Annotated in this window: 52 protein-coding genes and 3 pseudogenes (1 of these 55 running past the window's edge); 13 read left to right on the forward strand and 42 right to left on the reverse strand. The window is 39.6% G+C overall.

The genetic code is table 11. The features are described from left to right. Nucleotides 1-132 precede the first annotated feature (132 nt). From GZ996_RS06465 to GZ996_RS06475, 3 genes and pseudogenes are all read left to right on the forward strand, one after another. Nucleotides 133-555 (forward strand): annotated as a pseudogene (locus GZ996_RS06465) (phosphoribulokinase); the annotation flags it as partial. A gap of 109 nt (nt 556-664) precedes the next feature. Further along, a complete protein-coding gene (locus GZ996_RS06470; RefSeq protein ID WP_162011631.1) occupies nt 665-970 on the forward strand; it encodes a CHY zinc finger protein in 306 nt (101 codons plus the stop codon). Between the two features lie 4 nt (nt 971-974). After that, nucleotides 975-1,517, forward strand: a complete 543-nt coding sequence (locus GZ996_RS06475; RefSeq protein ID WP_162011632.1) for a biotin transporter BioY — start codon at nt 975-977, stop codon at nt 1,515-1,517. A gap of 115 nt (nt 1,518-1,632) precedes the next feature. On the opposite strand, the gene GZ996_RS06480 is transcribed toward GZ996_RS06475, so the two are convergent. Beyond that, nucleotides 1,633-3,174, reverse strand: coding sequence for a class I adenylate-forming enzyme family protein (locus tag GZ996_RS06480; protein WP_162011633.1), 1,542 nt, complete (start codon nt 3,172-3,174; stop codon nt 1,633-1,635). Nucleotides 3,175-3,249: 75 nt separating this feature from the next. After that, nucleotides 3,250-4,704: a glutamate--tRNA ligase gene (gene gltX / locus GZ996_RS06485; RefSeq protein WP_156806443.1), complete on the reverse strand. Its 1,455-nt coding sequence runs from the start codon at nt 4,702-4,704 to the stop codon at nt 3,250-3,252. A gap of 206 nt (nt 4,705-4,910) precedes the next feature. Here gltX and GZ996_RS06490 point away from each other — a divergent pair, with 206 nt between their 5' ends. Further along, entirely contained in the window at nt 4,911-5,864 is a 954-nt protein-coding gene (locus GZ996_RS06490; protein WP_162011634.1) for an IS30 family transposase, read from the forward strand. A 179-nt stretch (nt 5,865-6,043) separates the two neighbouring features. On the opposite strand, the gene GZ996_RS06495 is transcribed toward GZ996_RS06490, so the two are convergent. From GZ996_RS06495 to GZ996_RS06510, 4 genes are all read right to left on the reverse strand, one after another. After that, nucleotides 6,044-6,457 carry an organic hydroperoxide resistance protein gene (locus tag GZ996_RS06495; RefSeq protein WP_156806444.1) on the reverse strand — a complete coding sequence of 138 codons (414 nt, stop codon included), beginning with the start codon at nt 6,455-6,457 and terminating at the stop codon, nt 6,044-6,046. A 107-nt stretch (nt 6,458-6,564) separates the two neighbouring features. Then, on the reverse strand, nt 6,565-7,143 hold the full coding sequence (gene rpoE / locus GZ996_RS06500; protein WP_156806445.1) for a DNA-directed RNA polymerase subunit delta: 579 nt from the start codon (nt 7,141-7,143) through the stop codon (nt 6,565-6,567). Nucleotides 7,144-7,655: 512 nt separating this feature from the next. Beyond that, nucleotides 7,656-7,925, reverse strand: coding sequence for a 30S ribosomal protein S15 (gene rpsO / locus GZ996_RS06505; protein ID WP_018164109.1), 270 nt, complete (start codon nt 7,923-7,925; stop codon nt 7,656-7,658). A 518-nt stretch (nt 7,926-8,443) separates the two neighbouring features. After that, nucleotides 8,444-9,775, reverse strand: coding sequence for a nucleobase:cation symporter-2 family protein (locus GZ996_RS06510; RefSeq protein WP_162011635.1), 1,332 nt, complete (start codon nt 9,773-9,775; stop codon nt 8,444-8,446). A 248-nt stretch (nt 9,776-10,023) separates the two neighbouring features. On the opposite strand from GZ996_RS06510, the gene def reads away from it, so the two are divergent. Continuing rightward, nucleotides 10,024-10,638 (forward strand): peptide deformylase, encoded by a 615-nt coding sequence (def, locus tag GZ996_RS06515; RefSeq protein WP_161979124.1) that lies wholly within the window; start codon nt 10,024-10,026, stop codon nt 10,636-10,638. 207 nt (nt 10,639-10,845) lie between these two features. Here def and GZ996_RS06520 read toward each other — a convergent pair whose 3' ends face one another. The 13 genes and pseudogenes from GZ996_RS06520 to GZ996_RS06580 all read right to left on the reverse strand — a co-directional run bounded on the left by GZ996_RS06520 (nt 10,846) and on the right by GZ996_RS06580 (nt 23,039). Then, entirely contained in the window at nt 10,846-11,364 is a 519-nt protein-coding gene (locus GZ996_RS06520; protein WP_161979123.1) for an NYN domain-containing protein, read from the reverse strand. A gap of 21 nt (nt 11,365-11,385) precedes the next feature. Further along, entirely contained in the window at nt 11,386-12,132 is a 747-nt protein-coding gene (gene rlmB / locus GZ996_RS06525; RefSeq protein ID WP_156806449.1) for a 23S rRNA (guanosine(2251)-2'-O)-methyltransferase RlmB, read from the reverse strand. A gap of 251 nt (nt 12,133-12,383) precedes the next feature. Continuing rightward, nucleotides 12,384-13,175 carry a hypothetical protein gene (locus GZ996_RS06530; protein WP_161979925.1) on the reverse strand — a complete coding sequence of 264 codons (792 nt, stop codon included), beginning with the start codon at nt 13,173-13,175 and terminating at the stop codon, nt 12,384-12,386. An 86-nt stretch (nt 13,176-13,261) separates the two neighbouring features. Continuing rightward, nucleotides 13,262-13,747 (reverse strand): DUF6892 domain-containing protein, encoded by a 486-nt coding sequence (locus GZ996_RS06535; RefSeq protein WP_156806451.1) that lies wholly within the window; start codon nt 13,745-13,747, stop codon nt 13,262-13,264. Beyond that, nucleotides 13,744-14,145: a Mini-ribonuclease 3 gene (locus GZ996_RS06540; protein ID WP_156806452.1), complete on the reverse strand. Its 402-nt coding sequence runs from the start codon at nt 14,143-14,145 to the stop codon at nt 13,744-13,746. The genes GZ996_RS06535 and GZ996_RS06540 overlap by 4 nt, the downstream gene beginning before the upstream one ends. Further along, nucleotides 14,138-15,484, reverse strand: coding sequence for a cysteine--tRNA ligase (cysS, locus tag GZ996_RS06545; RefSeq protein WP_338014796.1), 1,347 nt, complete (start codon nt 15,482-15,484; stop codon nt 14,138-14,140). Before cysS ends, GZ996_RS06540 begins: the two co-directional genes overlap by 8 nt. A gap of 321 nt (nt 15,485-15,805) precedes the next feature. After that, nucleotides 15,806-16,243 carry a dihydrofolate reductase family protein gene (locus tag GZ996_RS11915; protein ID WP_238386409.1) on the reverse strand — a complete coding sequence of 146 codons (438 nt, stop codon included), beginning with the start codon at nt 16,241-16,243 and terminating at the stop codon, nt 15,806-15,808. Nucleotides 16,244-16,753: 510 nt separating this feature from the next. Beyond that, complete coding sequence (locus tag GZ996_RS06555; protein WP_238386410.1) at nt 16,754-17,209, reverse strand: hypothetical protein; 456 nt, start codon at nt 17,207-17,209, stop codon at nt 16,754-16,756. Continuing rightward, nucleotides 17,187-17,523 (reverse strand): annotated as a pseudogene (locus GZ996_RS06560) (aldo/keto reductase); the annotation flags it as partial. The pseudogene GZ996_RS06560 and the gene GZ996_RS06555, both read right to left, overlap by 23 nt. 113 nt (nt 17,524-17,636) lie before the next feature. After that, nucleotides 17,637-18,464, reverse strand: a complete 828-nt coding sequence (locus GZ996_RS06565) for an MBL fold metallo-hydrolase (RefSeq protein ID WP_162011637.1) — start codon at nt 18,462-18,464, stop codon at nt 17,637-17,639. 1 nt (nt 18,465) lies between these two features. Continuing rightward, complete coding sequence (locus tag GZ996_RS06570) at nt 18,466-19,701, reverse strand: MFS transporter (RefSeq protein WP_238386411.1); 1,236 nt, start codon at nt 19,699-19,701, stop codon at nt 18,466-18,468. After that, the gene (locus GZ996_RS06575) at nt 19,701-21,125 is read right to left on the reverse strand and encodes a 6-phospho-beta-glucosidase (RefSeq protein ID WP_162011638.1); all 1,425 of its coding nucleotides are present in this window, start codon (nt 21,123-21,125) and stop codon (nt 19,701-19,703) included. Before GZ996_RS06575 ends, GZ996_RS06570 begins: the two co-directional genes overlap by 1 nt. Nucleotides 21,126-21,188: 63 nt before the next feature. Continuing rightward, nucleotides 21,189-23,039 (reverse strand): beta-glucoside-specific PTS transporter subunit IIABC, encoded by a 1,851-nt coding sequence (locus tag GZ996_RS06580; RefSeq protein ID WP_162011639.1) that lies wholly within the window; start codon nt 23,037-23,039, stop codon nt 21,189-21,191. A 165-nt stretch (nt 23,040-23,204) separates the two neighbouring features. Between GZ996_RS06580 and GZ996_RS06585 the strand changes: the two genes are divergently transcribed. Then, nucleotides 23,205-24,056: a MurR/RpiR family transcriptional regulator gene (locus tag GZ996_RS06585; RefSeq protein WP_162011640.1), complete on the forward strand. Its 852-nt coding sequence runs from the start codon at nt 23,205-23,207 to the stop codon at nt 24,054-24,056. Nucleotides 24,057-24,152: 96 nt separating this feature from the next. Here GZ996_RS06585 and GZ996_RS06590 read toward each other — a convergent pair whose 3' ends face one another. The 12 genes from GZ996_RS06590 to GZ996_RS06645 all read right to left on the reverse strand — a co-directional run bounded on the left by GZ996_RS06590 (nt 24,153) and on the right by GZ996_RS06645 (nt 35,089). Then, on the reverse strand, nt 24,153-24,332 hold the full coding sequence (locus GZ996_RS06590) for a hypothetical protein (protein WP_162011641.1): 180 nt from the start codon (nt 24,330-24,332) through the stop codon (nt 24,153-24,155). Between the two features lie 21 nt (nt 24,333-24,353). After that, nucleotides 24,354-25,124, reverse strand: a complete 771-nt coding sequence (locus tag GZ996_RS06595; RefSeq protein WP_156806882.1) for a nucleoside phosphorylase — start codon at nt 25,122-25,124, stop codon at nt 24,354-24,356. Nucleotides 25,125-25,305: 181 nt separating this feature from the next. Next, on the reverse strand, nt 25,306-25,923 hold the full coding sequence (gene cysE / locus GZ996_RS06600; protein WP_156806880.1) for a serine O-acetyltransferase: 618 nt from the start codon (nt 25,921-25,923) through the stop codon (nt 25,306-25,308). Nucleotides 25,924-25,932: 9 nt separating this feature from the next. Beyond that, nucleotides 25,933-26,679, reverse strand: a complete 747-nt coding sequence (locus GZ996_RS06605; protein ID WP_161979917.1) for an SseB family protein — start codon at nt 26,677-26,679, stop codon at nt 25,933-25,935. Nucleotide 26,680: 1 nt separating this feature from the next. Continuing rightward, nucleotides 26,681-28,939 carry a polyribonucleotide nucleotidyltransferase gene (gene pnp, locus GZ996_RS06610; protein ID WP_162011642.1) on the reverse strand — a complete coding sequence of 753 codons (2,259 nt, stop codon included), beginning with the start codon at nt 28,937-28,939 and terminating at the stop codon, nt 26,681-26,683. Between the two features lie 303 nt (nt 28,940-29,242). Next, nucleotides 29,243-29,608, reverse strand: coding sequence for an HIT family protein (locus tag GZ996_RS06615; protein ID WP_156806874.1), 366 nt, complete (start codon nt 29,606-29,608; stop codon nt 29,243-29,245). Nucleotides 29,609-29,625: 17 nt separating this feature from the next. Next, a complete protein-coding gene (locus GZ996_RS06620; RefSeq protein ID WP_162011643.1) occupies nt 29,626-29,865 on the reverse strand; it encodes a GlsB/YeaQ/YmgE family stress response membrane protein in 240 nt (79 codons plus the stop codon). A 186-nt stretch (nt 29,866-30,051) separates the two neighbouring features. Next, the gene (locus GZ996_RS06625; RefSeq protein ID WP_162011644.1) at nt 30,052-31,566 is read right to left on the reverse strand and encodes a prolyl oligopeptidase family serine peptidase; all 1,515 of its coding nucleotides are present in this window, start codon (nt 31,564-31,566) and stop codon (nt 30,052-30,054) included. A gap of 77 nt (nt 31,567-31,643) precedes the next feature. Continuing rightward, nucleotides 31,644-31,961 (reverse strand): PTS lactose/cellobiose transporter subunit IIA, encoded by a 318-nt coding sequence (locus tag GZ996_RS06630; RefSeq protein WP_121835022.1) that lies wholly within the window; start codon nt 31,959-31,961, stop codon nt 31,644-31,646. Between the two features lie 9 nt (nt 31,962-31,970). Next, a complete protein-coding gene (locus GZ996_RS06635; protein WP_121835021.1) occupies nt 31,971-32,273 on the reverse strand; it encodes a PTS sugar transporter subunit IIB in 303 nt (100 codons plus the stop codon). A 27-nt stretch (nt 32,274-32,300) separates the two neighbouring features. Next, entirely contained in the window at nt 32,301-33,590 is a 1,290-nt protein-coding gene (locus GZ996_RS06640; protein WP_162011645.1) for a PTS sugar transporter subunit IIC, read from the reverse strand. Between the two features lie 14 nt (nt 33,591-33,604). Continuing rightward, nucleotides 33,605-35,089 (reverse strand): glycoside hydrolase family 1 protein, encoded by a 1,485-nt coding sequence (locus GZ996_RS06645; protein ID WP_162011646.1) that lies wholly within the window; start codon nt 35,087-35,089, stop codon nt 33,605-33,607. A 195-nt stretch (nt 35,090-35,284) separates the two neighbouring features. On the opposite strand from GZ996_RS06645, the gene GZ996_RS06650 reads away from it, so the two are divergent. Together GZ996_RS06650 and tnpA are read left to right on the forward strand one after the other, a co-directional pair. Continuing rightward, nucleotides 35,285-36,184: an alpha/beta hydrolase gene (locus tag GZ996_RS06650; protein WP_162011647.1), complete on the forward strand. Its 900-nt coding sequence runs from the start codon at nt 35,285-35,287 to the stop codon at nt 36,182-36,184. Between the two features lie 715 nt (nt 36,185-36,899). Further along, nucleotides 36,900-37,364 (forward strand): IS200/IS605 family transposase, encoded by a 465-nt coding sequence (tnpA, locus tag GZ996_RS06655; RefSeq protein ID WP_162011648.1) that lies wholly within the window; start codon nt 36,900-36,902, stop codon nt 37,362-37,364. Nucleotides 37,365-37,506: 142 nt separating this feature from the next. On the opposite strand, the pseudogene GZ996_RS06660 reads toward tnpA, so the two are convergent. The 6 genes and pseudogenes from GZ996_RS06660 to GZ996_RS06685 form a co-directional block, all read right to left on the reverse strand. Continuing rightward, a pseudogene (locus tag GZ996_RS06660) lies at nt 37,507-38,403 on the reverse strand (ROK family protein). Between the two features lie 57 nt (nt 38,404-38,460). After that, nucleotides 38,461-39,333 (reverse strand): AraC family transcriptional regulator, encoded by an 873-nt coding sequence (locus GZ996_RS06665; RefSeq protein ID WP_162011649.1) that lies wholly within the window; start codon nt 39,331-39,333, stop codon nt 38,461-38,463. Between the two features lie 244 nt (nt 39,334-39,577). After that, nucleotides 39,578-40,870, reverse strand: a complete 1,293-nt coding sequence (locus GZ996_RS06670) for an adenylosuccinate synthase (protein WP_156806870.1) — start codon at nt 40,868-40,870, stop codon at nt 39,578-39,580. 450 nt (nt 40,871-41,320) lie between these two features. Further along, complete coding sequence (locus GZ996_RS06675; RefSeq protein WP_156806866.1) at nt 41,321-42,202, reverse strand: hypothetical protein; 882 nt, start codon at nt 42,200-42,202, stop codon at nt 41,321-41,323. A gap of 2 nt (nt 42,203-42,204) precedes the next feature. Beyond that, nucleotides 42,205-42,972, reverse strand: a complete 768-nt coding sequence (locus GZ996_RS06680; protein ID WP_162011650.1) for a hypothetical protein — start codon at nt 42,970-42,972, stop codon at nt 42,205-42,207. Beyond that, on the reverse strand, nt 42,969-43,772 hold the full coding sequence (locus tag GZ996_RS06685) for a hypothetical protein (RefSeq protein ID WP_162011651.1): 804 nt from the start codon (nt 43,770-43,772) through the stop codon (nt 42,969-42,971). Before GZ996_RS06685 ends, GZ996_RS06680 begins: the two co-directional genes overlap by 4 nt. Before the next feature lie 127 nt (nt 43,773-43,899). On the opposite strand from GZ996_RS06685, the gene GZ996_RS06690 reads away from it, so the two are divergent. From GZ996_RS06690 to dusB, 4 genes are all read left to right on the forward strand, one after another. After that, nucleotides 43,900-44,796 (forward strand): hypothetical protein, encoded by an 897-nt coding sequence (locus GZ996_RS06690; RefSeq protein ID WP_443255852.1) that lies wholly within the window; start codon nt 43,900-43,902, stop codon nt 44,794-44,796. 18 nt (nt 44,797-44,814) lie between these two features. Then, on the forward strand, nt 44,815-46,089 hold the full coding sequence (locus GZ996_RS06695; RefSeq protein ID WP_161979109.1) for a toxic anion resistance protein: 1,275 nt from the start codon (nt 44,815-44,817) through the stop codon (nt 46,087-46,089). 103 nt (nt 46,090-46,192) lie between these two features. After that, complete coding sequence (gene hslO, locus GZ996_RS06700) at nt 46,193-47,059, forward strand: Hsp33 family molecular chaperone HslO (RefSeq protein ID WP_156806857.1); 867 nt, start codon at nt 46,193-46,195, stop codon at nt 47,057-47,059. Continuing rightward, nucleotides 47,052-48,029, forward strand: a complete 978-nt coding sequence (gene dusB, locus GZ996_RS06705; protein WP_156806855.1) for a tRNA dihydrouridine synthase DusB — start codon at nt 47,052-47,054, stop codon at nt 48,027-48,029. Before hslO ends, dusB begins: the two co-directional genes overlap by 8 nt. Before the next feature lie 1,045 nt (nt 48,030-49,074). On the opposite strand, the gene GZ996_RS06710 is transcribed toward dusB, so the two are convergent. Then, a complete protein-coding gene (locus GZ996_RS06710; protein ID WP_162011652.1) occupies nt 49,075-49,641 on the reverse strand; it encodes a TetR/AcrR family transcriptional regulator in 567 nt (188 codons plus the stop codon). 417 nt (nt 49,642-50,058) lie between these two features. Here GZ996_RS06710 and GZ996_RS06715 point away from each other — a divergent pair, with 417 nt between their 5' ends. Next, nucleotides 50,059-50,670, forward strand: a complete 612-nt coding sequence (locus tag GZ996_RS06715) for a DUF6287 domain-containing protein (RefSeq protein WP_162011653.1) — start codon at nt 50,059-50,061, stop codon at nt 50,668-50,670. A gap of 81 nt (nt 50,671-50,751) precedes the next feature. Here GZ996_RS06715 and GZ996_RS06720 read toward each other — a convergent pair whose 3' ends face one another. The 4 genes from GZ996_RS06720 to GZ996_RS06735 form a co-directional block, all read right to left on the reverse strand. Further along, entirely contained in the window at nt 50,752-53,196 is a 2,445-nt protein-coding gene (locus tag GZ996_RS06720; protein WP_162011654.1) for an ATP-dependent Clp protease ATP-binding subunit, read from the reverse strand. A 2-nt stretch (nt 53,197-53,198) separates the two neighbouring features. Then, on the reverse strand, nt 53,199-53,654 hold the full coding sequence (locus GZ996_RS06725; RefSeq protein ID WP_156806847.1) for a CtsR family transcriptional regulator: 456 nt from the start codon (nt 53,652-53,654) through the stop codon (nt 53,199-53,201). Between the two features lie 170 nt (nt 53,655-53,824). Continuing rightward, nucleotides 53,825-54,187 (reverse strand): DUF1033 family protein, encoded by a 363-nt coding sequence (locus GZ996_RS06730; RefSeq protein WP_156806845.1) that lies wholly within the window; start codon nt 54,185-54,187, stop codon nt 53,825-53,827. A gap of 885 nt (nt 54,188-55,072) precedes the next feature. After that, nucleotides 55,073-57,671, reverse strand: the 3' portion of a protein-coding gene (locus tag GZ996_RS06735) for a MucBP domain-containing protein (protein WP_162011655.1). The gene runs 1,040 nt beyond the window's last position; the window shows 2,599 of its 3,639 coding nt (coding positions 1,041-3,639); the start codon falls outside the window, past its right edge — the gene reads right to left on this strand; it ends in the stop codon at nt 55,073-55,075.

The raw sequence follows: 57,671 nt of genomic DNA on the forward strand, positions 1-57,671 counted from the left end.
GTTTCAGAAACTTTGAAAACTTCAAAACTCGTATTTTCATTGCCATAAACATAAAACGAGAGAAGACAAGTCCTGTCCTCTCTCGGTGTTAAATGGGGCAACCCACTACAGTTGACAAAGAGCCTTTCTTCAAAGGACTTTCCCAATCAAAAAGTGACTGCTAGCATGCCTGTATCTCACGAGCTTAATAGCCTAAAAAGAGACATCACAGCCTTACAAATGGGAATGGACATCTTAACCATTGATGAGCCTTGGACGCCTAGCCGTATTCTTAAAGGAAGTAAGCCTATCCTCATTATCGAGGGAATGTCTGCCGGCTTTTTAAATGAGGCACTTTTTGACCTGAGCATCGCATTGGTAACAGACGAAGAGACTGAATTAAACCGTCGTCTCGAGCGTGACACCAAAGTCCGTGGCCGACACGCTGACTTTGTCTTACAAACACATCTCGCAAGGCGGCAACAGTATGAAACATATTACAAATCTTATGAAAACTCCGCGGATATTATCATTTCGCAAATTAACAACCAAATAATAACTACATTCAAAAACTAATCCTCCCTCTGCATGCATCATCTTTGCAGAGGTTTTCTTTTTGTTTTTTTGTTAACCGTTATTTAATTTTAGGTTGACACAAAAGAGAAAAACCTTTAAACTATGACTTATGGAGATTAAAGGACTTGATTTAGATTCAGCTGGACGTTGTCATCATTACCATACATCCTGTGATGTAGTAGCATTAAAGTGCGCTACTTGTCAACATTACTATGCTTGTTATCATTGTCATGATAGTTTGGAAAATCATCGTTCTCAAGCTTCCGATGTCACTAGTGGTAAGCCAATTCTGTGCGGTAACTGTATGACTTATTTAGATTTTATAGGCTATCAAACTGGTAGTTGCCCCAACTGTCATCATCCTTTTAATCCAAATTGTAAAGCACATTATTCTATTTATTTTAAAGGAGTTTAGTTTTATGTCAACCAAAACAAGAGATTTAGTTTACATCGCAATGATGGCTACTCTAATCATCATTCTGGGCAATATCCCTGGTATTCCACTAGGGTTCATCCCTGTACCTATTGTTCTACAAAACCTTGCTATTATGTTAGCAGGAGTTCTATTAGGCGCCAAGCGTGGTACTATCGCTGTCCTGCTATTCCTCCTCTTGGGAATGATTATTCCTGCTTTCTCTGGAGGTAGCAATACTATTCCAGTTCTTATGGGACCAACAGCAGGTTATGTCATCTCTTGGATTGGTGTCCCACTTTTAATCGGAGCTGGATTGGCAAAACTTCCTAATAAGAATCCCATTCTAACATTTGTTATTATTTGGCTTGGTGGGGTTTTATTCGTCGATGTTTTGGGAGCAATCTGGCTGGCGCATATGACTGAAATGGCACTAGATGCCGCACTCTGGGCAAACCTAGCCTTCATCCCAGGAGACACTCTAAAAGCAATTGTCGCAACGCTTGTTGCTGTGAAATACAGCCCTGTTGTCAAAAATAGCAATTTATAGCCACTTGAATTCGTTGTAATACATCACTGCTTTCAACTTGCCGTAGTTGCAACTAATGCATTCAACGATATAATCATTAAAGGCACCGGTTTGTTAACCGAGTGCCTTTTTACTATTAACTAAGTTGGTATTTTCCTTCTTTTAAGTCTTTTTCTAATTGTAATCGTTGAATTTTCATGGTTGCCGTACGTGGTAGCTCGTCATAATCAAGAAGAATCGGAGCATTCAAGAACGGAAGTTCTGATACTGCCTGCCACCAAGCATCCATATCCATTGCTCTGCCTTTTTCCAAAGCAATAAAAGGCTGAGGTTTACCATGTTGATCACGAACCAGTACAACCTCTGCTAAGAAAGTCAGTTTATCCAATAACATATCTTCAAGTGCGAGGTTACTATCGATTTGATCAATAAGGTCAACCTGTCTATCCTTTAGGAAAAGGTGTCCATCTTCATCCATACAACCATAGTCGCCACTATCCCACCAGCCTCCATAAACATTATCTTGGAAACGCTGGTCTTCTTTGAAATAGGTCAGCGCACGTCCTCTTGAAAAGAGTTGGATGTGCCCAGAATGACCAACCGGCAAAGGATTTCCCTTGTCATCAGTAATGCGCGCTTTGGTCAATTCTCCCAAGCCAACACCCATATCACGGGCATTTGAATGTTTCAAGCTTTCTCTTGTATGAGGTTTTAAGATCATTGGTCCACACTCACTTTGACCGTATATTTGAAGGAAAATGGCTTGCGCATTGTCAGATGCTTCTAGAAAAGCCAACATGGTCGCGTTGTTAATGGCATCAAAGGTTGAATGATAATAATTTGTCTTTGCAAAAACTGCTGGGTGTTCACGCGCGATTGTTGCCCACTGTACAAATTGATTTGGGTGAGTTTCAACAGCTTGGGGCTGGTACTTGAGAAAGAGACGTTCAACCGTTTCTCGGTCAGCATTTGCCAAAGTAAGAAGCGGGAAGCCCATAATCATCAAAGAGGACATTCCGATATTAAAACGTGAATGCACTGGTGAGATATGGAATCCTACAATACGGCGTTCTGGCATATGATTTAGGATTGTTTTTTGATATTTAGTACGCCACCCCATAGTATTTGCCGAGTGACAAATCAATTTAGGAATTCCAGTCGTCCCAGAAGTATGTGTGATGTAAGCAATCTGATCATCTGAAAGCGGACTAAAAGATACTTCAAGAGCATCAGCTTCCAACAATTTTGCAATCGAAATCTTATGATGATCAGAAATGTTTTCAACATCAGTCACAACAGCTGCCGTCACATCATCAAAAATGATAAAAGGATTTTCTAGGCGATCCGCAAAGACTGAAATGACTGGGCTATTAAAATGATAAGACACCATAACCGGAACCGCACCAAGATAAGTGACTGCAACAGCCAACATATAAGTGTCAAAGCCCTGGCCTTTAAAAATAATCACCTTATCTGATTTTTTTATTCCAAGGTGCGCCAGCTGTTTCGCACGCCTAACGATGGCATTATGGCTAGCCCGATAAGTCGTCTCTGTCCCCAATTCAGGAAAAGCTATTGCAGGTTGATCAAAAATAATCTCACAATGAGGATAAGCCTGACTCGCTTCAAAGTAATTTTGATACAAATTCATGGAACGATAAGGAAATAATTCTGTCATTAGAGTACACTTTCTTTATACTTTTTTCACAATTATAGCAAAAACTCACCCAGTTTGCTAGGTGAGCTATTAAGATTATAAGCTGTTTAGCATGTTATCCAAATGTTTAATCGCTTTGTCACGACCAAGCAAGAAAATCGTATCTGGTAATTCTGGGCCATGCATTTCTCCCGAAACCGCAACACGGATTGGCATGAAGAGGTTTTTCCCTTTGATACCTGTTTCTTTTTGGACAGCCTTAATTTGTGGGAAGATGTTTTCTGTCACAAATTCCTCATCAGATAGAGCTTCTAATTTAGCTTTAAAGGCTTCAAGGACTGTTGGAACTGTTTCACCTGCCATCACTTCTTTTTCTGCCTCAGTTAATTCTGGGAAATCAGCGAAGAAGAGATCTGTCAAGTTAACGATTTCATCCGCTGATTTCAACTGTGGTTTGTAAAGTTCAACTAATTTTTCAGCCTTGTCTGTCAAGCGACCTGCTGCTTCCAAGAATGGTTTGCAAAGTTCAAATACAGTCTCAAAATCAGCATTTTTAAGGTAATCATTGCTCATCCAGTCCAATTTCTTCTGGTCGAAGGCTGCTGGTGATTTAGACAGACGATTTTCATCAAAAAGCTCTATCAATTGTTCACGAGAGAAAATCTCATCTTCACCGCCTGGGTTCCAACCAAGAAGGGCAACGAAGTTGAAGACTGCTTCTGGCAAGTAACCTTTTTTACGGTAATCTTCAATAAATTGAAGAGTATTGGTGTCGCGTTTTGAGAGTTTTTTACCTGTCTCAGAATTGATGATGAGAGTCATGTGACCAAATTCTGGCGCTTCCCAACCAAGTGCTTCGTACACCATCAATTGTTTTGGCGTGTTAGCAATATGGTCATCACCACGGATAACGTGTGAAATACGCATGTCATGGTCATCAATCACCACGGCAAAGTTATAAGTTGGGTAACCATCTTTTTTCTGGATAACCCAGTCACCACCGATATTTCCACCTTCAAAGGTAATGTCACCTTTGACCATGTCATTCCATTTATAGATACCAGCTTCATTGACAGCCAAACGAACTGTTGGAACCACACCTGCTGCCTCACGTTCTTCGATATAGGCTGCTTTTTCTTCTTCAGACATTCCAAGGTATTCATTGATGTAACGCGGTGTTTCCCCTACTGCTTCTTGACGCTCACGCTCAGCTGCTAATTCTTCTTCCGTCACATAAGATTTGTAGGCTTTTCCTTCTGCTAAGAGTTGGTCAATATATTTTTGATAAAGCTCCAAACGTTCTGACTGACGATAGTTTCCATGCGTTTCTGGACTCTCATCCCAATCAATCCCTAACCAACGTAGGTTTTCAAGCTGCGAGCGTTCGCCGTCTTCCACATGACGCTTACGGTCTGTGTCTTCAATACGGATGATGAAAGTCCCGCCGTGGTGACGAGCATAGAGGTAATTAAAAAGGGCCGTACGGGCATTCCCGATGTGCAGTAGTCCAGTTGGACTTGGTGCATAACGTACACGAATTTCGTTAGACATTGTTTTCTCCTGTATAGTTTTCAATCCTTAATATTATAGCACATTCCGACACTTTGAGTGAACTATTTTATATAGAAAACGCATTTGAAACAGAGAAACACAGAAAAGAAAAGTTCTAAAATGAAGTTAGCCACCTAAGGGTATCAAAAAACATCTCAGAGAGATATAATTGTAGTCACCACAACAACAATTAGAAAGACTCTGAGATGCAAAACTATTATACACCAAAAAGTAAACATTTGACACTAACTGAACGTAGAATGATTGAACGTTGGCTTCAAGAAGGGCTCTCAAATCGTGAAATTGCTAGGAGATTGGCTAAAGCTCCTCAAACCATTCACAACGAAGTCAAACGTGGTCAGGTTAGACAACAAGTGCGTAAAGGAAAATTTGAAGTGATCTACTCAGCTGACTTCGCTCAAAAAGCCTATCAAAACAATCGTAAACGTTCTGTTAAACAGTTCTCCCTAACCAAGGGACTCAAAGAAAAGATAACTCACTACATCAAACAGAAATACTCTCCCGAGATGATGGTAAAGTCAAAAGGGATACCTGTTCCCATCTCCACTATTTACTACTGGATTCATCATGGCCACTTAGGATTGACCAAGGCTGATATGCTTTATCCTCGACAAGAGAAAGCTAAGAAAAAGCATGCTAGTCCCAATTTTAAGCCAGCTGGAAAGTCTATTGAGGAACGACCAGAAAGCATTAATAAGCGTGAGAATATCGGCGATTTTGAAAGTGATACGGTTATTCAAACACGGGCAAAAAACGAGTGTCTGTTGACTCTAACCGATCGAAAGAGTCGTTATCAAATCATTCGACTCTTTCCCGATAAGTCCGCGTCTTCAGTCAATCAAGCTCTGAAAGCAATCCTCAGGGATTATCAAATGAACTCTATCACAGCTGATAACGGGGATGAGTTCAGTCGTTTAGCAGAAGTTTTTGACCCTGCTCATATCTACTATGCCCACCCGTATTCTTCTTGGGAGCGTGGAACTAATGAGAATCATAATAGACTCATCCGGCGTTGGTTGCCTAAGGGAAGCAAAAATGCGACTCAACAACAAGTCGCATTTATTGAAAACTGGATTAACAACTATCCAAAGAAACTATTCCATTATAAATCTCCTAAAGAGTTTTTACAGAGTGGCTAACTTGAACTTGAAATTTACCGAAACACAGAAAAACCTCAGTCATACCAACTGAGGTTAGATCCTACTAGTGACTAGCAATCATGGTAAACTGTCTGATTTTTAGAAATTAGACACATCCCTTTATATCATTAATCTATCACCAGAATGTCGTTCTGTTACATAATGCTTATCATCAGTTATTAGACCGCTTTAACAGTCACTTCAATATTTCCTTTGGTAGCTCGTGAGTATGGACAAACTTGGTGCGCTTCTTCAAGATAAGCTTGCGCATCTTCTAAACTAACACCTTCAATGTGTCCTTCAAGTTCAACACCAAGTTGGACGTCTGGAACATTGCTGACGCTAAGGTTAAAGAGCGATACTGTTGCTGTAATTGTTGCTTCAGCTGTTACGCCATGACTAGATAGAACATAGCTAAGAGCACTGTTGAAGCAAGCACTATAACCAGCTGCAAACAATTGTTCTGGATTAGTCGCACCTTCTACACGTTGTCCTGGTTGAACAATCTGTAACTGAAAGCTATTATCTGGAGAATGAACTTCTCCTGTACGTCCACCAGTGTTAATCATTTTAGCTGAATAAATCTTTTTCATTTTCAACCTCTTTCTATTTGATAGGTGATCTTACTATACTACTTTCTCCTGAACTCTTCAACCAAAAAAATCGAAAAAGCCAGAGTTTCCTCTAGCTTGCAACAAAATTATTCTTCTACTTCTTCATCTTCAGAGTAGTCATCATCTTCTTCATTGATGTTAACATCCTCATCCAAATCTTCATCCGGGATGATTTCATTCAATTCTGAGTCATAAGAATCCACTTCTGATTTTTCATCATCTGGGTTATCCTCGTCATACTCAAGACTTTCGTGATTAGTACGATAATCTTCATCTTCTGGATCATCATCAGAGTAGTCAATGGCATCTTCATCACCATCCATAAAGGCATTAACACGTTTTCTCTTGCGTTTTGGTGCATCTTCATCATCTTCTTCAAGACTAATGATTTCTTCATCGATTTCATCAATGGCGTACCATGAACGAAGGCCCCATTTGTTTTCACCAAGCGGGATAAAGCTACCATCAGTATTTAGGTCTGAGTAAAAAAATGGCAAAGCTTCACGAATAGCAGCATCTGATTTTTCTAAATAATTTTGAATGGCATTAACCAAGTCATTGAAATACATCTCGTCTCCGCGACCACGTGTTTCTAAAATAGCACGCGCCACTTCAATCATTGACAATTCACTTTTTTCTTGTCCAGCAAATACATCTAATTCCAAAGGTATTCTCCTTTTTAAGAGACAAAGCACAGCCTATCCCTAATTTAATATTCTTTACTATTTTACGCTAAAAATTCCTATTCGTCAAAGAATTTTTATAGAAACAATCAATACGCCCTATTACACTCTCAAAAGTAAAAACTCCCCACAAAAGTGAGGATGTCAGATTTTAGGTGATAAAACTTCATCTCAACTAGCGCACGTTAAGCACAAACTAGGATGTCGAAGAAATATCCTTTTTAAGCAGTATACTTTTCGAACGCTAGTTAAAATCCTAGTGAGTCATCAAGTTTATTCCGAGAACCTAAAAAGACATCCCTTGAAGCAGAGTCACCTATTTAAACCCGCCTACGGCCTACGACACTTAACCAAAATAAAAACTCCCCACAAAAGTGAGGGGCTCAGATTTTAGGTGATAAAACGTTTATCCAGCTAGGCAAGGTGACGATGGATAATAGAACTGAAGTTCATCAAGAAGCCTTAACGACGCCGGGGAAGTTTTAATCCTAAAATTAACGACGAAGACCGAGTGAAGCGATAAGCTCGCGGTAACGGTTAACATCTGTACGGCGAAGGTAAGCCAAAAGGTTACGACGGTGACCAATTTTTTTCATCAAGCCACGGTATGTAGCGTGGTCTTTTTTGTGTTGTTTGATGTGGTCGTTTAGGTGGTTGATTTCCCAAGTAAGGACAGCAACTTGAACCTCTACTGAACCTGTGTCACCTTCGTGACGTGCATATTGTGCAATGATTTCATTTTTTTTCTCTTTTGAGATTGCCATGATAGTTCTCCTTTTTATTTGGCTTCATCCGAGTGGCAGGTTGGCATTCCTACAACCAAGAAGAAGTTATTTGTCTTATAGACCTTTATATTTTAGCAAAATGGCTGAGCTTCGTCAACTGATAGTTTTGGAAAAACTGGTAGAGTAGCTCTGCTATTTCCCATAGAAAAATAGAGTGGGACAGAAGTCATGATTCCGAAGTCTTGACTTCCCTTCGCTCTCTGATTTCTAAGCTCAGGCTGAAACTGTCCACTGGGCACTTTCACTCCCACCTCCGCACAGCTCCGAAGGTCTGGGAGATCTTTGGAGGTTGGAAATAAGATGAACGATGTTCATCACATTCGTATAGGATGGCCGCTAACGATTGTATGGTACTCAAATAATACAGTGGACTATTTGAGGTGGACACTTGAAAATGAAGAAGTGTCCAGTTGCAGACCTCCAATCAACCACTGCGTCAATCTGTTATTGCTATCAAAAAAGAAGGTTGAGATATTTTTGTCCCAACCTCAAAATCATTAATGTTTTTCTTTTAAGACAACATTGAGAATCAAGGCTGCTAGAGTCCCTGTTGAGATACCTGATGAAAGCACCATATGAATTGGGGTTGGTAGGCTGGCTAAGAGTTCTGGACGAACGGTTACACCGATACCAAGAGCAAAAGCAACTGAGATAATAAGAAGTTCGCGATCACCAATTTTGATTGTAGCAAGCGTCTTAATCCCTTGAGCAGCCACGAGGCCAAACATGATAACCCCAACACCACCAAGTACAGGCTGAGGCATGATGGAAATCAGAGCAGATAGTTTAGGAAAGACTCCAAGGATGGCAAGAATAGCCCCCGCAATAATCATGACATGACGACTAGCAACCTTTGTCAAGGTAATCAAGCCAACATTTTGCGAGAAGGCAGTGTTTGGTCCTGCACCAAAGATACCCGCAATAAAAGATCCCACACCATCAGCAAGAACGCCATTTGCAGCACGCTCACTTGAGATTTTCTCGTTCGATGCCTCACCGATAGCCATTATGATACCAACCGTACCAATTAATGAAACGACATAAGCTGGAATAAAGGATAAAATTGATGAAAAATCAAATGTTACACCATAGCGAAGAACATTTGGAATGGCAAACCAAGACGCGTCCACAACGGCTGATAAATCCACTTTCCCAAGAGCGATACAGAGCACGTAGCCAAAAAGCATACCGATAAAAACAGAAGCTGTTGACCACATCCCTTTTCCATAGTGGTTGAGAGCAAGGGTGAATACCATGACAGCAAAAGCAATGCCTACATTCTCAACAGAACTATAGTCTGCCGAACCAGAACCACCAGCTGCCCAGTCCATACTGACTGGTAGTAAGGTAATACCTATAAGAGAAACTACTGTTCCTGTAATCAACGGTGGGAAAAATTTCATCAGAGGCTTAACAAAGCGACTCAGTACAATTTCCACCAAAGAACCTGCAATAGTCGCACCAACAATCCCTGCAATCCCAAACTTAGCACCAACGCTAATAGCAGGATTCGCAAAAGTAAAGTCAGTCCCCATCATTCCTGACACACGAGACCCAATAGCTCCCAAACCACGAGACTGCAAAATGGTAGTCAAGCCTGCTACAAAAATGGTCGCAGAAACCATGACAGCCGTATCTTCCACTGATAGTCCAATCGCACCAGCTACAACAAGTGGCACTGCAATAATCCCTGCAAAAGCTGCTAAAATGTGCTGGAGCGCTAGAACCACCGACACACCAAGCGGTGGATGATCTTCGATTTTATAGAGCATGTCATCATGCTTTTCTTCCACGTGTCCGTGATCAATAAGAACTTTATCTTTAGACATAATACACCTTTTCGTTATTTTTTAAATTAAAGTATAACAAAAAAAAGGGAATATTTACAATATTTATGAACTTTTTTATTTAAAATCCACCAATCGTTCGTCTATCTGTCTTTGCTTTTATTATATCTTTTTTTGTGATAGAATTATTAAGAAATTGTTAGAACGGAAAGGATTATGAGCCTAAATCAGTTATTCTTTCAATCTTTTCTAGTCAACACGAAAAAATAACAGGCTCTAGGTATTTTATTATGACTGCACAAGATAAATTAATCAAAGCTAGTCACTTGATTAACATGGATGATATTATTCGCGAAGGTCATCCGACTCTTCGTGAAAAAGCTGCTGAAGTTACTTTGCCATTGAGTGATAATGATATCATTCTTGGGGAAAAAATGATGCAATTTTTGAAAAACTCCCAAGACCCTGTGATGGCTGAAAAAATGGGACTCCGTGGAGGGGTTGGTTTGGCCGCTCCGCAATTAGATGTGTCAAAACGCATTATTGCTTGTCTCGTCCCAAATCCAGAAGACGAAGAAGGAAACCCTCCGACTGAAGCTTACAGTTTACAAGCCATTATGTACAACCCTAAAATCGTGGCCCACTCTATCCAACAAGCTGCGCTGGCCGATGGAGAAGGCTGCCTATCTGTTGATCGCGTTATTGAAGGTTACGTCCCTCGTCACGCCCGTATCACTGTCGAATATTTTGATAAAAATGGGGAAAAACACAAAGTCAAGTTCAAAGGTTACAATGCCATCGTTGTTCAGCACGAAATTGACCACCTCAACGGTGTTATGTTCTACGACCGCATCAACATTGCTGAACCTTTTAAAATCGAAGACGGCGTGATTATCTTAAAATAAACAAAAAGGCTGGGGAAACTCAGATTTCAGCCTTTCTGTTGAAATGTGAATAAAAAAAGTGGTTTAGGATCAACGTTTTTGAAGACGTTGATCCTAAGCCATTTACTATTTTAAGACTTTTCCCAGCCTCTTTTGACATATCGTCTTTTATTTTTGATAGCTAGACTAATAACCTCAATGCTGCTGCAAAGTCAAGGTCACTATGTCCTAATCACCTAATGAATGCAACAAGTCTTTCAACTGCGTCATCTGGTCATCTGCAATCGCTGATAATCGAGGTTTTTTCAAGTCAATTTGTGCAGACAGTTTGTCCAAATCTGATTTAACCGTGTTAACCCGTTGTTCTAATTCACGAGCAGAAACACGTAAACATCCTTGCGCAAAAATGGTCCACTGTTCATTGAGGTCACTAGTCGCTACTTCAACAAGGTTCAAGGCAGTGTTTAATTCTGCTGCCATGCGTTCAATGTAATCATCCGCAGTCTCATTTTCTTCAGTAAAAATGACTTCTACTTTATACTGATCATAGCGTTGACGATTGCCAGGAACATACTGGGCATCAAACACACAGGTGATGTCAATTTGTTCAAAATTAGCGTAGTTATTGAGTTTACGCAACAAAATGTTTCGTGCTTCGTCTAATTGATTAGTTTTAAATGCCTGCTTAGTCTCTTGCCAGAAGGCAATCATATTATAACCATCAACTAGCATAAGTTTCTTTTTCATGGATTGCCTCCTCTGTTGCCCCTATTGTTTATTTCTAAACACCTCATACATAAGAATGGCTGCTGCGACGCTCGCATTTAAGCTCTGTACATGCCCATCCATGGGAATAGTAATCATCTCATCCACTTGTTTTTTGATATTAGCAGAAATACCTTTGCCTTCATTGCCAATGATGAGGGCGAGCTTACCTAAGGTGTTCCATTTATGAGATGGCGTTCCGTCCATGTCTGTTCCAAAAATCCAAAAACCAGCCGCTTTTAGTTTGTCCAAGGTCTGACTGAGATTGGTCACACGCGCAATCGGTACATATTCGACAGCCCCTGTTGAAGTTTTGGCAACAACTGGAGTAACACCAACCGCACGGTGTTTAGGGATAATGACACCTGCTACTTTTGTAGCGTCAGCTGTTCGCAAGATTGACCCCAAATTATGCGGATCTGTCAATCCATCCAAAATCAGAATGAGGGGATTTTCTTCCTGCTCTGCTTTTTCCATAATCGTAGATAATTCTGCATACGAAAACTCTGCTACTCGTAGTACAAAACCTTGGTGAATGCCATTATTGGTCATCTCATTCAAGGTCTTTTTAGGTGTCCAAGAAATAGACACTTTTTTTTCAGTAGCTAGCGTTTTAATATTATCCACATTTTTGCCACGAAGGTCATCTTGGATGTAGAGTTTGTTACCAGTATTTGCTTGTAAACTTTCAGTGACAGCGTGAACGCCATAAACGATATCTGTTAATTCTTGTTGTTTCTTTTCTTTCATGTCTTCATTATAGCATGAATTATAGCACACGTGCAGGGGTTTATTTGAATTTCCTATCCAAATAATACTGACTGTTATCGCTTTGTTTCCTTACATATCAATAGAATTGTCTAAACAGTCAAAAAGACATTTCAACTCTAAAGTCAAAACATCTCTTTACATTAACTTCTATCCTTCTACACTATCATTCAGCTACGCTTTTCTTTGAAAAGAAATCATACGACTGTAATTAAACCTATCACTATATACAATCAACGTTTTTTTATGAAGTAGACTAAAGTGCTCACAAATCCGATACCAGTAACAATCAGAGTACCTAAAACTATTTTAGAAAAACCTTTCTCTTCTGATGACTCAGGCATTCGATCTGCGAGATTGATTCCTGTTTTTTGTGAAGCTGAGGCCTGTTTAACAGATTGACTAGAGGACTCATCCGTCTTAGACAGATTTGATTCTGAAGCTACAGTCGTCACATCTTGATTGTTAGATAACTCTCCTTGCCTAATTGACGGTTGTTGTGTTTGGAGAGATGTAGCGGTTGCTGACTTGGACGTATTCTGACTGGCATTTTCTGAAGGCAACTGCGGAGCTGAGGTTTTTGTCGAGCTTGCATTAGGCAGAGTCGTTGGTGTGTATGTAACTCCTTTTGAATAACCTGAATGCGTTACTGGTCCATCTGGAAGACTAACCGTTACATGGTAACTATCCTCTTTTAAACCTTCCAAACCAAACCAACAAGTAAAACGACGTTCCCCTTTAGGTACCGTGTAATCCAAGGTATTCATCACCTCCCCGACCAAATTACGTAACTCAACAGTGACTACCTTAGCTGTATCAAATTTTTGAGGCAAATTGACAACAACATCCACAATGGGTTGTTCAGAACGTAGGGTGTTACTAACAGCAATAGCTAAACCATACGGCGCCTCAATATTTTGTCCAACTTCAGTCACAATATCTTCTGCTTGAGCACATTGTTGTCCACATAGCCCAAACAAGGCAATTCCTAAAAGCACTTTAGCTGATAAACGTTTGTATGACATAGATTTTCTCCTCGCAATATAACAATCGGACGATTTCGCCCCCTTATCTTATTATTCGTAAGAAAGCAAAAAAAGAATTGAAAATTTCAATTCTTTTTTACTTCATGTTGATATTCTGTTACTGTAATGCCTTGACTGCGTAAATAAGCCGTAGCTTTTGGTGAAAAATAATTCACTGACTGAGCATCAATGACAGTCAACTTCTTAAACTGATTTAGTTCTCTTTCAGAGACAACCACAACATCAAATTCATCTCCCTCACCATCGCCATAGGGCATTAGCTGCAAATAAATGTCATTACCGCCATCTAAATAGAGCTTTTTAACATATTTTGCTAGTCGTTTGGGAATTTTGAAAGCTTCAAAATAGTCCTTAACTTCTGGTGCCACAACATCGTAGGTCGCTTCGAAATCAACAGGAACTTGCTTAGCATATTCGTAGACATCAAACTTCGGTGTCAGAACTTCCTGTTCATACATGAGCTCTTGGATAATCATTAATTTAAAATTAAAGTTATCAAATTCAAGATAATCTTCTTGACCTCCCAACATATTTTTGAAAAATGAAATCATCTTCCCTCCTCTTCAACCACCTCAATACACCAGTTAATCAGTTCTTCTAGGCGTTCAATTTGCTCAGTCATGTGTAGATAGCCTAGAACTGCTTCAAATCCTGTGGACATCTTATAGGTAATGACATCCGTATTTTTTGCCTTAGTGTGGGTTGAAGCATTACGCCCACGCTTGTAGATTTCTTCTTCTTTTTCAGTCAATAACTGCGCTTCCCGCATAGCCGTGATGAGGCTTGCCTGTGCCTTGGCCGACACATATTTTGTCGCTAGGCGGTGCAGTTGATTGGGCTTGGTCTGACCTTGGAAAATCAAGTGACGGCGAACGTACAAGGAATACACCGCATCGCCTTCAAATGCGAGCGCTATACCATTGATCAAATTGACATCCAGATTAGTCACGTGTCCACCTCACTCCGTCTTTGGTGTCAAGGAGTTTAATTCCTTGTGTTGCCAATTCATCACGGATGCGGTCCGCTGTGGCAAAATCACGATTAGCACGCGCTGCTTGGCGTTCCTCAATCAAGCGCTCAATATCTGTATCCAAGACTTCTTCTTTAAAGACAATCCCAAAGACCTCTAACATTTTTGTTAATTCAACTTTGACGCTTTTATCATAGTTCCCTGAGTTAATCCATTTCGCCATTTCAAAGACGACAGTAATCCCATTTGCGGTGTTGAAATCTTCGTCCATAGCATCCGTAAATTTAGCGACAAAATCAACTAATTCGTCTGCGTTTACTTGACCTGTGAAAGGCTGTTCGTAGGTATTTTTTAAATACTTCAAATTAGCTTGCGCATCATGAATGGCTTTTTCAGTAAAGTTAATTGGTTTGCGGTATTGCTGTATAGCAAGGAAGAAACGCAAGACCTGCCCATCAACAGTTTTCAAAGCATCATGAATCGTAATGAAGTTACCAAGAGATTTGGACATTTTTTCATTATCCACATTGACAAAGCCATTGTGCATCCAGTAGTTGACGAATTTGTGGCCAGTTTTGGCCTCTGACTGAGCAATTTCATTCGTATGGTGTGGAAACTCAAGGTCGGCTCCACCACCATGAATATCTATGGTATCGCCTAAAATTTCAGTTGCCATAACCGAACATTCAATATGCCAGCCTGGACGACCGGCTCCCCAAGGACTTTCCCAAGACACTTCGCCTGCCTTAGCAGATTTCCAGAGGGCAAAATCCACAGGGCTTTCCTTGCGATCGGTTTCCTCATCTGTACGTCCACTGGCTCCCAAGACCAAATCGGCTAGAGTTTTATTGGCTAACTTAGCATAATCAGCTGATTTTTCCACACGGAAATAGACATCTCCTTCTGACTCGTAAGCGAAGCCTTTTTCCAAAAGGTCAGCCACAAAAGCAATAATCTCGTCCATATAGTCAATGACACGAGGATTTTTAGTAGCAGGTTTGATACCCAGCGCAGCCGTATCTTCCATAAAAGCCGCAATGTACTTGTCTGAAAAATCCTTAGTCGTAAGACCTTCTCTAGCTGCGCCATGGATAATCTTGTCATCCACATCGGTGAAGTTAGACACATAAGTCACCTCAAAACCTCTATACTCCAAATAACGACGGATGGTATCAAAAGCTACAGCGCTCCGCCCATTTCCTACGTGAATGTAATTGTAAACCGTTGGACCGCAGACATACATCTTAACCTTGCCCTCTTCCAAGGGGACAAACTCACGTAAACTACGGGTCATGGTATCGTAAATCTTAATCGTCATACTCATACTCTCTTCGTTTATCTAATGCTTTCATTATACCACAAAGAGACCCTCACACAAAAATACGAGGGTAATTCTTTCCTAATAATAAATGAACTACCCATACAATGAGTAGATAGATCATTAATGATGTTATAAAGCTCCCACAATCTGATGTGGCAAGTACAATTCATCTAAATAGGTATGCCGTCCGTACCTAAGGTAACCTCTGTTGCCGTGTCTAATTTGATACAACATAATGAAGCGGAATTTCTACCCCTTAACGATGCACCCGCACAGGTGCATTTTTGCACATTCCTCATAACGATGCCGTATGCACCGTTACAGAGTAAAGTATTCGGTTTTATCGCTGCCTGTGCGTACATAGCGTTCTCCTTGTAGAACCCGAATAATTAGCCAATCACCTAGTATCGCAATCTTATATAGGAATCCTCCAAAGCAGTACATTCGATCATCTTTAACACACCCAAATTGAATAGTTTTTTTAGATTTCAAAGACTGTCCATCAATTAAAGCGGAGGTGTCTTTTCCACCAATCAGTATCGGAGCCACAACGATATCGACAAAGTCAAATAGCTTTCCACGTAGGAACAATCCATCTACAGTTCCTGCCGACTGTACTGTCAATCTGTCACAGCCATAATCTTTATTTAGAATTTCAAGAGCCTCTTTCAGCGAGATTTGCTCTTGAAGAATAATGTGTAGATTATCCTCTTTTACAGAAAAATCCAGCTGTTTCGGATCGGATGTTATAACCACCGCCTACTTTGAACGTGCGCAGAAATACCTTACACCATTTTCCGTCAGATGGTGATTATCCAACAGTACAAATGATACCGGCGTTTTTGATGGGAGCAGCTTTTCACTAATACCAATCTTAGCCTATACTCGACCCGTGTTAAAAGACCATAAGTCCGTGGATTGTTCAATTTCATAGTATTGATGCAACCCTTCCGCTACTCCGGTTATCTTAAGGAAGTCCTTATCTACATCCAATTCGGCCGAAGTATCCGTGCTGATTTTGCCGTCAACAGACATCAACATAAATAAAGGTTGTTATCGGTCTGCCCCTTCTTTCATCCTCGCTTCTTTTATTTTTTCGGTAGTTTAAGTTTAATATTCACATTGCCACCAAGTACACTTACTCCTACCACTAACCCCGCTACAAGGACAGAACTTGCGATTTTTACAATACCCCTATTAAACTGCCGCTTCTCCGAATCCTTCTTGTCAACCATACGAACCGTTTCTGTTTCCTGCGAACTAATCTCAGTATCCTTTTAGCTTACAGTTTTCAGAATTTCCATTTTTTTCAAGAATGGCTTCTCGTTCCTTGGCACTCAATTCCGGATTATCCAAGCACTTACTTAAGTCAGCGTGTACTTTTTCTGCAAAATCATAGAACTGCTTTCGGCTATCTGTCGAGATATCCAATTCCTTATCAGCTGTTGCGTAAACCTGCTTTATGCTCTCATCATCGCTTGAAATTATGTTTCCCAAGATATCCTTGTACTCGGACATGGATGACTGAATGAATTTTACAAACTCAGGAAACTGTGCAATGACTTCTTTTGCAACATCCGACCGTAGTTCACTTGATTTGGACGCGATACTCAAGACGTCTGTTTTCGACAAATTCTTAAAATCTGTCCTTTTCATTATATCAAGTGCCTGTTTTTCAATTGGCGTAATAGTAGTTTCAACGATGAATATAAAGGATATCAATATAATCTGTTCCTAAACGCTTCAAACTCGCCTCTACTTGATTAATAATTGACTTTCGTGATAAACCTTTTATATTTTCCCCTCATGGAGACCATATCCGAAAAACACTTTTGTCGCCATAACAACTTCGTTGTGATCTGCAAAATCATGCAAAGCACGCCCTAAATATTCTTCACTAGTCCCTTTACCATAAACATTTGTAGTGTCAAAAAATTAATTCCCATATCCAAGGCTTTTTTAATAATCACACGTGATTTTTCTTCATCAAGCAACCATTTCCAACGAAAGCTTTGACTGGCATCGCCAAGGCTCATACAAGCACGACAGATTTTTGATACTTCTAATCCAGTATTTCAGAATTTTGTGTATTCCATAATTTCCTCCAACATCATAACAAGGTTTGAATTGAGTTCAAGCAGATAACTTCTTACAGACTAACCACTTTATTTTTTAAAACCAATCTTTGTCCCACATTTAACGCATGTACCCTTTCTGGATTAACAACATCCGTCAATAATTTTTCCGGATTTCCATTAAATGTATTCCAATCAGGAGCATCGACACTTCCCCAGTGAATACAAATTAATTCCGCTTTAGGGTAAGTATTAGCTAATTTAACAGCACCTTCATAAGTAATATGCCAATCATTATCACTAAAATCAAACAGAATAACGGCTGGATCAGGCATATTTAAATGCTCCGGAAGCAAACGTGAATCACTCGGTAACCAGATAGCACCATCTGGCGTATCCATCCAGTAACCCAAATACTCTTCCTCACGCCACTCACGGTACTTATATTTTTCCAATCCATTTTGCCAGTTGTGCTTGGTTGGTGTTGGAGTGACAAGAGTATTGCCTATCGGAAATGGCTGCCCTAGTGAACACTCTTGTGTTGGGTAACCTTTTTCTATCATGACCTCTGAGACATAAGGAGGTGCATAATAAGCTTTAGTAACCGTTTTGATATTTGCCAGAGTCTCAAAACTTAAATGATCACCATCAATATGACTAATCAGTAGACTATCAACCTTTGGAATGGCTGTGCTTTCAATCGGCAGATCAATTAGTAAAGGCATATCAAATCCATCTAAAATCGGATCAATTAAAATAATGTGACCGCAACTATTAATTAAGATACTGGCATTACCTAACCAACGAATCTCCGTGTGCGATATAGCCACAAACGCTTCTTGGGTAATTTTTTCTGTTGCAAAAGGCATGGCTTGTCCATGCGAACTATATGATAATTTCATCTCATTTCTCCCTTACCATTTTTCTCCTATAAAAAGCTGAAAATAAACTTATTGTGCTGATCAAAAGAAAGACAACAAGCACTATCAGTGTCGGAAAGTAACTTCCTGTAAAATCATAAATGTAACCAATGATTGAAAAAGCTAAAGCCGCACCCAAGTTCCCCGCGAAGGAAATAATCGGGAATCGTTTCCCATAGGCTTCATCTCCAAAAATATCGCGCGTTACTAACGCTAGTGATACACTGCCTAAGCCATAACAAGATCCAAAAAGAAATGCTGCCAATAATAAGAAAACCGTTAACTGTGTTTGCATCAATAGCAGATTCCCTAAAAGTGCTAGCGCCAGCAGAACAGTGGTTGCTTTTAAGGACCCGAAGCGGTCACTTAAAGCGCCAATCACCAACTTAGAAATAATATTACCTAGCATCCCCATTGATAAAAGGCTAGCTCCTAAGGTCACCGATAACCCAACGCTTGCAGCATATCCTGGTAAATGCTGGGTCATACTCGACATAAATCCGATTAAGCTGGCAAAGACTAATAAAGCTCCTAATAAAAGACCTGTTGACGGATTCTTATCCTGAGACATAATAACTTGATCGTTTTTCAATGATTGTTTTCCATAAGTTTCACTACCTTCATCTTCTGGAGTCATCGTAAAAGGATAAAGAATAGCCGGTAGGCAAAGCAAGCCAATCAGTAGCGCTTCAAAACCATAAGCTCCTCGCCACCCTATATGGACAATAACCCCTGAAAAGATAGGTGAAAATACAGTACCCACTAACCCAGAAAATCCTAACGCAATACTCGTAGCCAACCCGTTTTTTTCTTTAAACCACTGATTAATAATCAACGTGATTGTTACAATTGAAAACATACCTGTTGAAAACCCTCGAATGGCTCCTAAAATATAAAACTGCCATAGATGACTTGAGATAGCCATTAAAGCTGTTCCTAAAACCGCCATAACAACAGAAAAGGTTAAAACTAGTTTTAAAGGATAGCGACTTAGTAAATTTGGTACAAATAAGGCACTAATCGCAGTCACTAAAGAAAATATGGTCATGTGGAAAGCAAAGGCACCTCTTAGCATTCCCAAATCTTCAGAAACCACTGTATAAAAGACTCCTGAGGTGTTAATCGATACTCCAATAGCTGCTGCGGCAAGTCCACATAAAACAGCTAAAACGGTCCAAGCCTTGTGATACCGACGCATCATGTCACCTTCTTTCTTCATTATAGCACTTCTCCATTACTTGCAATGACGTCCTTATACCAATAAAATGATTTTTTAGGCGTTCTTACTAGTGTACCGTTGCCTTCGTCGTCACGGTCGACATAAATAAAACCATAGCGCTTACTCATTTGGCCAGTTGATGCGGCAGTTACGTCAATAATCCCCCAAGTTGTGTATCCCATTAGTTCGACACCATCAATCTCTACAGCATCCTTAAAGGCTTCAATATGCTGGCGCGTGTAATCAATCCGATAATCATCCTCTACATAGCCAGTTTCATTAGGGATATCTTTAGCACCCAAGCCATTTTCCACAATAAAGAGAGGCTTTTGATAACGATTATAAAGCATATTAAGAGATGATCTAAGCCCAAGAGGATCAATTTGCCAACCCCAGTCTGTTGAAGGGAGATTGGGGTTTTTGATAGATTTAAAAAGATTCCCAGTTGTAGTGGCATAATCCTCATCATACCCGGATACCGTCCGTGAAGAATAGTAAGAGAAAGAGACAAAATCCACAGTATTTTCTTTTAAAATACGCTCATCCTTTGGTTCAACAGATAAGGTGATCTTTTCACGTTCTAATTTCTTGAGAGCATAGCTAGGATAATAACCTCTTGCTTGAACATCAATAAAGAAATATTCCCCATTGTCACGATGAATCGCCTCCAGATAATCCTTTGGTCGACAGCTATAAGGGTAGTGACTACCTCCTGCAAGCATACAACCGACCTGATTGTTCTCATCAATATCATGGGCAATTTTAGTTGCCAAAGCTGACGCTACTAACTGATGATGGGCAGCTTGATATTTGAGGGCTTCAATGTCATCTCCCTCTTTAAATATCAAGCCTCCACCAACAAAAGGTTGATGCAGTAAGATATTGATTTCATTGATTGTTAGCCAATACTTGACTAGCCCTTTATAACGCGTAAAAACGGTCTGTGCATAATTGACATAGGCAGCCACCATGCGACGATCTCTCCAACCACCAAATTTTTTAATCAAAGCTACTGGTACATCAAAATGAACTAAGGTTACCAATGGTTCAATCTGATGCTCTCGTAATTTTTTAAAAATAGCCTCATAAAAACGCAAACCTGCTTCATTAGGCAATGCATCGTCTCCATTTGGGAAAATGCGTGTCCAAGAAATTGACATCCGATAAGCTTTTAAGCCCATTTGCGCCAATAAATCAATATCCTCCATGTAATGATGGTACATATCAATGGCTTCTTCACTTGGATAGAAATAATCGGAGCGACGTTCTAGATTATCTAAGCTCCCAAAAGCTATGGCTTTGCGATCTTCACCAATTGGCATCAAGTCCGTATTCGTGAGACCTCGACCACCTTCAAAAATACCACCTTCTGCTTGATTAGCAGCTGTCGCACCACCCCATAAAAAATGCGTAGGTAATGTCATCTAATCTTCTCTCCTTCTACTTTAATCAGTTTATCTCCTTGTGAATATAAGAAAATAAATAGGTTACACTCTAACTTCGAGGACAAGTTCACCTGTACTTTTTTGACCATCTGCCACTTGATCAATCTGTGAAAAACTTGCCGTATTGGTTACAACCACAGGAATTTGTGTCCCATAACCAGCTTCTGTAATATTATCCAACTCAAAACTAATCAGCTTTTGCCCCTGGCTAACATATTCCCCTTCTGAAACGTAGGTTTCAAAAAATTGTCCATTTAATTCAACCGTATTTAATCCAATATGGATAAGCAGTTCCACACCACTATCCGATACCAAACCAATAGCATGTTTGGTTGGAAATACTGTCATTACTGTTCCATCAAATGGCGCTGTTACTAGTTCACTATCCGGTTCAATCGCGAATCCCTTCCCTAAAGCTTCAGAAGCAAAAACAGGATCTGAAACCTGATTCAAAGGAATCACACGACCTGAGATAGGAGTGACGACAGTTGTATCAGCAATGGTAAGAGTTTTTGTAGCAGGTTCTTCAATGCTAACTTTTTCAAAACGAAGGGACAAGAAATAAGTGATGATTGCAGTTGACACAATCGTAATCCCCATCGCAATTAAAATATTAACGAAGAAAAACATGGTATTATCGCCAATATATAGCAAGACCGCTGGCAAACCTGAAGACCCTGTTGCAAAACGGTGAACTTGCATGATTCCCGCATAAAGTCCTCCTAGGCCTCCACCAGCCATTGAAGCATACAAGGGGTATTTTTTAGGAAGACTCACACCATATAGAATTGGTTCAGTAATCCCCATATATCCTGTAATAGCTCCTGAGGTTGCTATTTGTTTTAATTTTTTATCTTTTGTTCTCATCGCAACAACTGCTGCAGCTGTTGCTTGTGCCATGTTAGAGCAAAGTGCCCCTGGCCCAAAAATACTGTCATATCCAAGTTGAGCCATTTGCATAACTCCCAGGGGGGCTATACCATTATGAATCCCAAACATTACCATTACTGGCAAAAGCCCTCCAATAAAAACCGCTGGTAACCAACTTGCTGTCTCAGACAGGTAAGTAAATACCATCGCAAGCCCTTGCCCAATTAAAGCACCAATTGGTCCAAGAATAGAGAAAGCTAAAGTTCCCATAATGAGAAAGGTAAGCATGGGGACAAAAACTAATTCTACAGATTTTGGAATTATCCGATTAAGCCATTTTTCAACATACGATTGCACAAAAACAACCAGAATAGCCGGAATAACCGATGACGTATAAGTTGCTAAGGTAAACGGAATCACATTGAAAAATCTGACTGCTTCGCCTGTTGTTACCAAATTAATCCAGTTAGGATGTAACATCATTGCAATCACACCTACTGCTAAAATAGGATTAGCTTTTAATTTCTGAGCCGTTGTAACAGCTAAAATCAATGGTAAGAAATAAAAAACACCATCAGCAAAGGTATTTAACATGACATAGGTTTGAGAAGTGTTATCAATAACTTTGAAAACCATCAAAAGTGCCAAGACAGCCTTTACCATTCCAGCCCCGGAAAGTGCTGGAATCACCGGTTGAAAAGCACCCGCTACGAAATCAATGATTTGTTGCACAAAAGGCGATGTTTCCTGCTCTCCTTCATCCTGAGAAAGTTCCCATAAGATAAAACTCACTTCTTCAAAAACATCCTTAACATGCGTTCCAATAACAACTTGGTGAACACCAGCATTAACCAAATACATACTAACACCATCTAAGTGCTCTAATTCCTCTTTTTGGACAAGTTGCGCTTCTTTTAGTTTAAAGCGTAAACGCGTTTGACAATGGTAAACATCAGCAATATTATTTTTACCACCTAGTTGCGTAATAATGTTCTTTGCCAATTCATGATATTGCTTAGCCATAAAAAATCTCCTTTAAATTACTGCAATCATTTTTGTAATTTCTTACCCTCAGTATATCCCAGCTGTTGGACAAGGGCTAGCTTTTTTGCTAAACTTGGAATACGGTTTCAAAAAAACACTCAAAATAGCCTCAAATCGTGAAATGAAGTGAAATAAGGAGGTGCTATGTTACAAGCGATAAAAGATTATACTGCCAATGGACAAACATCAAAAGCCGTTATTGCAACATTTCTATTAGAAAACTTAGGCACCATTGAACATTTTTCACTGGAAGAACTAGCTACCGCAACCTTTACCTCAAAAGCTAGTTTAGTTCGTTTTGCTCAATCTCTCGGTTACAAAGGATGGACCGATTTTCTCCCTGCTCTGCTATCCGAACGTTATTATTCTGATACGCACTATTCAGATGTTGACCACAATCTTCCTTTTAACGAAGATGATGACCTTGCTTCTATCATCCAAAAAATTGCAACTGTTGAAAAAGAAAGCATTCAAGACACTGCTGATAAGATTAGACCAGAAGATCTCGATAAAGCAGCAGACTTAATCAAAAAAGCCAAACGAGTGGTTCTCTTCGGCCTTAGTCCCAATGAATATTTAGGCTATCTTTTCAGACGGAAAATGCTCACCATTGGTAAAATTATTGAAATTGGACATTCAGGAGAATTTGGGTTAACAAGTTCGTCGCTCCAAGAAGATGATCTTGCCATTATTATCTCTTATTCTGGTAATTCTGAAACCATGGAGAGCCTTCGCTACATTCCTTTATTAAAAGCCAAGAAGACAAAAATCATTGCCCTAACCAGTGAAAGTGGAGATTTGCTCAAAGAAGCTGCTGACACAACCTTTCTTCTATGTACCAAAGAAGATAAATTCAAAAAAATTGGAAACTTCTCAACTGAAGAATCCATCTTATTTATTCTTAACACACTATATGCCACCTATTTTAAAAAAGATTTTTTCTCTAATTATGTCAAGAAAATCAATTTATCCAGTAAGCTAGAACAGGGAAGGTAAACACGCAAAGAGATAATCACTCTCTAAAAAGCCTAAAATCCATCAGTCGGATTCTAGGCTTTTTAGTATTTGGTAATATCTTTTGAATGGCTATCTTTATCTATGAGTTTTATCTTGTTGATATTGTTTGTAAAAGCGAACACCACTGACCAAAGTAAACGTCAACCAAATCAATCCTAACCAAGTTTTAGCTAACAAAACATTATGAATCGTTAAATAGCTGCCGCAGGCAATCATGACCAGATAAGACCAATAGTTTTTTAGAAATGATACCATCATTAACCTCCTTAAAATAAATTATGACAACTCTTCCGCAATCTTTAAGGCTACATCAAAGAAGCGAAGCAAGTTATCCTCATCATGCCCATCACGCGCATCCCAGCCATTATCCACATCAACATAGTCTGAGGTGTAAAAGAAATGGTAGACATCAGCCGCACGATACTGCGCCCAAGCTGCCACAGAAGCCCATTCCATATCAACCACCTGAGCTCCTGCTGCCATACGACGTTTAACCTTTTCTGGCGTCTCACGGTAAAAGGCATCCGTTGTCCAAGCCTTGGTCTGAGTATGGGGAATATGGTGATTATCCAAAATAGCTGCAAAGTGCTCCATGTGCTCAGTTGAATACCCAATCTCCTCAGAAGTTGGCGCATAGTGATAAGAGATTCCCTCATCACGCAGACTAGACGTCGGTAAAATAATTTTATTGGACTCCAAATCACCATCCAAAACACCACAAGTTCCAAAAATAATAAAGTTTTTAAAGCCAGATACTTTCAACTCTTCCAAGGTTCCAACTAAAGCTGGCCCACCAAGAAGCGCCTTCATCACAGCCACCTTTTTGCCCTTATGCTCATAAATGTACCAAGGATGTTTGCCATTGATATTAGACTTATAACCACCTTGGTAAACACCATCCTGCTCTGTAATTAAACGAAACAAGGTTCCTGAAAAGGGCATGATAATCGTATCACAAATTTCCGTAATCCCAATCTCACCTTTGACCGTTAATAAATCCTCTGGCTCAATCACGGCCTTGGTGTTTTCAAATTCTTCTAGTAGCATAGGCAACCTCCTAAGTGTATTGATTTATTATAAACAAAAGCTCCGAAAATCACAACGACTTTTGGAGCTCTGCTTTATTTTTAATGAGTTGAGATCATTTAGTTAAGGCAATGATATTCCGAAAAAGATTTCCTGATATTATTCTTCTTAAAACCGAAGTCAAAAATAATAATTCTATTTCTCACAATCCTGCTGAACGATGGCTCGCCTCACGCAATTCTTCTAATTTTCTGAGATAATGTTCACGATGATCTTCCAAATCGTGGATGACCTCGTCATCCTTTTTCCCATGGACACGCACAATTTTTGCTGGCATGCCAACAACAGTAACATTAGCTGGTACATCTGCTAGCACAACTGCGGCTGCACCCACTTTAGCATTCTCACCAATTTCAATAGGTCCAATCACCTGAGCGTGTGCCGAAACAAGAGCACCCTTACGCACTGTTGGATGGCGTTTGCCCACATCCTTACCAGTTCCACCGAGAGTTACACCATGATAAAGCATAACACCCTCTTCGACAATTGCTGTTTCTCCGATTACCAATCCAGCCCCATGGTCAATGAAGACTCCTGGCGCTATCTGAGCTCCCGGATGAATTTCAATATGAGTCCAAAAACGCCAAAACTGGCTGTGCATCCGTGCCATTAATCGAAAATTATGATTCCAGAGCCAATGTGACAAACGGTGCGCAGCCAAGGCTTTCAATCCAGGATAGGTTAAGAGAACTTCAAGGCTATTACGAGCCGCTGGATCAAGTTCTTTAACAATATTGATACTTTTTTTCCACCAGCCCATAGTTCCCTCCTACTTAATATCTTCCCACTTCACTAAAATTTGTTTATCATCAAAAGAATCGATCACTATACCAATGGTGTCTGAAATCTCATTTTCTCCGTCTACAGGTGACTTGATATCTTGCAGCGTCCACGCAACCACAATACCATTAGCTTGTTTAAATCGCCCCCCGAAGTCATCCTCACGATACCATTTGGCAAAACTAGTCATATTTGAAAATACTGGAACAAAGCTATTTCCTTCTTGATTTGATAAAGTAGGGAAAAGTCTATCACTAGAGCCATCGGTATTTGGATGTACAAAAACTGGCACTAGGTAATATTTTTCTAGCAAAATTGCTTGGATATTGTTATCTCCCATCACCTGATTAAGAATTGTCGTATAATGATTGACAAAAGCGATTAATTCACTGGATTGAAAAATACTTGAATTTCCCATGTCTCCTTCTTTTTTCAGATTAAAGACGATACCTGAAAGTTGTTTCACGATGACCTCTTCTAGAATGCCAAGCGTTTTTCGTTCACCCCAATGTTGTTCACGAGCGCTAGCTTGTTGCGCTTTAAAGGTTTCAAGATCAGATTCATCTGTAAAAACTGGCGTGACCTTTTTGCCATCAATCTCTAGAGCATACGGTTTATCGCTTGCTAGCACCTCTTGGCCATGAAGCCCCATAACAAAAGACATGATGCTCAAAAAATCAGTTGGATCTGCAATAAAATCACGGAGTTGTTGGTCAAGTTTTCCTAATCCAGTCATCTTAGTCTGCCTTTTCTTCTGTTGAACGAGATTTGGGTTCACGGAAATGTCCGCCTAATCCACCATTATGGTGTAGCTTGCGTTCTTCTTTCCCATTTCCATTGTGCTCTCGGTGACGAGGACGACCGGAACGCTCTTTTTTAGCTTCTTCAGTATAGCCTTCTGGTTTTGGCAGAAGAGCCTTCATAGAGGCATCAATACGGCCTTTTTCGTCAATTTTAATGATTTTAACATCAACTTCATCACCAATCTCTACCAAGTCTTCAACACGATTTGTTCGCGCCCAAGACATTTCTGAGATATGAACAAGCGCATCTGTTTTTTCAAAAAGATTAACAAAAGCACCGAATTTCTCAATACGAACTACTTTAGCATGATAAACTTCATCAATTTTGGCTTCACGTACCAGCCCTGCAATGATTTCTTTGGCACGGTTAATGGCTACTTGGTCAGATGAGAAGATAGATACCAAACCGTCTTCGTCAATGTCAATTTTAACACCTGTCTCGGCGATAATTTTATCAATGGTTTCCCCACCTTTACCGATGACAACTTTAATCTTATCAACATCAATTGTAATGGTATCAATTTTAGGCGCTGTTGGTGCTAATTCTGGACGAGGCTCAGCAATTGTCGCTTCAATCAAGTCAAGAATTTCAAAACGAGCTTTCTTAGCTTGGTCAAGGGCTTCTTCAAGGATTTGAGGCGTAATCCCTTCAATCTTAATATCCATTTGAAGCGCTGTAATACCGTCACGAGTACCCGCAACTTTGAAGTCCATGTCTCCGAAGTGATCTTCAAGACCTTGAATATCTGTCAAGACAGTATAATTTGTTCCATCTGAAATAAGCCCCATCGCAATACCGGCAACTGGTGCTTTGATTGGCACACCACCCGCCATAAGAGCAAGGGTACCTGCACAGATAGAAGCCTGTGACGATGAACCATTTGATTCAAGCACTTCTGCTACCAAACGAATAGCGTATGGGAATTCTTCAAGACTTGGCAAGACTTGTTCAAGTGCACGCTCACCAAGAGCACCGTGACCAATTTCACGACGACCAGCGGCACCATAACGGCCTGTTTCACCGACTGAGTATTGTGGGAAATTATAATGGTGAAGGAAACGTTTTTTGTACTCGTCATCTAAACCATCAATAATTTGTGTCTCACCCATCGGAGCAAGGGTCAATACTGACAAGGCTTGAGTCTGACCGCGTGTAAAGAGACCTGAACCATGCACTTTTGGTAGAAAATCAATCTCAGCATCCAAGGGACGGATTTCATCAACACGACGACCATCAGGACGGATTTTATCTTCTGTAATCAAACGACGGACTTCGGCATGCTCCATTTGTTCAAGAATCTCTGCCACATCACGCATGATACGAGCGTATTCTTCATGCTCTGCGTAGCGTTCTTCGTATTCAGCAGTCACGCGTTCTTTAACAGCTTCTGTTGCTGCTTCACGCGCCTTTTTCTCTTCAACTTGCACCGCTTGTTGCAAATCAGCATTGTACTTAGCGATGATTTCAGACTGCAATTCTGGATCAACATGAAGAAGTTCGACTTCAGCTTTTTCCTTCCCAACGGCTGCTACGATTTCTTCTTGAAAGGCAATCAATTCTTGAATGGCTTTGTGGCCAATCAGCAACGCTTCAAGCATAATATCTTCTGACAATTCTTTTGCACCAGACTCTACCATGTTGATGGCTTCTTTAGTACCAGCAACTGTCAATTCTAAGAGTGATGCTTCCTGTTGTGCCTTATTTGGATTGATGATAAATTCCCCATCAATATACCCAACCTGCACACCAGCAATTGGACCGTTAAACGGAATATCTGAGATTGATAAGGCTAATGAACTACCAAACATGGCTGCCATTGGAGCGCTAGCATTTTCATCATATGAAAGCACCGTATTAATCACTTGTACTTCATTACGAAAGCCTTCAGCGAACATTGGGCGAATGGGACGATCAATCAAACGAGCTGTCAAAGTCGCATCTGTTGACGGACGGCCCTCACGCTTCATCCAACCACCAGGGAATTTCCCAGCAGCATACATTTTTTCTTCGTAGTTCACTTGAAGAGGGAAAAAATCACCTGTTGCCATTTTTTTAGACATAACAACTGCCGTCAATACTGTTGATTCACCATAGCGGACAACTGTCGCACCATTAGCCTGCTTGGCAACTTGACCAATTTCAACCACAAGCGGACGACCCGCAAAAGTTGTTTGAAATACTTGTTTAGACATAAGATACAAAGAGTGTTAAAACCGCGATAGAAAAACAAGAAACTAACGATATGCATTCGCACACAAAAGTCTACCATTTTTCAACGCTTGTAGCCTGCGTTCAAGAACAGACAAACTAAACGGAACACAAGCTAGTAACACCCTCTCCTTTCTTTAAATAATATAGATTCGATACCTCTTGGCTACAAAGGTCAACCATTCCCTACTGACTCACCTTTGTATCAAGCACGTATCTGTTTCATTTTACCATAAAGCAATTTAAAAACCTAGCAGTTATCAACAACCACTAGGCAAAATCTCTTCTTAAAATAAGATTTTATCAAATGGGTGATTTTCAAGCGTCATGTTATCCCAAAACCCATCATTTTCATAACGAGGAATCAAGTGACTATGGAAATGCGTCCCCTCATCCATCAGACGTCCATTATTTGTCGCAAGAGTGACTCCTAAAATAGTAGAACTTCTTTCCATCTTTTCAATTAACTGAGTCTGAAAGGTAAGCATATCTAGCTTTTCATTAACTGATAACTCACTCAGTGACAGGAGATGTTGCTTAGCAATAACCAATAAATGCCCTTCTTGAATAGGATCAATGTCCCAGACTGCAAAAAAGTAATCTGACTCTGCAACCCAACTTTCCTTAGGCAAGTTACAAAAAATACAAGCCATATCTTTCTCCGAAATTATTAACGTCTGCCTCCAAAAAAGAAGTCAACAACAGCAATGACAATAATAGCACCTAAAATTGACGGCAACAAGGCCATTCCTGCAAAGGTTGGTCCCCAATGACCAAACAAGGATTGTCCAACTGATGAACCAATCCAGCCTGCAAACACCTTTGTAAAACACCCCATACGTTCCCCACGATTCGTGATAGAACCTGCAACTGCACCAATAAATAAACCAATAAGCATTGACCAAATCATAATAAAAGCTCTCCTATCCTCTTCTTGTTTTTATACATATTCTCTCTTTAGTATAGCATATCTTTTCATTTTTAGCTTCGGTCAATGAACCCGTTCTTATTTCAAGGGGCTTGAATCGTGCTTAGCAAAAAAATCTGAGAGTCTTAATCCCAGATTTTTATTGTTTTTCTTGAAAGAACGGAAGCGTTATTTTGTCTGAGCATTCATCCAATCAAAGATATTATCGTAAGTGGTACCATTTACGATAGCTTTATCACTTCCCCCTTTAGTGGCGTTGTCGGCTTTAAATCCAGAAGTCACATCTGCTGCGTTCTTAACTGTAACAACATCTTGCACACCTGTCACTTCATTATTGAAGAAGTAAATCCATGACCAGTGGCCCATGTATTCATTTCCTTCAATGTCTGCACCTTCTACAGTCTCATAGTAAGAGAACCATTTATTTTGTGCACCGCTTTTCACCATCGCTTGATAGGTTGGTAGAGTATAAGTCGCTGGTTTAACCGTGTCGTCATTTTGAGCGGTCACAAACCACATCGGAAGGTCCTTAATCTTGTTCAATTTATCCTCGGTAAAGTAAGGCGTGTCTTTTTGAACCGCTACACCGACAGGATTTTCCTCGCTGGCTTGGCGCACATAGGTCCCATCTGGATTTTTCTCAAATTCATAGTAGGAATAGGCCTCAGCAATTGGATAGGCTGCTGCGAAATAATCTGGGTAGTGAATGGCCATATTCATCGTCATGTATCCACCGTTTGAGCAACCTCCAAGATAGATACGATTGGTATCAATATCTGGATTGCTCTTGACATAGGCATCAATCGTATCCATCAGGGCCTCGGTATAGCGAGACACACCCGCTCCAGCTCCATTTGTGCCATCCCCTTCGTCCATCCAATAGGTTGGGGTTTGAACTGCTAGGACATAGGCACCCTTCTCTTTGGCATTTCCAGTGGCTGTATAGTGAGACTGTATCTCTTCACGCGCCAAGGCAACCACTTCATTGCCAAGTAGAGTAATATCGGTATCCGTTCCCCCTTCACCTTGACCATGCAGCCAAATCACAAGAGGGCTCTTAGCATTACTTTCTTTCAAATGTTCTGGCTCAAAGGCGGCGTAGTGAAGCGTCACTTCTTCGTCTTTCCCAGTTAGAGGATTGCGATAGTTGCCCGTCGTCTTGTCGCGAACGTTGAAAACAGTGGTTTCAGGAATCACACGACTGTTGATGGCATCCGCTTCAACAGATAAGTCATTATCGCCAATAGTCAGACCTGTGACTTTTACGGGGTACTCTGCTGCCCACTCATTCATCATATTGGTAAAATTAAAGACAAACGGAGAGGCATTATCCTCAGCCATAAAAGTGTAAGTCACTTCCAAATCAAGAGTAACATATTGACTAGCTCCCTTGACTTTTTCCCCGTTGGCATCTGAGAGATAGGCGTCCTTGATGTTCCGTTTCACACCTGCTGTGACTGCCTCTAACTTATCTGTCGATAAGCTCTCTACTTCTTGATTGAGTTCTAGCACAAGGCGTGATACCGACGGTCCCCATTCGTAACCTGTTACACCAATATTCACTTGATTAATCGCTAGTTTTTCTTGTGTCTTTGTCACATTCTCATTTCCTCCTTTACTACAAGCTGCCAACGAAATTCCTGCTAACGCTAGGAGAACATATTTACCAATACGCATTTTCATATCCTAACTCCTTGAACAATCCTATAAAAGGCTATTTCAATCTGATTACTGTCAAATGAAATAGCCTCGTTTTCTCATTATCCTAACTTACTAAATCGGTCATAGACATCAATAAATTCTTGTGCAATGACTTTAAAACCTTCTGCACTCATGAGTTGATCTTCTGCGTGCATCAGAAGAAGCTTAAGGTCAACTTGCTCTTGGTTCGCCTCTTTTTGAATCAAGGAGGCGTGGGCATGATGACCTTCATTGAACTCACGATCACCTGCTTTAATAAGAGCTTCTGCTTCTTCAAAATTCCCCGCTTTAGCTGCTTGAATAGCTTCAATGTACGATGAGCGAGCAGAGCCTACAGAAGCAATAATTTGAAATGCGATTAATTCAATTCCTTCCATACAAGCCTCCTAATCTCCCAAAAGGGTTTTAACGTGCTCTACAATCTTTTGCCCATTCATTGTACCGTAGGCTTGAATATCCATAGCTTCAACAGGCTTGTCTGGGAAAAGTCCCTTTACTTTGTTAAGGTTGAAACGAATTTGTGGTCCTAATAAGATAACGTCTGCCTCTTTTCCCTTTTCATCAACAACTGAGACAGGGTGAGCTTCTACTGAAATTTCATAATTAATACTTTCAGCATACTCACGCATTTTATTCATCAAAAGTGAGGTTGACATACCCGCAGCACAAACTAATAATACATTTCTCATATTTCATTCCTTTCGTTTTTAACATGACTAAGCAGCTTGTTCTTCTTTAAGTGCTTGATTATCCGCAATTCTGAAGAATGGGTACCAAACAAACATTTGAACAAAGATAACAGCAATAATTGATACGCCAAGTTTCCAACCACCTGTGATAAATGGACCGATAAATGGAGGCATTACCCAAGGTAGTGAAATTGTTGGATTAAAGGCTGAGCCGACACCAAAGAATTCAAGAGCAACGTAACCCATAAGGCCACCCACTAGACTTGATAGAATCATTGGGATGAAGAAAATTGGGTTAAGCATGATTGGCATCCCAAAAATCATAGGCTCATTGATATTGAAAATATTTGGCACAACAGCGATGTTTCTAAAGACTTTATACCGCTCTGATTTCGCAGTGTACATTGAAAATGCAAGTGAGAGGGTACTTCCTGTACCACCAATGTAACAGAAACCATAAAGCAATGAGAAGGTCAAGAATGGGAGTTCAGCTGATGGAGTTCCTGCTAAGAATGCTTCCGTATTAGCTGTCCCTGCTGACATCAATACTGGGATATAGACACTCAAGATTGGCGCTGGGTGGATACCAAAGAACCAGCAAAGATTCATGAAGCAGTGGAAAGCAATCAATGACCATGGATTTGCACCAAAAAGCATAACAGGTTTTGCAACCACATTACTCACCAAATCAAAGATATTTACATAAGGGGTCAACCCTGCTAGGTATCGTACAACAAAGACACCTGCAAAAAGAATCATCGCCACAAAGGTTGGACTAAGCGATTCTGAAACATTCGGTGGTACTGATGATGGCAATTTCAATTTGATGTTTTGTTTCATCAATTTAGAATAGCTCATCCCAATAATAATGGCAGTAATCATTCCGACGAAAATCCCATTACTACCAAGATTTGTTTGGAGAAGACCCGCTACTGTTTGCTCTCCTAGGGAGATATTTTGCGGTTGAAGAACAATGAATGCCGCTAATGCAAGAACAGCCGCTGTCAAACCATTTTCCTTTTCATTTTTAGCATAATGATAAGCAATGGTCGGTACGATATAGATAGCCAGTAGGCTAGAGGTTCCAGCTACAATATCAAGCATGTGCTGCCCCATACCAGTGGTCGTCAAAAAATCTTGCCAAATTCCGATAGGTAAATTCCCCAAAATCGCAAATGCTGCCACCCCTAGCGTGATTGGCATAGACGACATCATCCCTGCTGTTAAAGCAGAAATAATCTTACTCTCACTTAACTTCTGAGCAAAAGGGCCCATGATTTTTTCAAGCCCTGATTGCATTGACTCCATGAATGACATGTTATGTCCTCCTTTTAATCTAAATCAGCACCATTTGACTGAATAACTTTTTGATACCAATAAAAACTATCCTTACGGCGGCGAACGAGACTTCCCTCACCATCATCATTACGATCAACATAGATCATACCGTAACGCTTGCGCATTTCTCCTGTGCCACAGCTTACAAGGTCAATACATCCCCAAGGAGTATAGCCGATAAGGTCTACCCCATCAAGATTAATGGCATCTGCCATTGCTTCAATATGACCTTTCATATAGGCGATTCGATAATCGTCGTGAATACTTCCATCTTCTTCTAGCACATCTTCGTAGCCAAGACCATTTTCAACAATCCAAAGTGGCAACTCGTAACGTTCCCAAAGTGTATTAAGGGCAATACGTAAGCCAATCGGATCAATTTGCCAACCCCATGCATTAGCTTCGAGGTAAGGATTTTTAACCCCCGCCATGAAGTTTCCACCTTGCTCCGCTGCTTTAGCCGAACTAGCTACGTGAGTCGAGTAATACGAGAATCCAATGAAGGCAACCGTACCATCTGCCAAGATTTCCAAATCTCCTTCTTCCATTACAACTTGGATACCTTTACGCTCATATTCTTTTAATTTATAAGCTGGATATTTTCCACGACATTGAACATCAGTATAAAAGTGTCCCCAGTGAGAACCTTCCATCACCATGAGTTGGTCTTTAGGATTACAAGTCTCACCGTAGGTAATACCATAAGCAACCATCATACCAACCTTAGCTTCTGGCGATAATTCTCGTGCTAACTGAACAGCCTTAGCACTGGCAACAAATTGATGGTGAGCTGCCTGAGCTTTACTTTGCTCGTCAGATTTGACAAGGCCACCACCCATATAAGGAGCTGCTGCCATGATATTGATTTCATTGAAAGTCATCCAATACTTCACTTTGTCCCGATATTCTGTAAATAATACACGACAAAGATTTAAGTAGAAACCGATCACACGACGATCTAACCAGCCACCATATTTATTGGTCAAAGCTAGCGGTGTTTCATAGTGAGAAATAGTCACCAAGGGTTCAATACTGTACTTCAAACACTCATCGAAAACAGCATGATAAAAATCAATCCCAGCTTGATTTGGCTCTGCATCATCTCCATTTGGGAAAATACGTGCCCAGTTAATGGACAAACGGAAGCATTTGTACCCTTGTTCTGCAAACAAAGCAATGTCTTCCTTATAGTGATGATAGAAATCTGTTGCGATATGAGAAGGATAGTACTCGCCTTCAATAATATCAAGGACCGCTCCATCAGGTAATTCCAAATCAGCACCAAAGCCCATTCCCGTTGAACCAGTCTCACCTGTCTCAGGAATACGCCACGTCAATCGTCTCGCCACGGTATGGCTACCATTCGTAAGAGCATCACTGGTATTTAATCCTTTACCATCCTCACGATAACCACCTTCATACTGGTTGGCTGCTGTTGCACCGCCCCATAAAAAATTTTCAGGAAAGGTATGTGTCATTTCAACTTCCTCCGTCTTATGATAGTTCAAGTATAGCGCTTACATTTTTGTTTTATAAGTCTTCTATTAACCAAAAAATGGCGCTCTTTGATATTTTTTGTATCAACTAACGCCTCTTTTTTATCAAAAATCACAATCAGTATCGTCTGACAATCTTCTATAATTGAGGTATCTTTATTGACAAGGAGGTTTACCATGAGTAACCGAGATGACATTATTGCTTTAGCAAAACAACTACGCGACTTGTTCCAAAAAGGAGATGAAAAACGAGACCAGGGATTACCAACTACTATTCCAGAAGTGCAACGCTTTGACAATCTCCAATATGGATTTGACCCTAAATGGCATTTACTGGACATTTATCGCCCTAAAAAACAGACAGGGAAACTTCCTGTTATTATCAATATTCACGGAGGTGGGTGGGTATATGGGACTAAAGAAACCTACCAATTTTATGGTATGAGCCTTGCCAAAGAGGACTTTGCTTTTATTAATATTACCTATCGTTTAGCCCCAGAAGTTGTCTTTCCAACTGAATTAGACGATATCAATCTTGCCATTCATTGGTTAAGCGAAAATGCCGAACGCTATCAGCTTGACCTCACTAATGTCTTTATCGTCGGAGATAGTGCAGGCGGACAAATGGCTCTTCAGTATATTGCTATTCTGACAAATGAGAAATTCCGTAACTTGTTTAAATATGAGAAACCAAATCTTACTCTGAGGGCAGCAGCCATCAATTGCGGTGGCAGTTTCCTCTACCTTCCCGGTGCGATTTCAGGAGCAACGGAAGCTTACTTTACAAATGAAAGCCTTGCTAAACATGGGGAATTGCTCCGCACCGAAGAATACCTCACCACTGCTTGTCCCCCATTATTTATTATGACGGCATCTGATGATTTTCTTCGGGATAATTCTACTAGATTAGACGGTTACCTCATCGCAAAAGGAATTGAACACGAATTTCACATTTATGGAACACCCGATAACCCAAAACACCATGTTTTTCACTGTAATATCAGAGATGAAATGGCAAATCAATGTAATCAGGATGAGTTAAATTTCTTTAGGCGCTATCTTGTAAAAACAGAGTAAATCTAACTGCATCTCAATATATAGGCCTAGATCCTATTTGCACCTGTAAGTTTTTGATTTTCATACTTATTCAAAATCAAAATTAGCAGTTTAAGTAAAATCAAGAACCAATAAATGGCTTGATTTACCAGGGCTTCTTTCGCCATGGCGGTATTCTTATTAGTGAAACTGTCCAGTGGACAGTTTTAGCCCAAGCTCAGAAATAAAAGAGCGAGGGGAATTGGTTTGATAAGAACGGGCTTTTTGGGAGAACTACAGAAATTGAGAATCAATTTCGTAGTAGTTCCCCCGCAAGGATGATTAGGTTGGACGCTGTCGAGTCGTCGACAAGTGCAGCCAATCATCTACCGCGATAGAGATAGGCTCAAATCTAGCAATGAAACTCCGTAGGAGGTTGTGATACTGACTTCGTCAGCTTCATTTCCCACCTCAAAAGGTCTCCCAAACCTTTTGAGCGTCCACACCACATTAGGAGAAGTGCTAACAAAAATACTAAATAAAAACTAATTGACTTTATCAGATGTTCCAAATAAAGACCTCCATCATAGCGGAGGTCTTCTTTATAATTATGTGACTTTAAGTCTGTTTCGCTCCGTAGGTGCGAAACAAATAAACCACCCGCTATGCGGGTGCGCATCGTTGGTTATACCAAAAAAACTCCAAACGCGATACAATAAAGGTGTTCAAGCCTGAAGTAAAGCGAAAGGAGCAATATATGGCACAAAAGGCACGTAGTTTATCACACACAAAGTGGATGTGTAAATACCACATTGTGTTTACACCTAAGTATAGACGAAAAGTAATCTATAATCAATATCGAAGCAGTCTAGGCGAAATATTTCGACGTTTATGTAGTTATAAAGGAGTCGAAATAATAGAAGGACATTTAATGCCAGATCATGTTCATATGCTAGTTAGTATTCCCCCAAGAATCAGCGTTTCAAGTTTCATGGGCTACTTAAAAGGTAAAAGTGCTCTGATGATGTTTGACAAACACGCTAATCTCAAATACAAGTTTGGGAATCGCCATTTTTGGGCAGAGGGTTATTATATGAGCACAGTTGGACTGAATGAAGCGACTATTAAAAAATATATCCAAGAACAAGAAAAACATGATATTGCTCTGGATAAATTGAGCGTAAAAGAATACGAAGATCCCTTTAGGGATGATGGCAAGTAATACCAGCGCCTCTTTAAGAGGCAAGTGACGAGTCAAAAGCGATTAGGCTTGAACAAAGTGAAAGCCAGCGTCTTTAGGCGCTGGCTGGTGATGTGGGCTTATAGCCCCTGTTCAAACCACCCGTTTGACGGGTGGTCATGATTTATTTAACTGACAAAAGGTGAAAGAGGGCACCATATAAATTAGCATCATTAGTAAACTTAGCTGCTACAATATCTACTTTCGGTACATTTAACTTCATCACCGGATTTGTTTCTAGGAAACTGTCAAACTGATAACGAATCTCATCAACCAAGATAGCTTGAGAACTGATTCCCCCTCCAATAGCGTAGGTAGTTAGATCAAAAAAGGCTTGTAGATTCAAAATAAGATAGGCAATCTGACGACAATAATTCTGAAAGAGTGGATAGGCAACTTCATCTCTATTATTGATTGCCTCAAATGCCAATAAACCGTCCGTCACATCCTCCTGCCCTAGCGCCTCATTCACTTGGCTAATCATTCTCACAGCTGAACCACTATAACCTACCATCTTGTCAAAGCCATCTTTACTAGCATCTAAGATAGACAAACTTAATTCTCCAGATTGGAAATGTGGGCCTAGGCGCAATTTACCATCAAGAATGATACCGCCTCAAACGCCTGTACCAAGCACAATGACAGCACCATCTTGACTTCCCTTAAGACTCCCTTTCCAAAGTTCTGCAAGAGCTGCTGCTTTAGCATCATTTTGCACGCTAACAGGAATCTGGTATTTTTCAGTCATAATATCAACAATTCTCAACCCATCTAGGTATTGAAGAGCACCGCCAAAATAGATAACACCTTCTGCCGTGTCAACCTTTCCTGGCACACTAAACGCTATTCCTGAAAGCTCTTCTGTGCAATCATTCACAATACCATAAATGCTATTCAAAAAATCTTCAACTTGATTTTGAGGTGTCGGAATGTGTCCACGCTTTGTTTGCTCACCATCCTCTGTCATGATGGCATACTTAATGTGAGTACCTCCGACATCAATTGTTAAATAATAAGCCATAATTTCCTCCTTTATCTCAATTGACTATACCATAAGTCATTTAAACTTTGACTTGTTTCATTTAGCAGATTTTGGGCTCTGATTGATATGTTGCTTTCTTAGTTCTCGAGATGAAAGACCATAAACTTTTTGCAATGCTCGATCCATCGTTCTAAGCCCACTAAAACCACACTCTTGCGCAATCTGAGTTGCTGTTTTCTTAGTTTTCAACAATAATGGCTTCGCGTGCTTTGCCCTTATATAATTCAAATATTGAAATACAGTAATTGCCATCTGCTCCTTAAAAAAACGTGATAGGTGTTCCTTGGATAAATAGCAATGCTCCGCAACATCATCTAAGGTAATCTCTGCCCTGTAATTTTCCTCTAAAAAACTTTTAATGTTGCTTAATCGTTCTTTTTGCTTATCATCATTCCTATCTGACAGAGATAAGTGCCTCTTGACCAAAAAATGTTTGAGTAGAAGTTCCAAAATTTCTAAAATCAAGATTGATTTCCGTAAAGTATCTTTCCCATGATAGCAATCCGCAAGGGCATTCAATTTTTCTTGTAGTTGGCAATAAGCCTCGTAACGGCAATCTTTTTCACCAGAAAAATCGTTAATAAGAATCTTATAGTCACTAATATCTGGTTGATACATTTTTAATAGATTATACGGAAAAATAATGGAAATCGCCCGAGATTCACCATCTGGCGAACTATAGGTTCTGATACTATGAACTTCCATCGTATTAACCACCAAAATCGTCCCTGGCTCAGTCATATATGGAGTGTTAGCAATAAAAAAATTAGCAATATGCCCACTTATCGTATAACTTAATTCGACAGACGAATGCCAGTGAGGCTCAATAAAGGTAGATTGATTCTCTTCGTGCAAATAAACCCAAGCCGGTAAGTTATTTGTAGGCACAACTAATTCATGTTTCGACATTCTCTTCTCCTATCTGACTAGTATATTAAGCAAACGCTTTCTATGTTAGTTAACCTTATTATACTTCCTTATCTCTCCATTGACAATCTTATTCTAGAGAGCAAAAAAAATAGCCCTATCGACGATAGAGCCATTTTTAGGAGATTTAATATGAAAAAGAAAATTGATGGGTTTCCTATTTCTAGGATAAGAATAGTATAACCCACCAATGTTAAGATAATATAAAGCTTATCTTAATTTTTCCTTAAATATTCGCCCAAACTGACTCAAGGATGTTGGTTTGTTCACGACCTGGTCCTACTGAGAAAGTAGAGATACGAACACCTACCAACTCACCGATACGGCGCACATAGTTGCGGGCATTTTCAGGAAGTTCATCAAGGCTACGAACACCTGTAATATCTTCTTCCCAACCTGGAAGTTCTTCATAGATTGGTTTGCAACGTTTCAATTGCTCCAAGCTTGCTGGATAGTGGTCAATGCGCTCACCATCAAGATCGTAAGCCACACAGATTTTCACGGTTTCAAGACCTGACAAGACATCGATTGAGTTAAGTGACAAGTTTGTGATACCTGACACACGACGGCTATGGCGCATCACCACTGAGTCAAACCAACCCACACGGCGTGGACGACCTGTTGTTGTGCCGTACTCATGACCGATTTCACGAATGCGTTCACCAATCTCATCAAAGAGTTCTGTTGGGAATGGGCCGTCACCAACACGGCTAGTGTAAGCTTTACATACCCCAACAACCTTGTTGATTTTGCTTGGACCAACACCAGAACCAATCGTTACACCTCCTGCAACTGGGTTTGACGAGGTAACAAATGGGTAAGTCCCTTGGTCAATATCAAGCATAACCCCTTGCGCACCTTCAAAGAGAACACGTTTTCCAGCATCAAGGGCATCGTTTAAGATTACAGAAGTATCTGTTACGTATTGTTTAATTTGTTGACCATACTCATAGTACTCTTCAAAAATCTCGTCAAATTCAAGCGGTGTGCTGTCATACATTTTCTCGAAAAGACGATTTTTCTCAGCAAGATTTGTTTTCAAACGCTCAGCAAAAATCTCTTTATCAAGCAAATCTGCAATGCGGATACCAACACGCGCAGCCTTATCCATATAAGCTGGGCCAATCCCTTTGATGGTTGTACCAATCTTGTTATCCCCCTTAGCATCTTCTTGAAGTTGGTCCAACTTGATGTGGTATGGCAAAATGACATGGGCACGGTCAGAAATACGAAGATTGTCTGTCGTCACTCCTTCATCGTGAAGATAGTTAATTTCTTTTACTAGAGATTTCGGATTTACGACAACACCGTTACCGATAACTGAGATTTTTTCTGGGAAGAAAATGCCCGATGGGATCAAGTGCAATTTAAACTTTTTGCCGTCAATGACAATGGTATGTCCAGCATTATCGCCACCTTGGTAACGTGCAATCACTTCTGCATCTTGACTGAGAAAGTCAGTGATTTTCCCCTTACCTTCATCACCCCATTGGGTACCAACAACTACTACTGATGTCATAACTAAGATACCTAGGACATTAGGTGCTCCCTAACTTTAGAGTCTACCCATTGTCCAATTCCTTTCAGACTTAAAACTTATGGCAGGAATTTCACCTGCAAGTTTACATATTACATCTCATTATAGCAAAAAACAGACGTTCATTCAAGAAACAGATAATTTTAAAGCAAAAACCAATAAACCCACTGTAAGTTACTTTATAGATATACAATAACCGAACTTTTACTTTTTAAAAACCGTTTGGTTGATATAGTTTCCACTTTTATTAAGAGAGAAAGAAAATCTTCTAAATCAAGCTTTGAATAGTCCAAAAATAAGGTATTCTCCGTTTCGGAAATCACATATAGAGCCTTACGTGGAGAACTAAACTTTTCAACAAGATATTCTACCACTGTCCCGCCTTCACTTCTAACAATGTCATACTTATCTAAACTATCAATAGCTTTTGAATCAATCCGTCACTTCCTCCGTGAGTGATTCACTAACTTTAGAGGAAACTCTATAAGTTCCATCCTCTTGTTTTTCCAACCTAATGAAAACATTTTTATTGTCTCTATAATATTCTGTTCGATAAACTAACGAGAGTTCAACGTATTTCAAAGTTCCACTATGATAGCCACTGATAGTAGATTCTTGAGGAAGCCCACCAATTTTAATAACATCCTCATAAGTTGCACCACCTGCCCCTGTATCAGCACTTCCTACAACAAGCTCTGAAAAATTTTCAGCTGTCCAAGAAAGATCTTCCGATGCTTTTTGGATTTGAAATTGGTCATCCGTCATATTATACGTGTTTTTTCCTTTTAAATAGTAGTCATCACCATTTTTATAAAAGGTTAAACTAACTTGTCGTCTATCTTCATAGATATCATAATCATAACATTTATAATCAATAGCTACAGTCTGTTCATCATAAATTAATCTAGCACTTGAGGGATTGCCAAATTTCTCGATAATACTTGACAAACTATCTCCTGTAGCCGTTTGCTTATCGCCTACAACCAATCCTTCATAATCAGTCAAGGTCCAATTAAAAGCAAAATCTTCCTTGCTAGCCACTAAACGGCGTGTAAAAGCATTTTGCAAGTTATCATCATCTTCTTGATAGATACTGATTTCTGATTTCTCTGACCAATCAAAACGATTTAAATTCGATTTCACCGACCAAATCCCACCACCTATTAAAAGAGCAACCCCTAAAAGCAAAGCCCCCTGCTGCACGGACCGCTTACCTTTTAAAAACTCTTGATAAGTTCGTTTTGACTCTTTATCTAGTTCGTTTCTGATAACTTCAAGTTCATGATATCGATTATTTTTCTTTTTTATCGCCATAGTTAATCTCTAAACACTCCATCTTTGGTCACTAGTCGCAATCCCTTATCATCCGTATTTGTAAAGGTCAATGATACTGAGTTAATTGTTGAGGTTGGATCATTATCCTCTTGATAAAAAAGGGTTAGCTGATGAAATTCATTAAATTCAGTTTGAAAAATATCCGTTACTGGACCATATTGGGCCAAAATCTCTTTAGGCGTCTGATTTAACGAGAGATTATCAACTTCCTCTTTCGTCCATTTAAATGAAAAATTCTCTGCTGTCGCGATAGGATAAGTATCATCCTTAAGATTCGTATAACTCTTCTGATAGAGACGATAAGCGCCCTCTATAGCCATGAAATACAGATCAACCTTACGATAATCTTCTGGATGGCTATAATGAGCAACAACAATGCTCCTTCCTTGATAGTCCTCAGAGGTGTCATAATTATCTGCTCTACCATGCTGTTTTGTCACTGCTTCTAAACTCGTTGAATCAGCATAGTCCTCGGCCACTTTAAGGTCACGATAATTAGCTACTGTCCAGTCAAAAACTTCTTTTTTCTTAAATCCTTTGATGTGCGAAGCATAATCCGCTCTCTGGATAGACCAAGCTTTATCTCCTTTTTGGTTCATTCCTCCCAAGAGATATCCTATTATTATGAAGAGCATTAAGGCTACTATTCTTATTACAAACTTCCATATCTGTGATACTGGATTATCTAAATCCTTAATTGCCTCATCAATCCCATCAATGATTATCGGGTCCTGTTCTCTTTTTGTCATTCTGCTTTCACCCTAAATTCTCCATCTTTTCGAGACAACCTAAAATCACCTGTTTCGTCTAATCTTAAAAAATCAAAATTCACATAATTTTTACCCTCAAAATCTGAATAATTCAGCGTTAGCGTCAGCTCATCATTGATACCGATACTGTAAATACTACTAGGCGGCCCAAATTGTTTTAGAAACTCTTCAATCTTAACGCCACCAACACCCGAGCCTTCTTCTCCGACCTTGACTGAGTCAAACTCCTCAGCAGTCCAAAAATGCGTCACTTCTCCAACCGTATCTTCATAAGGTATACCATCTAAATCAGTAAAAAACTTATAAGTTAACGTAAATTCTCCATCAAAATCGTTAAAAACCAATACAACATGACTATAACTATCTCCCGTTCCTATCATAGTTCCATAGCTCAATTGCAAAGATTCTTTACTGTCATCTAATGAAATCATTTCCACCCCAGAAGGATTACCAAATTTTTCCAGCACCTCATCAAGACTTGTTTCGGATACCTTCTGATCGTCCCAATCAAGCTTGACAAAGTCATCATAAGTCCAGGCGAATTTTTGTTTATTTCCCTTTGTAATAGAAATATTACGAGCGTATTCCGATAAGGTATCATAACGTTTGATATCTCTAAAGAAAAAGATATACATCACTGCTCCGACTATCATCAAAGGCAAAAAAATACGAAGATAAGTCCATATTGTTCGTAACCGTATTCCTCCCCTTCTTGTATGCTCTACTATGTCCTCAATTTCTTGAACAATTGTTTCAAATTCATCCCGATTTTTAGCCATAATAGCCTCCTCTATTATTATTCATTATAACACACTTTTATCATTCATATACAAGTCACAAAAGTGAGCTAAACCCTCTCTAACTAGCCTTAAAATCTTCTATTCTTTTTTAATTACTCACATTTACTTGCCCCTAATTATTCCAAAATATGATAAAATAAAATTATCTATCATCCCTAATCAGAAAGGATTAGTTATGCCTTCTCAAACACCTCGAAAACCTATAGGTTGGGGCCCGATTATCGGTCTAATAGTTGTTTTTGCTATATTTTCAGAAGATTTGATACCTCTTCTACTATTTCTAGGTGCCGGATACGGGGTGTATTACTCCGTTACTCGTAAATCAGCATTAGAAAATAAAAATACCGCCTTGCGTTTGCAAGATCTCAAAGAGACAATCTCACAGTGCGATCGTCAAATTAAATTACTCGAAAGTTATCTTGATGACAAAAATTTCACTCAATACAGTATTCTAGCCAAACAAATTCTTCCAAATCTAGCCACCATTAAAAGTGAAACTGACGCTTTAAAGAGCAAAATAGATTTAAATATCTACAAACGTATCATGAAACGTGCTGGAAATGAAGAAGATAAAATTAATATCCAATTAAGAGCTCTCAATATCTCAACGGACACTTCTTCTACATCTGAACAAGAAGTGGATATCCTGACACGTGCACCAGAAATCGTAACTACTTATCAGAATATCCAACGAGACCACATGGAAATTCTTGAAAAATTAAAGAACGCTGAAAACGCTTCAGAGCTAAAAGCACTTCATGATATCAACATGCAACGATTCAAGGATATTTTGGACGGTTATCTAAAAATCAAAGAAACTCCTAAAAATTATTATAACGCAGATGAACGTTTAGCTCAGGCCAAAACGGCGCTGGAAAAATTTGATAAAAATCTTGACGAAACTCTTCGTCAGCTCAATGAAAGCCAGCTTAGTGATTTTGAAATCAGTCTCAGAATGATGGAAGAAAAAACACAATCCCATAGTTCTGATACTTACTCATAATGAAGAGAGGTACCTAGCATGTCTAACACTTTTAACTTTGACATTGACTCTATTGCTAACAATGCACTCACCAAAACTGATAAAACCACCCAAATTATCGAAGCAGCATCAACTACTACTGGACAAATGGCTTTTTTAGAAAAACTGACGCCTGAACAACAATCAGCTATCCAATCCAAAACTCCTGCCCTAGTTGATAGTTTCATAGCCGACCAAAACACCTTACTTGATTTTGGAACCAGTGCTGTTGAAAATGTCAATGCAACCGTTAACCATATCTTAACTGAGCAGAAAAAATTAGAAATTCCACAGGTTGATGAACTCTTACTCAATGCCAACCGTGAGTTAAATGGTTTTGTTACTAAATATAAAGACGTTAAACCAGCTGAATTAGAAAAAAAAGATAATTTCTTCAGCAAGTGGTTTAAACAAAGTAAAAATACTCTACAAGACTTCTACTTTGATTCTAAATCCTTAGAAGAAAAATTGGACGGTATGGTCGTAACAGTTGTCAAGCAAGAAGATACCCTAGCTCGTAACATTGTTTCTGCCGAAAAACTCATCGAAGATAATACAAAATCTATCGAAAATTTAGTTGGCGTAATTGCCTTCATCGAATCCACTCAAATGGAGTCTGCTAACCGCGCTAGTCGCCTTCAAAATGAAATTGCGACTTTGGATAGCACAACCCCAGAATATCAAATAAAAAGTAATGACCTCGCTCGCATGACAGAAGTTATTAACACCCTTGAGCAACAACATACTGAATACGTCAGCCGACTCTACGTTGCTTGGACAACTACTCCACAGATGCGTAACCTTGTTAAGGTTTCCTCAGATATGCGCCAAAAATTAGGCATGTTACGCCGTAACACGATTCCTACAATGAAGCTCTCTATTGCCCAACTTGGTATGCTTCAACAATCTATCAAGTCAGGCGCTACTGCGGATGCTCTCATCAATGCTAACAACGCTGCGCTTCAAATGCTTGCTGAAACAAGTAAAGAAGCCATCCCATCAGTCGAACGTGCTGCTCAAAGTCCTACCGTTTCGATACAATCCGTTACAGCATTAGCAGAAAGCCTCGTAGCTCAAAACAATGGTATTATCGCAGCAATCGAAAACGGCCGACATCAACGTGCACAATTAGAAACGGCAATTGTCAAATCTGCTGAAACCATCAACGATTCTGTCAAACTCCGTGATGAAAAAATTGTTCAAGCCATTCTCAATGAAGGAAAACAAGTCCAAGAGGAAGTTGAAAAACCAATTGAGGAAGTAACCTCAGAATAATTTCAAAATATCATTTTTCCACTCTAACATTAGCACCATCTCCCACTGAAACGAGGCTCAACAAGGCCTCGTTTTCCATTCTTTGTGGTATAATGGAAACATTATGGATAAACTTATAAAATCAATTTCAACATCTGGTGCTTTCCGTGCCTATGTCCTTGACAGCACAGAAACGGTTAGAACCGCTCAAGAAAAACATCAAACCCTCTCGTCTTCTACGGTCGCACTCGGTCGTACTCTGATTGCTAATCAAATCTTAGCAGCCAACCAAAAAGGCGACAGCAAAATCACTATCAAAGTTATCGGTGACAGTTCCTTTGGCCATATCATTTCAGTTGCTGATACAAAAGGACACGTCAAAGGCTACATCCAAAATACTGGTGTCGATATCAAAAAGACTGCTACTGGTGAAGTTCTAGTCGGTCCTTTCATGGGGAATGGCCATTTTGTCACCATCATCGACTACGGAACAGGAAATCCTTATACCTCTACAACTCCTTTAATTTCGGGAGAAATTGGTGAAGATTTAGCTTACTATATGACCGAATCAGAACAAACTCCATCTGCTGTAGGTCTTAATGTCCTTTTAGACGAAAACGATAAGGTTAAAGTTGCTGGAGGCTTTATGGTACAGGTTTTACCAGGTGCTTCTGAGGAAGAAATTTCTCGATACGAAAAACGTCTTCAAGAAATGCCTGCTATCTCTAGTTTGCTTGACTCTGAAAATCATACAAATGCTCTTCTTACAGCCATTTACGGCGACGATGCGTTTAAAGTTCTTTCAGAAGAAGCTATCGGATTTGCCTGTGATTGTTCTCACGAACGTTTTGAATCTGCTTTGATTACTCTTGGAAAAGCAGAGCTAAAAGCTATGGCTAAAGAAGACCACGGAGCTGAAATCACTTGTCAATTCTGTGGCAGTCACTACCATTTCACCGAAAATGATTTAGAGGAGCTTATCAATGACTAAACTCAGTTCATCCTTTATGATTGGAAATGTTGACATTCCACACCGCACTGTTCTAGCTCCAATGGCAGGAGTTACTAACTCTGCCTTTCGTACCATCGCTAAAGAATTTGGTGCAGGTCTCGTTGTTATGGAAATGATTTCCGAAAAAGGACTTCTTTACAACAACGAAAAGACCCTCCACATGCTCCACATTGATGAAAATGAACATCCAATGTCCATTCAACTATTCGGTGGAGACGCAGAAGGTCTAAAGCGCGCAGCTGATTTCATTCAAAATAATACTAAAGCTGATATCGTTGATATCAATATGGGTTGCCCCGTTAATAAGGTTGTTAAAAATGAAGCTGGCGCTAAATGGCTAAAAGACCCGGACAAGATTTACCACATCGTCAAAGAAGTAACCTCTGTTCTTGATATCCCATTGACTGTCAAAATGCGCACAGGTTGGTCTGATAGCTCTCTAGCAGTTGAAAATGCTCTTGCTGCAGAATCAGCTGGTGTTTCTGCTCTTGCCATGCATGGCCGTACCCGTGAGCAAATGTACACTGGTACCTGTGACCACGAAACTCTTGCCCGTGTTGCCAAAGCCATTACAAAAATTCCATTCATTGGAAATGGTGATGTTAGAAGCGTCCATGATGCGAAATATATGATTGAAGAAATCGGAGTTGATGCGGTGATGATTGGACGCGCAGCTCTTAACAATCCACATCTCTTTACTCAGATTAATCACTTCTTTGAAACAGGTGAAGAACTACCTGATCTTCCATTTACCAAAAAATTAGACATCGCAGAAGAACACCTTCGTCGTCTCGTTAACCTTAAAGGTGAGAAAGTAGCTGTCCGTGAATTCCGTGGACTTGCGCCTTACTATCTCCGTGGTACTTCTGGCGCTGCTAAAGTTCGTTCAGCTGTTGCCAAAGCTGAAACTTTCTCAGAAGTCCAAGGGCATTTGGATACCTTGAGATGATTTCCAATTTGCTCACAACACAACAGCATGATAAATAAGAGAGGCTGGGTAAGACTTCAATGATAACTTACCTAGCCTTTGTCATATAATTCTTCAAAAATAGATTTAAACTCATCTGCCAAGCTTCTGAATCTTACTTCCCCATATAATGATAAACACTCGCTTTAATGGTATTGATAAAAGGTAATAAAACGATTACATTAGTTAATAAAACAACTGATAACACCATTTTTGAAACTATCTTTGTAAAACACTTATATTCTCCTTTTTAACAGAACAATTACCTTTCAATATTCTTCTTTTGATCTATCAGATAATCAGTTAAAAGTATCATCCCATAAAAAATACCTTTTTATTATAATTAAAAAGTAACTACTCACAGCCAATGAAAAATATTCCTATAATTTTCCCAAAGAACTACAATCCCCTGAACTCCTTTCTAAAAAGTTATCTTATTTTTTGATACCCTCACTATACACCTAATTTTCTAAAAATAATTATATTTTTACAACATTTTTATGATACAACAAAAGAGTTGATTACCTTTAATCAAGCATGCAATCTAACACTTTAGAATGAGAGTAGGACAAAACCTGGACACTGAAACCAAAAACGAGAGTGAGACAAAAATCGTTAAATCGTCACAAAATGACAATGTCGATTGTCCTCGCTCTCTAGTTTATATGCTTAGGCTGAAACTGTCCACTCCCACATCCGCAAAGCTCCAAAGGTCTAGGAGGTCTGGGAGACCTTTGGAGGTTGGAAATAAGATGAAGAAAGTTCATCACATTCGTATAGGATGGCCGCTAACGATTGCGTGGTACTACGAATGAGTGAGAATAATCCAATAGATTATTTTAAAATAAAGAAGTGTCCAGTTGCAGACTTCCAATCAACCACTGCGTTAATCTGTTATTACCATTAAAAATAGAAGGTTGGGATATTTATGTCCCAACCTCGTTTTTAGATACAATTTATTAGAAAATCAGATTGAATAGTATTATTTTTCTAACCTAAAAATCATTTTATCCCAAACTCCTGATATTTACAAATACTTTTCTTTCAAAGCTATCATAGTTGTTTCAATAACAGCTAAATTCTGGTTGACTTTGAGAAGAACAATAGCTCCTTGGATAGTTACAATAATCTGCTGAGCTTCTTGGAGGCATTTTTTCTTTGACCAGTTTGGATGACTGTCATCCAAAACATCTGACAACTTGCTCTGCCATTCTTCCATAAAACCTTGAAGCAGTAAACGAAATTCCTCATCCTGTGTTGAAAGCTCCACAATGAGGTTACCTACTGGACAGCCATAAAAAATGTCTCCGTCTTGACTTAAATGAAAATCGTAGACCCAATCTAACATGGCTGAAAGTTTATCTGAAGACGATTTTTCTGATTGGAAAATCCCTTGAAACAATTCTATCCGCCATTGATCTAAAAGCAGTTTAGTTGCGACTACGCCCAACTCCTTCTTTGATGAAAAATAATGATACAGCTGACCTTTCCCTACACCAGATGCAGTTATAATGTCACTGATTGATGTGGCAACATAGCCTTTGAAATATATAAGCTCTTGTGCCTTTAATATAATCATATCTCTTACTGCCATATCAAGTCCTTTCAAGCTAGTTTCATAAGTGTAAGGAGGGGAGGGGAAATGAAATGTTTTGATTCCTAAATCACATTTTTTACACGTCACTAGAAGCTAATCATTATAATTGTACCAATTGGTAAAGAAATGTCAAGTCTGTCAAATAACTTATGGTATACATATAAGGAATAAGCCTGCGCTATTTTCTAAAGACACATGATTTTGATATACCATTAGCCAACTGATGTAATACCATCTTCAAGTTAATCCTACTAAGAATAGTCTTTCAAGTCATAATCATTTGTCATGAAAGCATCTGACTAAAACAACTAAATACCAAATAAATATTTCAATAAAGTGACATCTTTTGTTGATTTTGAAATATTTTTGTAACATAATGTAATCAAAACAACACAATAACCAAGGAGTATCCTTATGAAAATCAGCCCAAAAGCAACTACTATTGTCCTCCTAACTAGTCTCTTCCTCTTAGGAGCTTGTGGAAAAAAGAAGAGTGAATCTGCCAATAACCAGTACACTGTTCAAAGCAGCAAAGTCGCTACTAAAAAATCTGAAAAATCTTCTTCAACTGCTAAAAGCTCCTCAAAAGCAACTGAGGGAAGCCCAGAAAACACTTTAGCTAGTAGCTTTAGCAATGCAGAAACGCAAGCAACTACCAGCCAGTCTCAGATTGTAAAACCAGCTAATACTAGCTCTTCTATTGATGTTGATGCCCTTATCAATGATGACTTGACAACCATCGTAGGGGATTGGTCTAATGACCTAGGGGAAACGATTACCATCAATCCAGATCGACAAGTAACAAGTACACATCGAACAGCAACACTCCAAATCTCTCCAGGGGAAGCCCGTGACAATTGTTACTTCTCAGGTATTGGAGATCCTACACAATTAGTCGGAGGAGCCGGTTTTATCGTTATTCCAGCTGAAGTTCCAAACCCACATTTTGGAGATGTCACCGATTTTGATCGTATCCTTATTGGACAATCTGTCGCTGCTGATGAACACCCATTTACACGAAATTAAGCAGTAAAATGAAAAGCATAAAATCTCAATTTCTATAAAATATTAAAACCGCTAAGATGAACTCCTAGCGGTTTTATTTGCTTATACAATCTCAAACTTTAATTTACCTTTAGACAAACCAACCTTCAAGGTTTGTCCTTGGACTAGCTCATCAGCTAAGATCAGTTCTGATAACTTATCTTCAACTTCTGTTTGGATAGTTCGACGAAGTGGACGAGCACCCATTTCAATATCATAGCCATCTTGTGCCAAATATTTGAGGGCTGCAGGCTGAAATTTTAGGGTGATACCCTTATTCGCCAAAACTTTCACAAGAGGTTGCACCATAATCGTTACAATCTCACGCATATGCGCTTCATCAAGGCTGTGGAAAACAACTTTCTCATCAATACGGTTGATAAACTCTGGACGATAAGCTTTCTTCAATTCTTCAAGAATCCGTTTTTCCATTGCCTGATGATTGTGAGAGATAGCTTGAGCTCCAAATCCAACTGTCTTATCATCACGTAATGCAGTAGCTCCAAGATTTGAGGTCATGATGATAATGGTATTTGAAAAATCAACCTTGCGGCCACGACTATCTGTCAAGACACCGTCATCGAGAACCTGTAAAAGCACATTGAAGATATCTGGGTGGGCTTTTTCAACCTCATCAAACAATAACACTGAATAAGGTTTGTTGCGAACTTTCTCAGTTAATTCACCACCCTCATCGTAACCAACATAACCAGGAGGGGCACCATTAAGACGACTCGCCGCAAATTTTTCCATATATTCTGACATGTCAAAACGAATGAGTGCCGATTCATCATTAAACAACACTTCTGCTAACGCTTTGGCTAATTCCGTCTTACCAACTCCAGTTGGTCCTAAGAACATGAAAGAGCCGATTGGACGTTTACCTGTACGAATCCCCGACTGATTACGACGAATAGCACGGCTAATAGCAGACACTGCCGCATCTTGTCCAACCACACGTTTATGGAGCTCTGTCTCCAAGTTCAAGTATTTCTTACTATCTGCTTGGCTTAATTTTTCCACAGGAATACCTGATAAACGGCTAAGAGTCGTTAAAATGTGTTCTTCTGTTACTGAAATTGCTGGACGAACATCATTTTTTTGCGATTCTTTCAATAATTGACCAACGCGTTTTAAATCACCAGTAAGAAGAGCTTCGTCAATTGGGTTAAGAGTCTCTTGGACTTCTTTTTTAGTCATAATCTGAACAGTGGCGCTAGCCTCATCAAGCAAATCAATCGCCGAATCTGGTAACTGCTTACTGGTTAAATAACGATGCGCAGCTTTAACCGCAGTGACAATAGCTTCATCAGAAATAGAAACATGGTGAAAAGTTTCATAACTTGGTCTAAGTCCCTTTAAAATAGCTACTGCATCAGCTTGACTCGGCTCTTCAATCACAACTTTAGCAAAGCGTCGTGAAAGGGCTGCATCTTTTTCTAGATGTTTCTGATACTCAGACTGAGTAGTGGCTCCAACCATGTGAAGAGTTCCGCGTGAAAGGGCAGGTTTTAAGATATTGGCTGCATCAAGCGTTCCATCAACACCACTACCAGTTCCCATTATCGTATGCAATTCATCAATAAAGAGGATGATTTTACCATCTGTTTCAATGTCTTCGATAATCTGATTCATGCGCTCTTCAAAGTCACCTCTGAAGCGTGTTCCTGCAACAACAGACATCATATCAAGCTCTAAAACTCTCATTTCTTGAAGCTCATATGGAATCTTACCGGTAGCGATTCGTTGCGCAAGCCCGTAAGCTAGAGCTGTTTTTCCGACGCCGGCATCACCAACTAAAACAGGATTATTTTTAGTCTTACGGCTCAGTACCTGAATCATACGAGTGATTTCTTTATCACGTCCAATAACAGGATCTAAAAGCCCTTGTTCTGCCATTGCTGACAAATCTCGCGTAAAATCAGACAATTCTCCTGCAGTTGAAGGTGGCTTCATCATGTCAGAGAAGCTACCGCCTGCTTTAATCTTTTTAGGTTTTCTAAGTCCATGGATAGCTTTTAAATCCTCTTTAGAGATTCCAGCATGACGTTCTAACGTTTTCCTGAGGTCAATCAAACGAAGCGAATTGCCATCATCCTTCACTTTAAATCCAGCTAATTCTAAAATACGGGTTGCTAACAAATCCACATTAACCAAAATCGCAAAAAGAACATGCTCTGTTCCAACTTCATCATTGTTCATGACTTTGGAAATAGCAGAAGCGTACTCTAGAACTTCTCTCAAAGCTTTGGAAGTCGGACGAAGAAGATCACTCCTTTTTATATTATCCTGCGGAGCTTTTCCTATAGCCAAAATAGCTGCCGCTTCATACTCTTCTAAGGAAATTTCTCCCTCATACTCTGCAAAACTTAATCCTGCAACTGAGTCATGCAACATAACCATCCCTAGAAGTACATGCCAGGTCTCCAAATAAGCACTATTATAACGGGCAGCCTGCTCCTGACCTAGGCGGAGAGCTTCCTTCATTTTTAACGAATATTCAACCATACTTATCCTTTTCTATCTAATCTTTGAAGAAGTGTACGAAGTTGTCTCGCGCGAATCTGATTCGCATTAACACCTAGAATCTCATCACTACAAACTCCCAATAAAATATTTCCTTCACGCTCTGTGATGACGCCTTGATCATAGAGAAGTTGCATTAAATCAGCAAATATTTGTTCCGTTGGATTTTGGCAATACTTACTTAGTAAGTCACCTAAAAAATGGTGCTGATCGGAAAAAGCAACCTTAACAATACGGATGTAACCACCGCCACCTCTTTTACTTTCTACCACATAGCCGCGACTTTCTGTAAACCGTGTCTTAATCACATAATTAATTTGGCTAGGAACCACTTGAAATGATTCCGCCAATTGGGAGCGCTGAATCTCTGCAACACCCGTTTGAGCTAGTAGGCGTTTGATATGCTCTTCAATATAATCAGAAGTGTTTTTTAGGACCATAACCCCTCCTTTTACATAATCAATTTAAAACTAAACCGCATTGTTTCTGTGATACTCTTAAAAACAGTTCTATATTTTGACTAATACTGACCTTATTATAGCAAATTTCTAACCATTTTTGAACTATTAGACTTATAGTTGACGAAAAAAAGGAGACTTAGCTCCTTTTATTAACCTAATGCGCATGCTGAAGGAAATTTCGGCTGATCATTTGCTTCTTCCAACAACTTATCATGACACCCTACTGGTAGAATTTCAAAATCTTTGAGTAGAGCAATAGAGTGGTACTGCTGTAAATTTTCATCACACTCTTCACACCAGCGTTGTTCATTAACGTCCCAAAAAGTAGCCAAAAAACTAGATCGACTTTCAAAGCTAGGAAACACCTTTTTTAATCTTTGCAGCAGTTCAAGATACTCTTTCACAGCAACATTAAAATCTTGAAATTCTTGCAAGGAGACAATATCATTCTTCCAATCCTCTAAAAACCACCAGGGTTCAAAATCCCCATATAATTTAATAATTTGATACATAATACATTCCTTATCGTTTGACCTATTATATAAGATTTTTGTCTGTATTGGAAAAGATTTGCTCAGAGAGAACGTATTCCTTAAAATAATCTAAATCTCTGGAAAGAGATACAGACCAACAAATACTCTATCTTAGACTTTTCAAATCAAAGCGCAGCTTTTCTTTTGAAAAAATGAATACATTGAAATAATGCTAAAATGCAACATTCTTTATAATACTAATTTAGATTTTTTAGTATTTTTGTTAGCAATTCTCCTAATATGGCGTGGATGCTCCTACGAAATTCCTTCTTCTTGGCAAGGCTAGCTCTCCTCGCTATATCATTTTAAACTCAGACTGAAACCAGCCACCGGACAGTTTGAGTTTACCACTACGGAAAGTGCTAGTTGTGGCGATTTTGCCGCCTGTAAGGAGTGGAGAAAATACCAGTAATGGGAGATTAGGAAACAACTCCATATTGAAAAGAAATGAATTGTAACACTAAGACAATTTATCTTCAACAAGATTACTATTTTAAAGAAAATGCAAAGCATTGCTATAAGATAGAATCAAAAAATGCGAAACTGAAATACAGATATTCTCTTGATGTGGTTATGGCTCAGGTCTTTTCAACATGGAATTACAAGCAACCACAGCGATTTTTGTGGCTAATATGAAATGGATTATGACTCTTATCAATCAAAAATAGGGCAAAGCAAAGAGGAATCTACCCAAATAGTAGGAGATAGATTCCTCTTTTTTTTATTTTATTGAAGCTATAAAGACGACTTTTTCAGTGGGTTCGCAAACTTATCCTCTCTTGACGTTAGAATAGTCAATTCACTACAGTTGACAAAGATTCGAAAGCCGTAGCACAGAAATTGAAGTTTCTAGATAATCATCTCTTAGTCTTCTTTGCGACGGAAGAAGCCTGCAATCCCAAAGATAGCTAACATAGTTACTCCCGCTAAACCTAATGGAGACCCACTGTCACCTGTACTTGGAAGGGGTTGACCAGTTGGAGTTACCGTCGTAGTTGCTTGATTAGGTTTTACTGATGATGGCTCAGTTTCCTTCACTTCTTCATACTCATAGGTAATAACCTGTTTGCCTTCAATTACCTTCCCATTTGACGGAGCATCCCCTTCATTTTTACGAATAGCAACTAATCTATAGATTTTGCCATCTTTCTCAATAAGTTTCGGTGCTTCATCTGTATATGGGGTGTCAACCGGAGTATCTTGTGGTTTAACCGTCCGATGGTTTACGATTTCTGTATCTGTTCCTTTAATGACATACCGAGCAACAACCGAACCTGTCTTCACAACTGGTTGCTCAACAATTGGTTTATACAGGTAAACAACATGCTGAGTTCCTTCAGTAACAGTTCCTTTAGCTGGAGCACCTGTTTCATCTACTTTAACGAGCTCATAGCCTTTAAAGGTTTCTGGAGTTGTTACATAGGCCTCACCAACTCTACCATTACGGATAACATCAGTAGTCTTTCTCAAAACCTTGCCGTCGAGGGTCTTATGCTCAACTGTTACTGTACCGTTCTTTTCAACTACCGTTTCAACCTTTTTGTAGATGTAAGTAACAGTCTTCTCACCCTCTTCAACTTTACCGTTAGCATCTGCGCCTGTTTCGTCAACCTTCACAAAGGTGTAGCTATCGAAGTTACCAACAGAAGTCTGATAGTCTGAGCCAACAGCGCCATCACGAACAACGTCTACTGGTCCTGCAAGGACTGTGCCATCTTCTGTGATGTGACGAACAAGAACACTACCTTTCTTAGTTTCTGGGGTTGGAGTTTCTGCAACCTTTTTGTAGATATAAGTAACAGTCTTCTCACCCTCTTCAACTTTACCGTTAGCATCTGCACCTGTTTCGTCAACCTTCACAAAGGTGTAGCCATCGAAGTTACCAACAGAAGTCTGATAGTCTGAGCCAACAGCGCCATCACGAACAACATCTACTGTTCCTGCAAGAACAGTACCATCTTCAGTAATGTGACGAACAAGCACACTACCTTTCTTAGTTTCTGGGGTTGGTTGGTCAACTTTTGCTACATAGTAGTAGTTAACTTTCTTTGTCGTATTGGCTTCAATCTCACCTGTTTCTTTATCCCCGTCGGTGTAAGCGTGGGCGCTCGTTTCAGCGGTTACAAGAACATAAGTTTTGCCGTCAACGGTAATTTCTTCTTTTTTCTTAGCTGTTGCATCATAGGTCGAACCAGCTTCACCATCTACTACAAGATCTTCTTTTGTAATGGCGTCATTTGCCAGTACTTGGCCGTCCTTATCAACAATATGGTAATGCACTTCTACATTTCCTTGCTCAGCAACCGGTTGAGGCTCTTCTTTCAACTTGTAAACATAAGTAATAACACGCTCACCTGGAAGAACTTCACCTGAAACAGCATCAATAGCTAATTTAAGAGCATCAATCTTAGAGGAGCGTAAGTTGTTATCAAGTGTTACTTCACCAACATTATAGAAACCTTCTGGAGCTAGAACATATGTCTTATCCCCAACTTTAATTTCAGCTGGTTTTTCATTATTCTCAGTTGCGTCATATTTCGTACCGACAGGTGCATCTTTTGTATCAACAAATTGAGGTTGTAATTGATTCCCATCAGTATCGACATAGTTGACTAAGACAGAGCCTGTTTTTACCTCTGGTTGTTCGATATAGTAATAGTTAACAACTTTTGTTTTGTCCGCCTCAACAAGAGCCTTATCACCATTTTCAGCATCTCCATCAGTATAAGGCTTAGCACTTGTTTCAGTTGTTACAAGAACATAAGTTTTGCCGTCAACAATAATTTCATCTTTTTTCTCATCTGTTGCATCATAGGTCGAACCAGCTTCACCATCTACTACAAGATCTTCTTTCGTAACGGCGTCTTTCGTCAGTACTTTACCATCCTTATCAACAATATGATAATGAACTTCTACGTTTCCTGTTTTTGGAGTATCTGGGATTGGCTCGTACAGGTACACAACATGTTGTGGGTTTTCAGTTACTTTACCTTCGGCTGGAGCACCTACTGGATCTACTCGAACCAACCGATAACCTGGAAATTCCTCAGAGGTTGTACTGTAAGACGTCCCAATAGAAGCATCTTTTTGGACATCTGAAGTAACTTTCAACACTTTCCCATCAACCGTCTTATGCTCAACTGTAACAGAACCTTTTACTTCTTGGTAGACATAAGTAATCGATTTCTCTTTGTCTGCTTCAATTTTTCCTGAAACAGTATCCGTACCAAGTTGTTTTGTTGTGTCTGTCAAATTATTAACTTCAGATACAGTACCTACTGGATACTCACCGGCTGGAGCCAAGCGGTAAATTTTTTCACCAACTTTGATTTCAGTCGGTTTTTCATCTTCACTTTGGGCAGTATCATATTTTGAACCTGCATCCCCATTTTCTGTATCTTTATATGTTGGTTTCAGTTTGATCGTACCGGTAGTATCTGTATAGTTAACGATAACAGAACCT

This window comes from Streptococcus sp. S784/96/1, from assembly GCF_902729355.1.
GTDB classification, from domain to species: domain Bacteria; phylum Bacillota; class Bacilli; order Lactobacillales; family Streptococcaceae; genus Streptococcus; species Streptococcus caledonicus.

Coding starts and splice junctions, on each gene's coding strand:
- GZ996_RS06470 (WP_162011631.1), top strand. CDS start 665: ATGGAGATTAAAGGACTTGATTTAGATTCAGCTGGACGTTGTCATCAT.
- GZ996_RS06475 (WP_162011632.1), top strand. CDS start 975: ATGTCAACCAAAACAAGAGATTTAGTTTACATCGCAATGATGGCTACT.
- GZ996_RS06480 (WP_162011633.1), bottom strand. CDS start 3,174: ATGACAGAATTATTTCCTTATCGTTCCATGAATTTGTATCAAAATTAC.
- gltX (WP_156806443.1), bottom strand. CDS start 4,704: ATGTCTAACGAAATTCGTGTACGTTATGCACCAAGTCCAACTGGACTA.
- GZ996_RS06490 (WP_162011634.1), top strand. CDS start 4,911: ATGCAAAACTATTATACACCAAAAAGTAAACATTTGACACTAACTGAA.
- GZ996_RS06495 (WP_156806444.1), bottom strand. CDS start 6,457: ATGAAAAAGATTTATTCAGCTAAAATGATTAACACTGGTGGACGTACA.
- rpsO (WP_018164109.1), bottom strand. CDS start 7,925: ATGGCAATCTCAAAAGAGAAAAAAAATGAAATCATTGCACAATATGCA.
- GZ996_RS06510 (WP_162011635.1), bottom strand. CDS start 9,775: ATGTCTAAAGATAAAGTTCTTATTGATCACGGACACGTGGAAGAAAAG.
- def (WP_161979124.1), top strand. CDS start 10,024: ATGACTGCACAAGATAAATTAATCAAAGCTAGTCACTTGATTAACATG.
- GZ996_RS06520 (WP_161979123.1), bottom strand. CDS start 11,364: ATGAAAAAGAAACTTATGCTAGTTGATGGTTATAATATGATTGCCTTC.
- rlmB (WP_156806449.1), bottom strand. CDS start 12,132: ATGAAAGAAAAGAAACAACAAGAATTAACAGATATCGTTTATGGCGTT.
- GZ996_RS06530 (WP_161979925.1), bottom strand. CDS start 13,175: ATGTCATACAAACGTTTATCAGCTAAAGTGCTTTTAGGAATTGCCTTG.
- GZ996_RS06535 (WP_156806451.1), bottom strand. CDS start 13,747: ATGATTTCATTTTTCAAAAATATGTTGGGAGGTCAAGAAGATTATCTT.
- cysS (WP_338014796.1), bottom strand. CDS start 15,484: ATGACGATTAAGATTTACGATACCATGACCCGTAGTTTACGTGAGTTT.
- GZ996_RS06565 (WP_162011637.1), bottom strand. CDS start 18,464: ATGAAATTATCATATAGTTCGCATGGACAAGCCATGCCTTTTGCAACA.
- GZ996_RS06570 (WP_238386411.1), bottom strand. CDS start 19,701: ATGAAGAAAGAAGGTGACATGATGCGTCGGTATCACAAGGCTTGGACC.
- GZ996_RS06575 (WP_162011638.1), bottom strand. CDS start 21,125: ATGACATTACCTACGCATTTTTTATGGGGTGGTGCGACAGCTGCTAAT.
- GZ996_RS06580 (WP_162011639.1), bottom strand. CDS start 23,039: ATGGCTAAGCAATATCATGAATTGGCAAAGAACATTATTACGCAACTA.
- GZ996_RS06585 (WP_162011640.1), top strand. CDS start 23,205: ATGTTACAAGCGATAAAAGATTATACTGCCAATGGACAAACATCAAAA.
- GZ996_RS06590 (WP_162011641.1), bottom strand. CDS start 24,332: ATGGTATCATTTCTAAAAAACTATTGGTCTTATCTGGTCATGATTGCC.
- GZ996_RS06595 (WP_156806882.1), bottom strand. CDS start 25,124: ATGCTACTAGAAGAATTTGAAAACACCAAGGCCGTGATTGAGCCAGAG.
- cysE (WP_156806880.1), bottom strand. CDS start 25,923: ATGGGCTGGTGGAAAAAAAGTATCAATATTGTTAAAGAACTTGATCCA.
- GZ996_RS06605 (WP_161979917.1), bottom strand. CDS start 26,679: ATGACTGGATTAGGAAAACTTGACCAACAACTCCGTGATTTTATTGCA.
- pnp (WP_162011642.1), bottom strand. CDS start 28,939: ATGTCTAAACAAGTATTTCAAACAACTTTTGCGGGTCGTCCGCTTGTG.
- GZ996_RS06615 (WP_156806874.1), bottom strand. CDS start 29,608: ATGGCTTGTATTTTTTGTAACTTGCCTAAGGAAAGTTGGGTTGCAGAG.
- GZ996_RS06620 (WP_162011643.1), bottom strand. CDS start 29,865: ATGATTTGGTCAATGCTTATTGGTTTATTTATTGGTGCAGTTGCAGGT.
- GZ996_RS06625 (WP_162011644.1), bottom strand. CDS start 31,566: ATGAAAATGCGTATTGGTAAATATGTTCTCCTAGCGTTAGCAGGAATT.
- GZ996_RS06630 (WP_121835022.1), bottom strand. CDS start 31,961: ATGGAAGGAATTGAATTAATCGCATTTCAAATTATTGCTTCTGTAGGC.
- GZ996_RS06635 (WP_121835021.1), bottom strand. CDS start 32,273: ATGAGAAATGTATTATTAGTTTGTGCTGCGGGTATGTCAACCTCACTT.
- GZ996_RS06640 (WP_162011645.1), bottom strand. CDS start 33,590: ATGTCATTCATGGAGTCAATGCAATCAGGGCTTGAAAAAATCATGGGC.
- GZ996_RS06645 (WP_162011646.1), bottom strand. CDS start 35,089: ATGACACATACCTTTCCTGAAAATTTTTTATGGGGCGGTGCAACAGCA.
- GZ996_RS06650 (WP_162011647.1), top strand. CDS start 35,285: ATGAGTAACCGAGATGACATTATTGCTTTAGCAAAACAACTACGCGAC.
- tnpA (WP_162011648.1), top strand. CDS start 36,900: ATGGCACAAAAGGCACGTAGTTTATCACACACAAAGTGGATGTGTAAA.
- GZ996_RS06665 (WP_162011649.1), bottom strand. CDS start 39,333: ATGTCGAAACATGAATTAGTTGTGCCTACAAATAACTTACCGGCTTGG.
- GZ996_RS06670 (WP_156806870.1), bottom strand. CDS start 40,870: ATGACATCAGTAGTAGTTGTTGGTACCCAATGGGGTGATGAAGGTAAG.
- GZ996_RS06675 (WP_156806866.1), bottom strand. CDS start 42,202: ATGGCGATAAAAAAGAAAAATAATCGATATCATGAACTTGAAGTTATC.
- GZ996_RS06680 (WP_162011650.1), bottom strand. CDS start 42,972: ATGACAAAAAGAGAACAGGACCCGATAATCATTGATGGGATTGATGAG.
- GZ996_RS06685 (WP_162011651.1), bottom strand. CDS start 43,772: ATGGCTAAAAATCGGGATGAATTTGAAACAATTGTTCAAGAAATTGAG.
- GZ996_RS06695 (WP_161979109.1), top strand. CDS start 44,815: ATGTCTAACACTTTTAACTTTGACATTGACTCTATTGCTAACAATGCA.
- hslO (WP_156806857.1), top strand. CDS start 46,193: ATGGATAAACTTATAAAATCAATTTCAACATCTGGTGCTTTCCGTGCC.
- dusB (WP_156806855.1), top strand. CDS start 47,052: ATGACTAAACTCAGTTCATCCTTTATGATTGGAAATGTTGACATTCCA.
- GZ996_RS06710 (WP_162011652.1), bottom strand. CDS start 49,641: ATGGCAGTAAGAGATATGATTATATTAAAGGCACAAGAGCTTATATAT.
- GZ996_RS06715 (WP_162011653.1), top strand. CDS start 50,059: ATGAAAATCAGCCCAAAAGCAACTACTATTGTCCTCCTAACTAGTCTC.
- GZ996_RS06720 (WP_162011654.1), bottom strand. CDS start 53,196: ATGGTTGAATATTCGTTAAAAATGAAGGAAGCTCTCCGCCTAGGTCAG.
- GZ996_RS06725 (WP_156806847.1), bottom strand. CDS start 53,654: ATGGTCCTAAAAAACACTTCTGATTATATTGAAGAGCATATCAAACGC.
- GZ996_RS06730 (WP_156806845.1), bottom strand. CDS start 54,187: ATGTATCAAATTATTAAATTATATGGGGATTTTGAACCCTGGTGGTTT.